The following is a 57671-nucleotide window of genomic DNA, read 5'->3' on the forward strand; positions in this document are numbered from 1 at the left end:
CATGCATTTACCCCCCGAATCAGCGGTTATGCCGATCAATAAAACTCAAGGCCTGATACAGCGCCTGCATACGCGGTAATTCGCAGCCCGCGGCTTTGGCGGCTGCCAGAGGGCGAGCATAGATGGCCTCCAGCTCCAGCGGGCGCTTATGTACGTGGTCGTGGTACATGCTCGGCAAGTAATCGTCCATGGTTTCGGTCATGGCAAACATCTGCTCAGCGTAACTCTTGGGGATTTCCTGGCCACAGGCATGGGCACCCTGCACCACTTCAGCCATCAGCGCCTGGATCAGTTGGCGACTGGATTCGTCGGCCATCAGGGCCGTGGTGCCAGTCCCCAACACTACCGAAAGGCCGTTGTAAGGCACGTTCCACACCAGCTTGTGCCAGCGCGCCTGATGCACATTGGCCATGGCCTGGGACTCGATACCAGCCTTATGAAACAACGCGGCGCCTGCCTCGACAATTGCTTTCTGACGAACCTCATCGTTAGCAGCAGAACCGCTGTGATAGCCCAGATTGACCCGGCCCAAGGCTTGATGCTCAACCACACCCGGACCAGAACGGTGCACGCCGATATAGCACAGGCCGCCGAGCAGATGCAGCGACAGCGGCAGGTGTTCTCGCAGGCTGTCTTCTACATCCAGGCCGTTTTGAAGCAGCACCACTTTGGCATCCGGCGCCGCGATTTGGGCAATGGTCGGCGCCAACTCAACATTGCCCGTGGACTTGGTGCCCACCAGCAACCAGTCACACGGCGGCATATCGGCGGCGCGCGCGTAGGCCTGAACCGGGTACAGGTGCAACTTGCCGTGCACCGTGCTGTTGATGTGCAAGCCGTGCTCGCTGACCGCGGCATATTCGCTGCGCAGCAGAAAGTGCACATCGAACCCGGCGCGCGCCAGCATCACACCGTAGAATCCCCCGATGGCACCGGTTCCGATAATGCCAACGCGTGGCGACTGTACTGTCATGGCAAATCCTCTGGAGTACGGATCAACGCTTGATTGATCGCGTCGGCAAGGTCGGCAGATGTAAGACGTGTCTGTAATTGTCCGAGGAATTGACCCTCGCACACGACGAACAACGCGGGCAAATGAAAGATCTGATAGCGTTCAACCGCGCCACCGTTGTGCCCGGCATCCACCCAGCACACACGGTCCACCGGCAAGTGCCACCCGGGCAGTTGCTGGCGCGCCCAACGGCAGCTGGAGCATCCTACGCTGGTGAACACCACGAGCGAAATCCCTGGCAATCCCAGCAATTGCTGGTCAATATCCAGGTCGGTCAATTCCAGTTCCTTCACTATACTGCTGCCACCGCCGTCTACAGAACGGTGCTCGGAGTCCGTGTACATGGGTCGTTTTTTACCTCACCCTGATGATGTCGCTGTCGAGTTAATCCAACGCCCCTCTCCCGCCATACCCCGCCAACGCCTGCTCTCTAACGGCCTGGGTGGCATTGCCTGCAATTGGCCGCGCGCCTGGCGCCAGGGCACGGCCGTTGACTTGCACATTCCATCCCTGGGTGCCACCGCCCGCTACCCAGGCTACGTGGCGTGGTGTCGCAAGGTGGAAAACGGCTACCGCGTCGGCATTTCGTTTACCGATGAACATGCGTTGTTCGGTGCGCGCATGGGCGAACAAGCATGCCGGATAGAGCGCTACTGCCGCCAGCACGAAGATGCTGAGCCTAGCCCTGCGAAAGTCGAAGCCCTGGCCCGCGAGTGGGTGGCGCGACACGCCAGTGACTTCTCCCATGAGGCGTTTGTGCGGCCAGCAGGGGATTAAAGGGGGCTTTGCCCATTGTCGCGGGCCCGTGTTACGCGCTAAGGTTCCTCCCCCCTGCATCCAAATCATGCTGTGCTCCGCCGCACGGGGATAGCTGGCGGCCGGCACCCGTGACCCTGACGAGTAACACGATGGCTGATTTACCGATCAATGACCTAAACGTCGAATCCAACGAGACGCTGATCACGCCCGATCAGCTCAAGCGCGAAATCCCCCTGAGCGACGCTGCCCTGCAGACCGTCACCAAGGGTCGCGAAGTCATCCGTGAGATTCTCGACGGCACCGACCACCGCCTCTTTGTGGTAATCGGCCCATGCTCGATCCATGACCTCAAGGCCGCACACGAATATGCTGAGCGCCTCAAGGTACTGGCGGCAGAAGTGTCCGACACCTTGTACTTGGTGATGCGCGTCTATTTCGAAAAGCCGCGTACCACCGTCGGCTGGAAAGGCTTGATCAACGACCCGTACCTGGACGACTCGTTCAAGATCCAGGACGGTTTGCACATTGGTCGTCAGTTGCTGCTGGACCTGGCCGAAATGGGCCTGCCCACTGCCACCGAAGCGCTTGACCCGATCTCCCCGCAATACCTGCAGGACCTGATCAGCTGGTCGGCCATCGGCGCGCGTACCACCGAATCCCAGACCCACCGTGAAATGGCGTCCGGTCTGTCATCGGCCGTGGGCTTCAAGAACGGCACCGACGGCGGCCTGACTGTGGCGATCAACGCGCTGCAATCAGTTTCCAGCCCCCACCGTTTCCTGGGTATCAATCAGGAAGGCGGCGTCTCCATCGTCACCACCAAGGGCAATGCCTACGGTCACGTGGTACTGCGCGGCGGCAACGGCAAGCCCAACTATGATTCAGTCAGCGTTGCGTTGTGCGAGCAAGCGTTGAACAAGGCCAAGATCAAGCCAAACATTATGGTCGATTGCAGCCACGCCAACTCCAACAAGGATCCGGCCCTACAGCCGTTGGTGATGGAAAACGTTGCCAACCAGATCCTCGAAGGCAATCAGTCGATCATCGGCCTGATGGTCGAGAGCCATTTGAACTGGGGATGCCAGGCGATTCCAAAAGACCTGGCCGACTTGCAGTACGGCGTGTCGATCACCGATGCCTGCATCGACTGGGCCGCCACCGAAAACACCCTGCGCAGCATGCACGCCAAGCTCAAGGACGTATTGCCAACACGCAAACGCACCTGAACCGCAACTGCACACACAAAAACGCCGGGCTAAGCCCGGCGTTTTTTTATTGTCTGCTGATCACTCAGAGCTTCGCGGCATGACGCTGGTGGCGCTCCATGTAGCGTTCGACATAGGAGCAGGAAGGGATCACCGTGTAGCCAGCCTCTTCGGCAAACTTTAAGGCCTCTTCGGTCAACGCCGCCGCAATGCCGCGGCCCCGCAGTGCGTTGGGCACGAAGGTCCGATAGATATCCAGGGTCTGCTTCCCGAGGTCCATATAGGTCAGATAGGCACGATGACCGTCCACATTGGTCTCGAACTGATGACCAGCCTGGTCATGGTGGATGGACAACGCCTCGCTCATCACTACTCCTCGCGGGTCTTGAATTCTGACCCCTACCTTACCGATGTTTTTCCGGCGAAGGAACATCTACGCCACCCCGTGCCGGTTTCGACAACGAGAAAACCTTGAGCGCTAACAACCAGCACGTAGGGAATAGTAGGCACCAATCCTGAAATTGCTCAAGGCGCACTCGTCATCCCCTGCTGCTGGTGGATATAGAAGGGGCCTCGACCAAACACTGGTCGAAAGCCTGAACATTGCCGGCAGTTGAACCTTGAGACGAACAGGCGCTCTTAAAGTCACCTCTACATGAGTAAAAGATGCCCGGCCAAGCAACGCCAAACGCAACGTAAGTGTCGGCCCGAATATATAAATTTTCATCTATATACAAAGCTTAACGCATGCAGGCCGGCCCTTTCAGCCTGGATCCAATCTTCACCCGTATGAAAAAAATTGGACGGTTTTTATACAAACCTCCAAAAGATTAGCCAAAATAGATTAGGTGCGAGAATTTTTTTTGCTTCTTGCGCTACGTCAGTTTACTTACTACAAGTAATGGGTAGTATGTACGCCGGCTATTAGCTCACTCTGAGAAAGTAGCCATTTAATAGAAAGTCCTTGAAGGGGAACACGATGAACAACGTTCTGAAATTCTCTGCTCTGGCTCTGGCCGCAGTTCTGGCTACCGGTTGCAGCAGCGTCTCCAAAGAAACCGAAGCTCGTCTGACTGCAACTGAAGACGCAGCAGCTCGCTCCCAGGCCCGTGCAGACGAAGCCTACCGTAAAGCTGATGAAGCTCTGGCTGCTGCTCAAAAAGCACAACAGACTGCTGACGAAGCTAACGAGCGCGCTCTGCGTATGCTTGAAAAAGCTAGCCGCAAGTAATAATCCCTCGGGATTGTTATCAAGCCGATCCATTTATGGATCGGCTTTTTTATTGTCTGCGATTCGCACCTGAACGCAGGCAATAAAAAGCCCGCCGCAGCGCAAGGCTGTGGGCGGGCTTTTGATCGAGCAGAGTTACTGCTGAAGATCGATCAGCGAGCTGGACGCTATAGGCGCCCCACCTGGCACGCCGATTTCAGTCGGCAAACCATCTTCCGCGGCCACCACATCACGCACCTGATCCCAATTGACCCGCAGGTTATTGGCCAAGTCTTCACGCTTGAGCAAAGCGTTGATCACCGCCGTGTGCTTGTCGACCACCGATGGCGTTCCATCATCATTCAAAGGCGTATGCGCTTCCAGATAGACCTTGCCGCCGCTGCTGCCGAACTTGTAGGCATCGTTGATGATGCGCACCGACGTACCTACCGGCACCATGCCCGCCATCTCCAGCACATTATTGTTGAACATGCGGAAACAGCCATGACTGGTACGTGTGCCAATACCGAACTTCATGTTGGAGCCGTGGATCAGGTAACCCGGTGTGCCCAGGGTGAACTTGAACGGGCCCAGCGGATTATCTGGTCCGGCAGGCACCACGTTAGGCAAAGGATCACCGTTGGCGGCGTGTTCGGCCTTGATCGAAGCCGGCGGCGTCCATGTCGGGTTCGGCGTCTTGGCGATAATACTGGTGTGGGCAATGGGCGAGCCCCAGCCCTCACGACCAATCCCCAACGGGAAGGTGTAGACCACGTTCTGGCCCTTGGGGAAATAATAGAGCCGGTATTCCGCCAGGTTGATCACGATGCCCTCACGAGGCCCCGGCGGCAGGATAAAACGCGTCGGCAGCACGATCTCGGTGCCCGCTCCCGGCAACCAGGCATCAACACCTGGGTTGGCCGCGACCATTTCCGAATAGCCCAGGTCGTAAGTGGTGCCCAGGTCGGCAAAGGTGTCTTCGTACTTGGCCTTGATCACCTGGACCTGGCCGACGATGTCTTCACCCGGAGGTGGCAAGGGCAACTGCAAAGCAGATGCAGAACCCGCCGCACAGAGTGCAGCGAGAGACAGGCAGCAGGTGACGACGGAAAGGCGCGACAACATCCGGAAAATCCTTCGCAGAACGACGTGTAGGTAAAAATCGATTGTATACGTGATGTGAGCTTCTAGCTGCAAGCGTGTCGCGGCCGCTAGAGTTCGAAACGCAGCTCAGGCCAGATCGGCGGTGTGCCGCGCTTTTGGGACTCCAAGATGGCCCGGCACAAGGGGCAAAGGCGCTGGTCCTGGAAAATCGAGCGATCAACCCGCGACCAACGTGGCTGCGCTGGCAGTAACGTGCCGCACAGCGTGCGATCGATGGAGCCGCCCAGTTCCAATTGACGCGCCACTAAATGCACCCGCACTTCCTGGCAGGCGAAGAGATCCAACTGCTCGTCCGGCTCGATCAGTTGGTAGTTAAACAGTGACCAGGCAGGACGCGACATCGGGGGCTCCAGATCGGGGGGGCGCCACCTTAGCCGAAAGCCTGCCAGTAGAAAAGCGTCATAGCAGCGGTTTTAGCGTAGGCCAGACATTTTCCAGCAACTTGCCCTGAGCAGCGACAGCCGGGTGCAGCCCGTCAGCCTGCATCAATTGCGAATTGCCGCCGATTCCTTCAAGGAAAAACGGTACCAACGGCACCTTTTTCTGCTGGGCGACATCGGCAAATACTTTGGCGAAGGCGTCGACATAACGCTTCCCATAGTTAGGTGGAATCTGCATGCCCAGCAACAGCACCTTCGCGCCGCTGTCCTGGGACTTCTGAATCATCGACGCAAGATTTTGTTGCAATTGCGTAGGGGGCATACCGCGCAGGCCGTCATTGCCACCCAGTTCGATAATCACTACCTCAGGCTTATGCTCTGCAAGGGCCGCCGGCAGCCGCGCGAGACCTCCAGCACTGGTATCACCACTGATGGAGGCGTTGACCACTTTATCGTCGAAACCTTCCTTCTTGAGCCGTTGCTCCAACAAGGCAACCCACCCTTTGCGTGTATCCAGGCCGAAACCGGCACTGATACTATCGCCAACGATCAGGACTGTACCCGCCGCTGCGTTCTGGGCCATGCACATCAAGGCCAGGCCAGCACTCAAAAACCACATTCGCATCGGATTCTCCATGGGCGCAAGCATTCTCACCGCGCGGAACCTTAGCAAAGTGGTTCCCAGCGCGGAAGGTGAACTGACTATCCTGCACGAACTGAGCCTCGAACTGAACAAGGGCGATAGCCTGGCTATCGTCGGCAGCTCCGGCTCCGGTAAATCCACCCTCCTCGGCCTGCTGGCCGGACTCGACCTGCCCAGCAGCGGCGAAGTCACCCTCGCCGGACAAGCCCTCAGCCGCCTCGACGAAGACCAGCGCGCACGAATCCGCGCCGAACACGTAGGCTTTGTGTTCCAGTCGTTCCAACTGCTCGACAGCCTCAACGCGCTGGAGAACGTCATGCTGCCGCTGGAGCTGGATGGCCGCAAAGACGCCCGTGAGCGCGCCAAACACCTGCTGGAACGCGTGGGCCTCGGCCAGCGCCTCACACACTCGCCACGCCAACTTTCCGGTGGCGAGCAGCAGCGTGTAGCCATTGCCCGCGCCTTTGCCGCCGAACCGGACGTGCTGTTTGCCGATGAACCCACCGGCAACCTCGACAGCCACACCGGCGAGCGCATCAGCGACCTGCTGTTCGAGCTCAATAAAGAGAGCGGCACGACCCTGGTGCTGGTCACCCACGACGAGCGCCTGGCCCACCGTTGCCGACGCCTGATCCGCCTTGAAGCCGGCCTGATGGTCGCGCCCCTGGAGCCTTGATGGCACGTTTGCCGCTGTTGCGCCTGTTCAGCCTTGCCATGCGTCAATTGCTGCGCGATGCCCGCGCTGGCGAATTGCGCGTGTTGTTCTTTGCCCTGCTGGTGGCCGTGGCCGCCAGCACTGCTATCGGTTACTTCGGTGCACGTCTCAACGGCGCCATGATGTTGCGCGCCACCGAGTTCCTAGGCGCCGACCTGGTACTTGAAGGAAGCTCACCAGCCCGGTCCGAGCAAATCCGCTCCGGGACCGAACTGGGTCTGGATCACGCGCGAGTCGTGGAGTTCTCCAGTGTTATCGCCACAGATAACGGTATCCAGCTTTCCAGTATCAAGGCGGTCAACGAGCAATATCCGCTGCGAGGCGAACTGAAGAGCGCTGCTGCGCCCTTTGGCGATGAAACCCCTGGCGGCGGCCCCAAACCCGGCGAAGCCTGGGTGGAGGCGCGGCTGCTGACGGCACTGGACCTCAAAATCGGCGACAGCGTCGATGTCGGCATGAAAACCCTGCGTCTGGCCCGCGTACTCACCTACGAACCAGATCGCGCCGGCAACTTCTACAGCCTCACGCCAAGGGTGATGATCAACCTGGCAGACCTGGACGCCACCGGCGTGGTCCAACCCGGCAGCCGCGTCAGCTACCGCGAATTATGGCGCGGGCCGCCGGAAAGCACGGTGCTGCAAACCTATCGCGACCTGCTCAAGCCGGGGCTCGCCGCCAACCAGCGACTGCAGGACTCACGCGACGGCAATCAACAGATTGGCGGCGCCTTGGGCAAAGCCGAGCGCTACCTGAACATGGCCAGCCTGGTAGCCGTGCTGCTGGCCGGCGTGGCCGTGGCTTTGTCGGCCAACCGCTTTGCCACCCGACGCTTCGACGCCAGTGCATTGCTGCGCTGCCTGGGACTGTCACGACGCGAAGCCATGTTGCTGTTCAGCCTGCAACTGACCGTACTGGGTTTGCTCGCAAGCCTGGCCGGCGCCCTGCTCGGTTGGCTGGCACAGTTCGGCTTGTTCTATTTCCTGCACGACCTGCTGCCCGCGGATGTTCCCCCCGGGGGACTGTTGCCGGCCGTTGCCGGGATCGGCACCGGGCTGGTGGCTCTCGCCGGTTTCGCCCTGCCGCCGTTGGCAGCACTCGGTCGGGTACCGCCGTTGCGGGTGTTGCGCCGCGACCTGCTGCCAATTCCGTCCAGCACCTGGATGGTTTACGGCGCTGCGCTGTTCGCACTGGGCCTGATCATGTGGCGCCTGAGCCTGGATCTGGTGCTGACCTTCGCCCTGCTGGGCGGTGGCGTGGTGGCTGCGCTGGTCCTCGGCGGCTTGCTTTTGCTGCTGTTGCAAAGCCTGCGGCGCCTGCTGGCTCGCGCCTCCCTGCCCTGGCGCCTGGGCTTGGGCCAACTGCTGCGCCACCCATTGGCGGCGGCGGGCCAGTCACTGGCGTTTGGCTTGATCTTATTGTCCATGGGTTTGATCGCCCTGCTGCGCGGCGAATTGCTGGACACTTGGCAAAACCAGTTGCCCAAGGACGCGCCTAACTACTTTGCGCTGAACATCCTGCCGGCCGACAAGGACGCCTTTAGCGCCCGTCTGCTGGAAGTGCAGGCGCAATCAGCGCCGCTGTACCCCGTGGTGCCGGGCCGGTTGATTAGCATTAATGGCGACCCGGTACAGGACATAGTCAGCAAGGACTCCAGCGGCGACCGCGCAGTACAACGCGACCTGAGCCTGACCTGGGCCGCCGACCTGCCACCGGGCAATACGCTGACTGCAGGCTCATGGTGGTCGCAACGACCCACCGAGGATATTCCTGGCGTCTCGGTAGAAGCCAAAGTTGCTGAAAGCCTCAAGCTCAAGTTGAACGATCACCTGGTGTTCACCATTGCCGGGGAAAATCGTGAAGCGCGGGTCACCAGCCTGCGAACCATCAACTGGGATAACTTCCAGCCGAACTTCTTCATGATTTTTCAGCCCGGCACGTTGAAGGACCTGCCGGCCACCTACCTGACCAGCTTCTACCTGGCGCCAGGGCATGACCAACAAATCGTCGATCTGTCGCGAGCATTTCCGGCGGTTACGATCCTCCAGGTTGAGGCCCTGCTGGAGCAATTGCGCAGCATCCTCGCCCAAGTGACCCTGGCGGTGGAATACGTGCTGTTGTTTGTACTGGCTGCCGGGATGGCCGTGTTGTTCTCCGGTTTACAGGCCACGCTGGACGAGCGCATCCGCCAAGGCGCACTGCTACGAGCGCTGGGCGCGGAACGCAAGCTGCTGGTCAAGGCACGGCGTATCGAGTTTGGCTTGCTGGGCGCCGTCAGCGGTTTGTTGGCGGCATTGGGTACCGAACTGGTGACCTGGGTGCTGTACCGTTATGCCTTTGACCTGGTCTGGCACCCGCACCCATGGCTGTTGCTGCTGCCGATCATCGGCGCCGTACTGATCGGTGCCGCAGGAGTATTCGGCACACGCCGCGCGTTGAATGCCAGCCCACTGACGATATTGCGCGAAGGCTGAAACGCCGATGGCCCGCACTCTTCAAAGACTGCGGGCCATCATTGCCTATTTCACATATTCGATCCCGGTGATCCACCAGCACACTTCGCCACCGGGAGTCTGCACGATGGCCTCATCGTCGACCTCCTTGCGCAACAAGGCACGAGCCATCGGTGAGTCGATAGAAATGTAATCCATCCGGTCATAAATCTCGTCATAGCCGACTATGCGAAAACGCTTGGTCTCTCCCTGCTCGTTTTCAATATTGACCCAAGCACCAAAAAAAACCCTACCTTCCTGCTCGGGCATGTACTCCACCACGCGCATGTCTTCCAGACGCTTGCGCAGGTAACGCACCCGTCGGTCGATTTCTCGCAGCAGCTTCTTGTTGTACTGGTAGTCGGCATTCTCACTGCGATCCCCCAGTGAGGCGGCCCACGTCACCTTGCGCGTGGTATCTGGACGTTTTTCGCGCCACAGATAATCCAGCTCTTTCTTCAGCGCCTCATGACCTTCTTTGGTAATCAGCTTGGTACTCAAACGCATGCATCCCCAGGCAATGTCCATAGATGCCGATAGGCCAGGCAATAACTCCCTGACGTCGGTTCGCTGGGGTTGATGATAAATGAACCCGGGAAAGTAGCCAGGGCAGTCTAACCATCCAGGGTCTGATCCAGCTCAAGCAGCACACCGCGCAAACTCTGGCGTAAACCCGACACTTGCGAAGTCATCACTTTCAGGGCTTCGGTCCGCTGACTGACGGCCAACGATTGGTCATGCAACTGAGTGGTGCGCTGTTCCAATTCGCGGGTCCTTTCATCCAATTGACTCTGCTCTTGCTGCAATCGGGCCTGCCATTGATCAAGGGCTGTTTCGCGTTCCATTGCAGCGAGTTTTTGTTGGGTGAGTTCCTGAGCGACACGAGCAAGGTTGGTCAGCGTACTGTCCACTTCGAACAGGTTGCAGCGGTCTGCTGGCGCCAGTTGCTTTGGCTGCACCGGAGCGTCTGGCTCATTCATTACGGCTGGTGCAGTCCGCAACACGGTCACCGGCTCATTGATTGGCATCTGCCTTGGCTCTTCTGGCGTCTGTTCATTTACGGGCAACTGGGCAGGCTCGGTTGGGTCCGCGTCCCTGGGAGGCGCACTCATTTTCGACGAGAAGCGAATGGAAGGCACAATCAATGAAGCACTTTCGATGGGTGGCATCACCGGAGCAGACATTCCCAGGGTGATCACCTTCATCACCAGGGCCTTCTTGATGGTCACCGAATGATGCTCTTCAGGCCTCGCAGGGGGCAGTTTGCACCCTTTCAAATCGAGAAAATGATAAGAAACTTGAGTGTCGGTAACACTGCCGGTCTTAATACCCGACGCCGATGTAAGAATCTGCTTAAAAACTTGCATTGCCACCTGTAAGTCTTCCTTGGACTCTACCCCATCTAGAAAATACCGATCGAGTTTTTTGCGCAGGGTTGCGATATAGACCCTTGAACTCGCCGGCTCCACCTCTTCATCCAAGCTATAAACAAGAAAGTTTGAGGAAATCTGACCAACAGCAAATCCACAGAGCAACGCCCCGTTGACCGGCGTATCTTGGCCATCGCGTTCAAGAACAAGAGTACGTAGAAGCATCATGATAATCAGGTCTCATTAGACATTCGGAAAATCTCTACAACTCCCAGACAAACACTAGGCAGTTAGAGATTACAAACACAAAACAATTGTTCCAGCGACCTGCCTAGCGTGCACGTAGGACTTTTCCTATTAATGCTTATCGGAGTTCCCAAAAACCACTATTGCTCGTATTCTTTTTCAACATCTTCGCCCTGCGCGCACCATACTAAATGATCAAAATAACCAACCTGACAAAACATCTAAACAAGAAAACAATAATCAACGATTTTTCATTTAGCGCCTGCAAACATGAATGCCTGGGACTATTCGGAGAAAATCCTACAGTTAAAACAGCACTTCTCGATTTAATCTCAGGCTCGACACTCCCCTTCAGCGGACATATCAACATCCAAGGTATCGATACAACCACCCAATCGCATAAAGTAAAAAAGATAGTCGGCTACCAAATTAACAAGTGTGTCAGTCACCCGACGATGCTGGTTAAAGAGTTCCTTGACTACATCGCAGCCATCCGCGGACTTCGCGGCACCGAAAAGCGCGCAAAGGTTGAACATGCTGCTGCACGATTGGAATTGTCATCGGTGCTCAACGCGCCCCTTGATGCGCTGTCGATCGGCCTTAAGCGCAAAGTCGCCATCGCCCAAGCCATCTTGCACACCCCTACGCTGCTGTTACTCGATGAGCCAACTGAAGGGCTCACACCTGATCAAAAACACAAATTCAGGGCGCTTATCCAGTCGTTGACACAAGACATGACAGTGATCGTCGCCTCCCGCCACTGCGATGAATTGTCCGAGTTCTGTACTCGCGCGCTGGTTATCGCAGGCAATCGCCTGGTGGCCGACACCCCAATGCCCGATTTGCAACGCAACTCCCGTCATTTTCAGGCGGTCACCCTCGCCGCAGACGCTCCGTTGGACTTGTTGGCTCTGGCCGTACTGCCAGGTGTGGCAGGGATCGAAGAGCATCGGCATGCACCCGGTACGGTGACCGTCCTGGCCATGCCAGGACACACCATCTACCCCCACATCAATGCACTCATTGCCCATCGCCGATGGAAAATCAACTCACTGAACCTAGAGCCCGGTCGACTGAGCGATGTGGTTCATCATCTGAGCCGTGAGGCCCGTCTTTGAAACTGCTGCCAGTCATTTTCAAGCGTCAACTTCTCCACTACGCCTGCACACCCGGCACTTATCTGAGCGTTGCCATTTTTTCAGTGCTTTACGTGGCACTCGGGTTGCACATGAGTCCGTGGCCTGAACACGACATTAATACCTTGCAGGTTTTTTTCCAGTTGCACCCTTGGCTATATCTACTATTGATTCCTTCACTCGCTACGCAACTTTGGTCGGACGAATCCAATGCAGGCTTTCTCGACCTGATGAAAACAGTGCCCGTCACGACGCATGAATGGGTTGTTGGAAAATTTCTAGCAGCCTGGGCCGTGGTGGGCATGGCCCTGATGTTGGCGTTCCCCCTCGTCATCATTGCCAACTACATGGGTAATGCAGACAACAATATTATTGCCTCGCAATTTATGTCTAGCTGGCTGCTGGCAGGCAGTTATTTATCTGTTGGATTGTTTATTTTCACACTGCTGCCTCAGCGCACTGTCCTTTTCATACTGACAGTAGGCTTGCTGCTCACCTCCAGCGCTCTTTCTTATTTGCTTGATGCACTAGAGCATCAGGCGCCCATCTGGGCAATAGACAGCCTGACCTCCCTAAGCCCTTTTTCAAGGTTCAGCGCTATTGACAACGGAAAGTTTACGCTTCGCGACATCCTTTACTTCATTAGTATAATAGTCGCCTTCCTCACAGCCACGACAGTAACCCTCAATTACCGACACCGCTGAGAAGGAAAGCCCTCCATGCAACCTACTCTGCGCAAAGGCATTACACTCACTGTCATATTGTTATTATTTCTAGCGTTCAACTTAGTTTGGATAGCGAAAATTCCTGATATTCGATGGGATCTTTCGCGACATAAGGTCCACACCCTCTCCCCACCCGCTAGACAATTACTTTCGTCGCTTGAGTCGCCAATGGACTTGTATTACTTCAATACCAATAACGACCCGAAACGAAGCTTCGCCCTAAAGCGCCACGGCAAGCACATAGAAGACCGGTTGCGGGAATACGAAAAAGCAGCGAAGGGTATGATCAATCTGCACCTTATTGATCCCGGATCTTTTTCAGAAGACGCCTACAAAGCCAGGCTTTTCGGTCTCGACGACCAGGCGGGATTTCTGGGGCTAATCGGCACCCGAGCCGGCCACGGAGCGCAACGTATTGAATCATTCAGCCTGGACCGGGAGCCATTGCTCGAATATGAAATCAGCCACCTGATCTATAAGTTGCAGTACCCAGACCGCCCCGTTATCGGACTATTGTCTGGTTTAGCGATGGGAGACTATGCAGGCCAGTTGGTGACGGAAATGCAGCGTCATTTCAACCTGGTCAATCTGGAGGCGACCACCGAGCGCATACCGGAACACGTCAAAACGCTTATGGTCGTGCGTCCTGAAGCGCTACCCGAACAATCGTTGTATGGGATTGAACAATTTGTGTTGAGGGGCGGTAAATTGATGATGTTTATCGACCCCATGCCTGAGCAAAGTTCGAACATCACGTCCGCCAATACCCGTCTGACAGAGGTGCTTTCCGCTTGGGGCGTAGAGATGCCAGCAGACAAGTTTCTAATCGACCACCGCTACGCGGAATCGGCGGCACCTGAGCTGGGTAAGCTCCCAGTGCAGTATCCGGGCAGATTGAAGCTGCCTCGGCAGGCAATGAACACGCACGACATCAGCACTTGGAAACTGAATACTGTGACGGTATCGAGCAGTGGTGCGCTTTTTCATCGCAAAAAAAGCGGCACCACCCTCACCCCGCTTCTGCAAAGTTCCGGGCAATCCAGGTTGCTGGAAACCAACCGATTTACCTCAGCACATGAGATCGACTCAACGGCCGATAACGCATCCACTCGGGCGCAACACCATGTGATTGCTGCTCGTATAGAGGGGCCAGCCTACTCAGCATTCCCCGATGGCATTAAGGAGCAGCCCGCAGGTTTGCAAAAAGCGGCACAGATCCATGTGGTGGTGGTGGCCGACACTGATTTGCTCACGGATCACATCAATAGCTCAGCGCCTGACAGCAACGCAGTCTTTATCTTAAATACGCTGGATAACCTGTCCGCAAGCGATTCACTGGCCAATATCCGCCCGCGCGCACCGATGGACAGATCGAAGAACATAATGGAGCGGATACGCGACAACGCCGAACAAGCCTACGAGCAGAAGGCGACTGAATTGGAACGGCGTCTGTTACGAACGGAACAGGAATGGCAAATGCTTAACCCACCGGCAGCCCCCCTCGGCTCCCAAGCAGTGGACACCACCCCCCAATTGGTGGCGCTCAACAAGGAGCGCCTGCGCTTACCCATGGAATTACACGCTTTGAGGGCTCAGACGCACGCTGAGGTGCATCGCCTGGAGCTCGCGATAAAGCTGTTCGTGACCTTGGCAATCCCGGGCGTGCTCTGTCTAGTCGCTTGGGTGGTTTTTGTAAGGAATAAACAGCGCCGATTACAGGCGAGTGTCGGACTCTCCTGAGCCCTCAACGCCTGGCAATCAGCCCCTGCCGGGCAATACGTGTGAGTTGACGAATCACTTCAGCCGCGTCGCTGGCACTGGGCGCCTGGATAACTGCCAGGTCGAAGCTATTACTCGCAAAACGGGCCAGGGAACCGCCATCTTCGACAAACTGGATCAGGAAAGCCGAAGGCCGCCCGGTGCGACGTGGCCAGCCGTCCAGGTAACGCAACAGCGTGGGCTGGTGCTTACCGCCCAAGAGGATTTTCGGATTGCGTTGAGTAAGGTCCGCAGTGATCGGAGCCAGGCGTATCAGGGGGCGTAGTGCATTCATAGTGTCGTGTCTCTGCCTCAAAAGTCTGCGGGCAGGTGAGAGGCAACACCGAACCAGCGCTTTAGCGGTATTTCGAAGCTGTTTCCTCAGGGGAGAACAGGCTTCTGTCGGGCTGCATCGAGTCCCAGTGGCGCCCCGCAATTAGCTGTTTAAATCGGCGCATGGGCAGCATCCTAGAGAAGCCGGATGGCCGATGTCAAGAATCCCGAGCAACGAAAAGGCCCGCACATGGCGGGCCTCTTCAGGTGTTGTAGCGGGGTCAGTTGGCTATTGCACGGTCGGCAGACAGTTTGCCGGCACCTTCCAGCAGCACTGCCACGGACCCGCCCAACAAGGCTAATGCGAACTCGTAACCGTTGTTGGCCATGAACAGACCGTTATGGATATGTACCGAGAAGATTGCCACCACCGACAGAATGGTCAGGCCCAACGCAGCAGGGCGTACCAGCAGACCGATGATCAGGGCCAGGCCGGCGAAAAACTCGGTTCCGCCCGACAGCAGCGCCATCAGGGTACCCGGCGCCAGGCCGATGCTTTCCATCCATTGGGCGGTGCCCGCCAAGCCGTAGCCGCCAAACCAACCGAAGAGTTTTTGCGAACCGTGGGCGGCGAAGATGATGCCAACAACAATGCGCAGGATGGTCAGACCGTAGCCGGCACGAGTGGACAGTAGGCTTTTGATCATTGGGCTCATGGAGTAAATCCTTTTCGAAGTAGGGGTTGGTTGGCCGCTATATTAATCAGTTTAAGCAATGATAAAAGCCGAAAAAATGCCTGATTAATATCGATAAAATCGATTACTTCCGTGAGGCAATTTTCGGTGCTGGCGGCTCCAGGGACTCACGCTCCCGATCGAACGCCAAGAAGTACTTGTTGACGCTATTAACATAGCTGACGCCGCCCATTCCCACCTGTTCCATGGCAATGCGCTCCACCTGGAAGAACCATTGGTTGGGGTTCAATCCCCGGCGCCGGGCCTCGGTGCGCATACCCTGCACGCGCTCCGGGCCCATGTTGTAGGCCGCGAGTACAAAAGCCATGCGTTCACGCTCGTTGAGCTTGGGGCTGGCGAAGAACTTGCGACGGATCAACGCCAGATAACGCGCGCCCGCCTGCACATTACTGTCGAGACTTTCGATATTGTTGACGCCCACCCGCTGGGCCGCTGAGGGTGTGATCTGCATCAAGCCGGTAGGACCACCGCTGTTGCGCGCGCCAGGATCGAAGGCGGATTCCTTGAAAGCCAGCGCTGCAAGGTTAAGCCAGTCCATGCCCTGCTCGCGGGCATGTTTTTGCAGCACTGGCCGCAGCTTTTCCAGGCGCTGGCGGTCGGCGCGGGCCAGTGGGTTGCGCACCTGGTAGAGGCGTCGATAAATACGTTGAAACGCCACGTCCTGGTCGGAAGGCGTGCGATAGGTCTTGAGAAATCGATCAATACTTGCACGCAGCATCGAAGCGTCCTGGCGAACAAACCAGTATTCATCGCCGGGTTCGCTGATGACGACTTGTTTGTCGAAGCGCAACTTGGGCAGGATCTTCGACCAGCGTTCGGCAATCGGTTTCTCGACAATGGTGAGATGGAAAATCCCCGCCTGCACCATTTCCAGAACGTCCTCCACTGCCAGGGTCGGGTCCACCCATTCCACCTTCACCGGTGGCTGCTTGTGCAGAGCCAGCTTCTGATTGACCTGGCTGATGGCATCCGCTGCCGCACTGCCAGTGGTCAGCGCCAGCGTTCGTCCTGACAGTTGCTCCAACTTGGTAAAACGCCGCTCTCCCTTCACCCCCACCAGCCACAACGGTACAGCGCTGGCAATCGGGCTACTGGTGCTGATTTTGTGAGCAGCTTTCACATCAAGCAACTCCCCAGGAGCAACCAGATCGCCTTCACCACGGGCCAGCGCGCCGAGCAATTGATCCTTGGCCTTGGGGATTATCTTGAGGTTTATTTCCTGGCCATCACGGGCGTGACCGTTGAGGTACTGCTCGAAGGCGCGTAGGCGGTGGTATTCAACACCGATGGCCTGGCCCTGCACCTCTCCGGAACTGTTGCGACTTTGGTTGACCAATACCCGAAGGGTGCGACTTGAACGAATCTCCGCCAAGTCACGGACCTTGCCAGGCTTGGTCACTTCCAGCGGCCCGTCCAGACGCGCAACCGCCGCCAAAGGCAACAGTAACGCCAGGCACAACATAAGCAACGCCGAGGGTCGGATCATCCGCTCTCCGGAAAGAATACTGGCCAACGCGCTCGCGAAAAACGACGCGGTGGAGGTCAGAAACAGAGCGCTTTATGCGCAGGCTTTGCGTGCAACGGTGGCACAGTGCAGGGCGTTCAGCCAAACACGATGTCACTTGCGACGTTCAAAGACAGCTATAACTCATTGTAGTTCTTCGTTTTTCTTATAAATCTACAGCTCTGATATGCTTTCCGGCCGCAGGCGGAGATAGCACCATGCAACTCATTGATATCGGCGTCAACCTGACCAACCCCAGTTTCGACGACAAGCACCAGGCCGTTCTCGACCGCGCCTACGCCGCCGGCGTGCAGCAATTGGTACTCACCGGCACCAGCGTCGACGGCAGCGAACAGGCTCTGGAACTGTGCGTCAACCTCGACGAAAGCGGCCAACGCCTGTTCAGCACCGCAGGCATCCACCCCCACTCCGCCAGCGACTGGAACGGCGACAGCGCCCAGCGTTTGCGCGGTTTACTCAGCGAAAGCCGCGTACGTGCCGTGGGCGAATGCGGCCTGGATTTCAACCGGGATTTCTCACCGCGCCCGCAACAGGAAAAAGTCCTGGAAGAACACCTGGCCCTGGCCGTCGAGCTAAAGCTCCCGGTATTTCTCCATGAGCGTGACGCTAACCAACGCCTGCTGGAGATCCTCAAGGACTACCGCGACCACCTCCCCGCCGCCGTAGTGCATTGCTTCACCGGCGAACAGGCGGCGCTGTTCAGCTACCTCGACCTCGATTTGCACATTGGCATCACCGGCTGGATATGCGACGAGCGCCGTGGGACGCACCTGCACCCACTCGTCAAAGAAATTCCCCGGGGCCGCCTGATGCTGGAAAGCGATGCGCCTTACCTGCTGCCGCGCACCCTGCGTCCCAAGCCGAAAAACGGTCGTAACGAACCGGCTTATCTGACGGAAGTACTGCGCGAAGTCGCCCTGCACCGCAACGAAAGCGCGCAAGACTTGGCCGACCACAGCACTGCCTGTTCACGCGCTTTTTTTGGGTTGCCGACCTTGGATTGATGCGGCGCATTGACCCATGTCAAAACCGGTTTTCTGAGTAGCGGCACAATAATGGCACCTTGCCAATGCTGTTTCCGCTATCAGAGAAAACCTTCCATGGGTGCCTGGCTTAGCAATATCTCGCTGAAGTACAAATTCTGGGCCGTCAACGCGGTCGCCTTCATCACCACACTGCTGCTGGTGCTGTACGCCGTGCAACTCGAACAACAAGCGCGCAGCACAGCCTCCCAGGTTTCGGCGCAGGCCCAGGGCCGATTGCTGGGGGCCTGGCCAACCAACCAGCCGCTCCCCAAGGACGCGCATTGGCTGACGTTTTCCCGAGGCCAAGTCCCACAGTTGGGCGATTTGGATCTGTCAGCCCTGAGCACCACCACCGGCTGGGTCGAACTCAATCACATGCCGCTGTTTGGCGAAAATCCATTGATAGGCGCTGAAGTCATTACACGGCCGGATGGGCAATACATTGGCGTACTTGCCTACGCGCCAAGCTTGAGCCAGGTCTTCAGTGACCGCTTCGCTAATTACGCTGTGGCTGTCGCAATCCTGATGCTTGTAATGCTTGGCGCTTCGCAACTGCTGATCCGCTTCCTGCTCAGTCAGCTCAACACGCTCAAGGATGTCATGCTGCACGTGGAGAAAACCGGCGACCTGTCGGCCCGCGTCCCCCTGGCCTGCAAGGATGAAGTCGGCCAGATGGCCAGCGCGTTCAATGCCATGCAGGCTGGCTACCAGCGAGTGGTCAGCACCGTGGCGCGCACCGCTCGGCAACTGGACGAAGGCGCTGCACGTCTGGCCAGCAGCATGAATGAGGTGCAGCACGGCATGCTCGGCCAGCAAAGCGAAACCGACCAGGCCGCCACGGCCATCAACGAGATGACCGCCACCGTCTACCACATCGCCCAACATGCTGGCGCCACGCGAGATTTGTCCCAATCCGCCGACACCCTCGCCGGTAGCGGCCAGGAAGTGGTGACTCGGGTAAGACACTCGATTGCCGGACTCTCCAGCGGCGTGCAACAAACTGCCGTAATGATCCAGAAGCTTGCTGAAGACAGCCAGAAAATCAACGGTGTGGTCAGCGTGATTCACAGCATCGCCGAACAGACCAACCTGCTCGCCCTCAACGCCGCTATCGAAGCCGCCCGCGCTGGAGAAATGGGCCGTGGCTTCGCAGTGGTCGCCGACGAAGTGCGCAATCTGGCCAAGCGCGTGCAAAGCTCCACCGACGAGATCACCCGTATGGTTTCAGCGCTGCAAGCCGGTACCCGCGACGCGGTGGACTTTATGCAGGAAAGCTCGTTCAAGGCCGACGACTGCGTGCAACAAGCCCAGGAAGCCGGTGCCGCACTCGCCGAAATCACCGGTGCCGTGGCGCAGATGCGTGAAAGCAACACTCAAATCGCCGTTGCCGCCGAACAGCAAAGCCATGTGGCCGAAGAGATGAACCGCGCAGTGGTCAGTATCCGCGATGTGACCGAGAACACCGTGCAACAAACCGTGGATTCGGCAACGACCAGCAATGAACTGGCGACGTTGGCAGGGGAGTTGAGCAAGGCGATTGGGCAATTGAAACTGTAGGACTGGCTATGAGCCCCATAGCGAGCCGCAATTCGCCCACGCGCCTGCCCCCACCTAAACTCTCTCCATGTTGTTTCAACGGACAGAGGAATCACCATCATGGGCAAACGTCATCCCAATTTCCCCGCCTGGCAATGGCGTAGCTACCCGCAGACGCACCAGCATCCAACGAACCTGGCCTTGAACCTGATCGCCGTGCCGCTGTTTATCGTTGGCTTTCTGTTGATCGTTTCTGGGGCCTTTAGTCTGAGCCTGGCCAGTTTCGCCGTTGGCGTAGTCGGCATTCTGGCCGGCCTGGCATTGCAGCGTCATGGTCAAAGCCTGGAAGCCCAGGTGAGTCAGCCGTTCAGTGACCGCAAACATGCGGTGAGCGCCTGGTAATTGAGCAGTTCGTGACCTCTGCGCGCGTTGTGTCAAGCAGTGGCGGGTGGCGCGCCTGGCGCCAGCGCCATCTGCACTGATGCTTAAGCGAATACCACAACAGTCTGGCGGCTGATAGCAATCAACTCGCCGGTAGGGCTCCACAGCGCAGCGGCAGCATGGCCGTAGCCGTCGCGGGCGTGTTCGATGTTGACGCAGTACTGGCACCAATCGAGGGTGGTCAGATCCTGCAACGGTTGGATGAATTCGATGGTCCAGGTCAGGGTGCTGCCCGGTGCCGGTTTCTTCAGGTGCGGCAGCAATGCCGGTGGCCAGGCGTCGACCAGGGCGAGGATATGCGCCTCGGTCAACGGCTCTACTTTCACATCCCCACGCAAGCGAACCCAGCCCCCCATTTCGCGGGACTTGTTACCGGTGAATGGCAGGCCGCCGACGCTCCAGCGCATTGCCAAGTGACGCATAAATTCAGGCGTCACGCCCTTGATATAGGGCAACTCCTGGCACTCGTCCCAGTGTTTGAACACCGGCGCCGCGTCGCTTGCCACATCTATCTCTGACTCACGGGATGCGCCAAAACTGGCTTGCACCAGGGTCGCCACTTCACCGTTCTGAACGACGCGGCCTAGCAACTGACTGACTGCCTTGCCTTCGCGCAACACTTCGACTTGATAACTGGCGGGCACATCGGGCGCCACCGGCCCCACGAAGGTTATGGCCAACGACCGCAATGGTCGATCCGCAGGCACTTGGGCACGCAGTGCTTCGTATTGCAAAGCGGCGACCAGCCCGCCAAACGTCGCGCGACCTTGGGCCCATTCAGCGGGGATGGTGACATCCAGCGGGTGGCTACGGGCAGCGTCGAGCAAATCACTAAAGCGCATGGCGACCTCAGGTCAAAGGAAACAGATGAGGGATCTTAACCATCGTGCAGGTGAGGTACAGCGCGTATTCCGGCCAAAAACCGGACCGATTCAGAAACAATCCGCGCTGAGCTTGTCCAGCACCCGATCCGCCTGTCCCTCGGCTTTTGCCATGGTTTTGTGCCATACCGCCACACACGGTTGCAGATCCGCTTGATGTTCAGCCTGGGCCAACCACTGCCAGCAGTCATGCCAATCGCCCAGGGCACCTTGGGCTTTCTTCAGGCGCGACATGGCATTGGCGGGCAGTTTGTCCAGTTCCGGATACGCCTCGGCCGCATAACGCACGCGCTTGATCAACAAACGCAGACGGTGGCGATCATGGCCGGGATCCTTGAGGGCTTCACCGAGGGTTTTCCATTGCTTGGCCAGCCGCTTCTCGATGCGCGAGCGCAGGCCTTTGAGCAATTTCTGATGTTGGGAGGCGCGAATAAAGCGTGGGAAAGCATCCAGAATCTGCAGCAAGTGCGCCAACTCCGGACTTTGCGCTACCTGGCGATACGCATCGGGCTGTAGGCGCAGACGCCGATCTGCCGCTTCGTGATGACCATGCTGATGCAGATAAGCAGCCAGCACTTCACGATCACGCAGGGGGGTGGTCAATCGGCCAACGGTGCTGGCAGCCAATTCGAGCTGTTCGACGCCTGGCAACCCACGCAAGGGTCGCAACAGGCTGCGCAGGCGCCGCACGGTGGTGCGCAAGTCATGCAGCGCTTCATCGTCGGTGACGGCGGCGAGGCGAGCCTGGCAGCTCAGCAACCCTACTTCCAGGCCAATGACCTGAGCGACTAACTGATCAACCAACGCTGACATCCTGCCCCCGCCTTTTGATGAAAAATCCTACTTGCTGCCCATGGCTCAACGCCCGGCGCGCGACTCACGAATATAGAACCGTGCCTTCTCAGCCTTGTTGGAGCAGCCTTCAAACGCTTCAAACTGTTGCTGTGTCTTCGCACCGGTCAAGAGGGACAACGCCTTGGAATAGCTGACGGTACCGGCGAACCCTTCGGCCTTGGCCAGGTCCAGTTCTTTCCAGGCAGCGTCCAATTGCGCGCCGCAACTATCGCGGTAAGCGGTTTTCCCGGCACAACCGGCCAGGGCCAACAGAATCACAGGCACACACATCCAGGCTTTCATCAATGACACCTCAAAATAAAGAAAAACAGTCGTACGGTTGTAGACGTTGCCTACAACAAAAAGTGCCTTGTCCTTAGCCTGAAATCGATAGTACCTATTGCCAGAGCATACCCGAGCCTACTCGCTATTCTGGAAAAATATTACGCAGTTCAGCGAAGATTGAAGCGGCCCCCTCAATGGGTGCATTGTGAGGACCTGCCGATCAAAGGATATGGACCATGAAGAAACGTGTTGCCTTGGTGCTGGGCTCCGGTGGAGCCCGGGGCTACGCCCATATCGGAGTGATCGAAGAAATTGAACGGCGCGGCTATGACATTGCCTGTATCGCTGGCTGTTCCATGGGCGCGGTGGTGGGTGGGATCTACGCCGCGGGCAAGCTGGACGAGTATCGAAACTGGATTGAAAGCCTTGATTACCTCGACGTGCTGCGTCTGGTGGACGTGAGTTTTCGCCTGGGAGCGATTCGTGGCGAGAAGGTCTTCGGACAGATCCGCAAGATCGTCGGCGAGATCAATATCGAGGAGCTGCGCATTCCCTACACGGCCGTGGCCACCGACCTCACCAACCAACAGGAAATCTGGTTTCAGGAAGGCTGTCTGCACCAGGCCATGCGCGCTTCGGCCGCAATTCCCAGCCTGTTCACCCCAGTGATGCAAGGTAACCGCATGCTGGTGGACGGCGGCCTGCTTAACCCACTGCCTATCGTGCCGGTGGTGTCGAGCCATTGCGACTTGATCATCGCAGTCAACCTCAACGCCACCAACCAGAAACACTACCAATTGCCGGTGATCCAACGTCCGCCGGCGTTCAAGAGCCGCTTCAACAGCTTGGCGAAATCACTCGGCTCGCACCTGCCGTTTCGTCGTAAGCAAGCCGAGCAGTTAATGAAGCTGGAGCAGGAAGCGTTGCAGGCCCAGGCGGCCGACATCAACCCTTGGCTGGATTCGGCTGAGCCCGAGTCCCAACAACCCGCCGCTGCGCCGGAAAAACCCGGGGCGCCGAAGTCGGCGACCGGTTCGTTCATCATTGATAACGTGGGGCCGGCGTCGTTGCTGGACCTGATCAACCAGAGTTTTGAAGTGATGCAGACGTCATTGGCTCAGTACAAAATTGCGGGCTATCCGCCGGATGTATTGATCAACGTGCCGAAGCGGGTGTGCCGGTTTTTCGAGTTCTACAAGGCGCCGGAGTTGATCGCTTTGGGGCGCGAAATTGCCAGCGATACGTTGGACCGCTATGAAAGTGAACAGCCCTGAGTGCTTCGACAGGCGCCAGACTCTAACCGCCTAACAACCGATACCCGACCCCCGCCTCGGTCACGATAAAGCGTGGCTGAGTCGGATCGTCCGCCAGTTTCTGGCGCAGATGGCCCACCACAATCCTCAGGTAGTGACTGTCCTCGGTATGGGTCGGCCCCCAGATATCCTTGAGCAGTTGCTGCTGGGTGATCACCCGTCCCGAGTGCCGCGCCAACTGCGCCAACACGGCATATTCCTTTCGAGTCAGCGCCACTTCGACACCGTCCAGCAGCACACGGCGATAGGCCAGATCGACCGTCAGCGGGCCGAAACTCAACGCCGCTTCCTGCGCCTCACCTGCGGGCGCCTGGCGCAGGAGCGCGCGAACCCTGGCGAGAAACTCCTGGATTCCAAAAGGCTTGGTCACATAGTCATTGGCGCCGCCGTCGAGGGCTTGGACCTTTTGCCCTTCGCTGGCGCGCACCGACAGCACCAATACCGGCACCGTCGACCACTCGCGAAACTCACGCAGCACTTGCTGGCCGTCCATGTCAGGCAAGCCTAGGTCGAGCACCAGCAAGTCCGGCTTGCTCAAGGCCGCCTGGGCCAAGCCTTCGTTTCCGGTGCCCGCCTCAATCACTTTGTAACCCTGAGAGGCCAGGCTGATGCGCAAGAACTTGCGGATCTGCGGTTCGTCATCAATGACCAAAATCGTCGCGGTCTGGCTCATGGTGTCCCATCAAAATCCGTGGAGAAAAGAGGGTAGCTCACGACTCAGGCTCCAGGCCAGGCTGTGCAGGCAATGGAAGGAACAAGGTGATGCAGGTACCGCGCCCTTCAATGCCATCGGCCACGCTGATATGCCCACCGTGCGCCCCGACCATCCCCTGGCAGATCGCCAAACCCAGGCCGGTGCCCTGCCCGCCCCGATCACCGCGCGCAGCGGTGTAGAACATATCGAAAATCTTCGCGCGCTCATCCTCGGGGATGCCCGGCCCCTCATCGGCTACCGCGAAAAACAGTTGCTTATCCGACACGCCGGCACTCAATTGCAAACGTCCCTGAGGGGGTGAAAAGCGTGCGGCGTTCTCCAGCACATTGACCAGCGCCTGTTCGATCAGCGCCGCATGCACATACAGCAACGGCAACTCAGGCGGCACCTCGGTGCTCACCTGCAATGGCGCCAGTACCGCACGCAAACGGCCAAGGGCGCTGCCGACGATATCGCCCGGCGACACCCAATCACGCGCCAGCTTGAGAGCGCCATGGCCCAAGCGAGTCATGTCCAACAGGTTCTGGATATAGCGATCGAGGCGCTCGGCTTCATCACGCGTGCCTTCCAGTAATTCGCGACGGTCCTCCAGGGGAATGGCTTCACCCAACGCCAGCAGGCTGTCGATACTGCCGCGCATGGACGTCAGCGGCGTACGCAAATCGTGAGACACCGACGCAAGCAAGGCACTGCGCAGTTGCTCGGTTTCGCCGTGCAGGCGTGCGGATTCTAGCTCCTGCGCCAACTGCGCACGGGCCAGGGCCTGGGCCAGAGGTTGACTCAGAGCAGTAAGCAAGCGGCGGCGCTGACCGCTCAACGCCTGGCCCGGTTTGGCACTGACACCGAGCAAGCCCAGCGGACCTTCCTCGCCCGACAACGGCCACCACCACCAGCGCCCAAACGGCAACGTGCCGGTGCCCATGCCCGCGGGTTGGTCATGTTGCCAGGCCCAATCGGCGGCGGCGCGTTCGGCTTCGCTGAAGGTCAGCGGGCCGCCGGTTTCGATCTTCCAACCACCCTGTCCATCGCGATTGACCAGGCACAGGTCCAGGTCGTTCCAACCTTCAAGGTGATGGGCCGCCGCGCTGACCACGGCCTGGCGGTCAGTGGCGGCGGTGAGTTTGCGTGACAGGTCAAGCAGCTCGCTGGTTTCCTCCTGGGTATCGCGCAACGCCTGCAACTGTCGACGCTGGCGCGCCGCGAGGTTGCCGGTGAGCGCTGCCATCAGCAGGAAGAACAGCAGGGTCAGCACATCTTCTTCACGCTGGATGGAGAAGGAAAAATTCGGCGGAATAAACAGGAAGTCGTAGGTCAGAAATGATAAAGCCGCGCAGACCAGGGACGGCCCCAGGCTACTGCGTACCGCGACCAGCAATACGGCAGCAAGAAACACCAGCGAGATATTCGGCAACGGCAACACACTGGACACCGCCCAGGCCACGCCGGCAGCAATCACCGTCGCCACCACTGCCAAAAAGTAGTCGAACCACACCAGCCCGCGCACCTGCGGCAAGCGCGGCGCCGCGGGAATATCGTCACTGTCGAGCACGTTGATTTCCAAGCCGCGCGCATTGCGCAGCAGACGCGCCGCCAGGCCTCCACCGAATAAACGACGGCGCCAGCGCATCCGTGACTGTCCCACCAGCACCAGGCTGGCGCGGCGTTCGGCGGCGTGCTGGATCAAGGTTTTGGCCACCTCCCCCGCCCGCAGCAACACGACTTCCCCGCCGAGACGTTCGGCCAATTGCTGGGCGTTTTGCAGGCGCAGACGCGACTGCTCATCCCGTGCCCGGCCGTTATCGATATGCACCAGGCTCCACGGCAAATGTCGACGCTGCGCCACACGACTGGCATGCCGCACCAGGCGTTCGGCCTGCGCGTCGCCATCCACACCCACCAACAAGCGGCCGCGCACCGCCGGCGCGGCCTGGCCGAGCTGGCGATAGCCCTGGGCCAAGTCGTCGTCGACATGGGCTGCGGCCGTCTGCATCGCCAGCTCGCGCAGGGCCATCAGGTTGGTCTGGGTGAAAAACGCATCGATGGCCGCACGGGCCTGTTCCGGAACATAGACTTTGCCGTCGCGCAGGCGCTCCAGCAGCTCGCGGGATGGCAGGTCGATCAGCAGCAGTTCGTCGGCTTCTTGCAGTACCCAGTCCGGCAGCGTTTCACGCACCTGCACGCCGGTGATCCCGCGCACTTGGTCGTTGAGGCTTTCCAAGTGCTGAACGTTGACCGTGGTAAACACATTGATGCCCGCAGCGAGCAGTTCCTGAATATCTTGCCAGCGCTTTTCATGGCGGCTGCCGGGCGCGTTGCTGTGGGCCAGTTCGTCCACCAGCACCAGCTTGGGCTTGGCGGCGAGCAGGCCGTCGAGGTCCATTTCTTCGAGCATCACACCGCGATATTCGCTGCGCAGCAACGGTTGCTGTGGCAGGCCGGCGAGCAAGGCTTCGGTCTCGGCGCGGCCGTGGGTTTCCACCACACCGGCGACCAACTTGACGCCTTGGCGCAGTTGGGTGTGGGCCGCCTGCAGCATGGCGTAGGTCTTGCCTACGCCGGGTGCGGCACCGAGGAAGACTTTGAGCCGGCCACGACCATTACGGGGTAGATCGGCTAGCAGGGCATCGGCGCGGCCGGAGTCGCTCATGCGGGCAGTGTCCTTCAGGTGATGATGTAATCGGGCAAGTGAAGATCAACTGTGGGATCAGAGTTTTTCCAGCGCCATGTTCAGCGCCAGTACATTCACTACCGGTGGCCCCACCAATGGGCTTTCGATGTGCTCATCCAACAGCCGTTGCAAGGTCGACACCGGCACATTCCGCGCCGCCGCTACCCGCACCAGTTGATAGGCAATCGCCTGGGGTGGCAAGTGTGGATCAAGACCGCTGCCAGAGGTAGTCAGCGAGGCCAAAGGTACCGGGCCCTGACCTGGCACCAGCTGTTTATTTGCGTCATCGAATACGCGGGTGGCTAACGCTGGGTTACTCGGGCCAAGGTTACTGGCGCTGCTGGACACCGTCGCAAAGGCGCCCGCCGATGGACGCGGGTGAAACCAGCTGTCGCCGGTAAAATCCTGGGCGATCAGGCTGGACCCGCGCACCTTACCATCGGCGTCGCGTACCAGGCTGCCGTTGGCCTGATCGGGGAATGCCACCTGGGCGACGCCGGTCACCACCAATGGGTAGGCGACGCCGGTGATCAGGGTCATGAGCACTAAAAGGCTCAGGGCTGGACGGATGATGTTGGACATTTCAGGTTCCTCAATTCGTTGGATACAGCGACCTTGGTCGCAGTGGGGCTGCTTCGCAGCCCTGCGCGGGGCAAGCCCGCTCACTACAAGGTCTGGCTTATACGAGGTGCAGGGCGGTCAACAGCATGTCGATGGCCTTGATACCCACGAACGGCACCAACAACCCACCCAAGCCATAGATCAACAGGTTGCGCCGCAGCAACGCCGCTGCACTCGCTGCCTGCACGCGCACACCGCGCAATGCCAACGGGATCAACACCACGATGATCAACGCGTTAAACACAATGGCCGACAGGATCGCGCTCTGCGGACTCTGCAAGTGCATGACGTTGAGCACGCCGAGTTGCGGATAGATCGAGGCAAACAGCGCCGGCAGAATCGCAAAGTATTTGGCCACATCGTTGGCGATTGAAAAGGTGGTCAGCGCGCCACGGGTCACCAGCAATTCCTTGCCGATCTGCACCACGTCCAGCAGCTTGGTAGGGTCGCTGTCGAGGTCGACCATGTTGGCGGCCTCACGGGCGGCTTGAGTGCCGTCGTTCATCGCCATGCCCACGTCGGCCTGCGCCAGTGCCGGGGCGTCGTTGGCGCCGTCGCCGCACATTGCCACCAGGCGCCCGTCGTTCTGCTCATGACGGATACGTGCGAGTTTTTTCTCTGGCGTGGCTTCGGCCAGCACGTCATCCACGCCCGCCTCAGCGGCAATCGCAGCAGCCGTCAGCGGGTTGTCGCCAGTGACCATCACGGTGCGGATGCCCAGTTTGCGCAGCTCGGCGAAACGTTCGCGGATGCCGGGCTTGACCACGTCCTTCAAATGAATCGCACCAAGCAGCTTGCCATCGGCGCACACCAGCAAAGGCGTGCCGCCGCTCTGGGCGATCTTGTCGATTTCCCGCGACAGCGCAGGTGCAAGGTCCTGACGCTGCTGGCCGATAAATGCCAGCAGCGAATCCACCGCGCCTTTGCGGTACACGCGGCCCTGGTAGTCAACGCCGGACAAGCGGGTTTCAGCGCTGAACGGCACGGCGGTCAACTCGTCCTGGGAAGGCTCGGCCTGAGGGTGCAAGGCGCGCAGGTATTCAACGATGGATTTGCCTTCCGCCGTGTCGTCCGCCAGGGACGCGAACAGCGCGCCTTCGGCCACCTCGCGACCGCTGACGCCGGGCGCCGCGACCACCGCCGCACACCGGCGATTACCAAAGGTGATGGTGCCGGTCTTGTCCAACAGCAACACATGTACGTCCCCGGCGGCTTCCACCGCGCGGCCAGACTTGGCGATCACATTGAGGCGTACCAGGCGGTCCATGCCGGCAATGCCGATGGCCGACAACAAGCCGCCAATGGTCGTGGGAATCAGCGTCACAAGCAGTGCGACCAGAAACACCAAAGGCAAGCTGCCATTGGCGAAGTGGGCGAACGGCTGCAACGTTACGACCACCAGCAGGAAGATCAGCGTCAGGCCGATCAGCAGGATATCCAGCGCGACTTCATTGGGGGTCTTCTGGCGCTTGGCGCCTTCTACCAAGGCAATCATGCGGTCCAGGGTGGACTCACCGGGGTTGGCGGTGATGCGGATCATCAGCCAGTCCGAGACCAGCCGGGTGTTGCCGGTAACGGCCGAGCGGTCGCCGCCAGACTCACGGATCACCGGGGCGGATTCGCCAGTGATCGCCGCTTCGTTAACCGCCGCGATGCCTTCGATCACCTCGCCGTCACCGGGGATCATTTCCCCTGCGGCAACCCGCACCACATCACCCTTACGCAGGCTGGTGGCCGGCACGACCTTGAAGCTGCCATCGGCTTCCTTGCGCCGTGCACTCAGACCTTCACTGCCTGCCTTGAGGCTGTCGGCGCGAGCCTTGCCTCGCCCTTCGGCCAAGGCTTCGGCGAAGTTGGCGAACAGAACGGTGAACCACAACCACACGGCGATCTGCACGGCAACGAAGGTCGGCACGGAAGTGTCGGGCACGAAGCACAGCACCGTGGTGAGGATCGCAGTCAGTTCGACCACCAGCATCACCGGCGAGCGTTTCAGTTCGCGCGGGTCCAGCTTGACGAACGCCTGGACCAGCGCCGGGCGCCACAGAGCAGAGATAGCGGTTTTGGCAGGCTCCTGGGGTTTGACCGGGGCCGCGTTTTTTGCAGGCATATTCATGTTCATATCCCTTCTCAGAAGCCCATGCTCAAGTGTTCAGCGATAGGACCCAGCGCCAGCGTCGGCAGGAAAGTCAGGCCGCCCACCAGCAAGATGGTTACGGTCAACAGAGTCACGAACAGCGGGCCGTGGGTGGGGAAGCTGTTCTGGCCAATCGGTGCGCTCTTTTTCATCGCCAGGCTGCCGGCCAGGGCCAGTACCGGCAGGATGTAGCCAAAGCGACCGATCAGCATGCCCAGGCCGAGCATCAGGTTATGGAACGGCGTGTTGGCACTGAAGCCGCCAAACGCAGAGCCGTTGTTGGCACTGGCGGAGGTGTAGGCATAAAGCAACTGGCTGAAGCCATGGGGACCAGGGTTGCTGATAGCGCCGGCCGGGCCTGGCAGGCTGGCGGCAATGGCGCCGAGCACGAGCACGCCGACTGGCATCACCAGCAAGGTCACGACGAGCAACTGTACTTCCTTGGCCTGGAGTTTCTTGCCCAGGTATTCCGGCGTACGGCCGATCATCAAGCCAGCCAGGAACACCGCGATCAACACGTTAAGCAACATCCCGTACATACCGGCGCCGACGCCGCCAAAGATCACTTCGCCGACCATCATGTTGACCAGCGCCACCATCCCGCTGAGGGGGCTGAGGCTGTCCTGCATGCCGTTGACCGAACCGTTGGACGCCGCGGTGGTGGTCACTGACCACAGCACCGTGCCAGTGGTGCCGAAGCGCGCTTCCTTGCCTTCCAGCGGCGCTGTTTGCTCTACGGCCGGGTTGTTCAGGGTCGGATTGGGCTGATACTCGGACCACAGTGAAGTCGCGCCGCCGATCAGGAACAGCGCCAGCATGCAGCCAAGAATGGCGCGGCTTTGGCGCAGGTCTTTGACGTAATGACCGAAGGTGAATACCAACGCCACCGGAATCAGGATGATGGACGCCACCTCAAACAGGTTGGCCCAGGCAGTCGGGTCTTCAAAGGGATGCGCCGAGTTGACGCCGAAAAAACCACCGCCGTTGGTGCCCAATTGCTTGATTGCAATCTGGCTGGCCGCCGGGCCCAGGGGGATCACCTGATCCACGCCTTGCATCGTCACGGCATCAACGTAATGGGCGAACGTCTGCGGCACGCCCTGCCACACCAGGAACAACGCCAGCACCAGGCACAACGGCAACAGGCCGTAGAGGGTAGCGCGGGTCATATCGACCCAGAAATTCCCCAATGTCTGGGCAGATTTGCGACCGATCCCACGGCACAAAGCGACCAGGACTGCCAGCCCAGTGGCCGCACTGACGAAGTTCTGCACCGTCAGGCCAGCCATCTGGCTGAGGTAGCTCAGTGACGCCTCACCGCTGTAGGACTGCCAGTTGGTGTTGGTCATGAAACTGACCGCAGTGTTGAAGGCCAGCGTCCACTCCTGCCCCGGCAATTTCTGCGGATTGAGCGGGAGATAGTCCTGGAACATCAGGATCGCGAACAACAGCAGGAAACCCGCGAGGTTGAATGCGAGCAACGCCAGCATGTACTTCTGCCAGCTCTGCTCCTGCTGCGCGTCGACACCCGACAGGCGATAACAGGCTTTTTCGACAGGCCCGAGCACCGGGCTCAGCCACGTGCGCTGGCCTTCCATCACCTTGTAGTAGAACCGCCCCAGGAACGGTGCCGGCACCAATACCACGGCAAAGAAGGCGATGATCAGCCAATAGTCATAACTGTGCATGGCCAGCTCCTAGTTCCGATCCGCGCGTAACAGCGCAACCAGCAGATAAATAAACAGCGCCACGGCCAATAGCAGTGACACTCCGTCCAGAACACTCATGGAAGTCTCTCCGTTCAGCGGCGAGTGCCGCGTGTGGGGCAATTGTCCGCAGGAGTGGCGTAAAGGAACGAGTGCGAGGGTGCGGGCGGGGCGTAAAGAAGGCGTAAAGAGTGGCTTTATGCGGGGTTTACACTGCGGGTTTCCAGCGTCTGGGCGGGCGCTATCCGGAGCAAGCCCCCTCCCACACTTGACCGAGTTGTCATGCCGAGCGCCAGTCAACCTGTGGGAGGGGCTTGCTCCCGATAGCGTCGGCACCGTCACCGCCGCACCTATCTGGTGCAACACCGGCAAATTTCAAACGCCAAACCATCCCCCAGACGACAGTTGCACGCCTTTACGACAATGATTCTCAAGCTGGCATGGCCGCTGCAACACCTTGAATCATTCCAAACCGTTCAGGGAGCAACACATGAACACACAACTCAAACCCACCCTAGGCACCCTGCATTTATGGGGCATTGCCGTCGGGCTGGTGATCTCCGGTGAATACTTCGGCTGGAGCTATGGCTGGGGCGTGGCCGGAACCTTGGGCTTCCTGGTGACCTCGTTGATGGTCGCCGCAATGTACACCTGCTTTATCTTCAGTTTCACCGAGCTGACCACCGCGATTCCCCATGCTGGCGGACCGTTTGCCTACAGCCGTCGTGCATTTGGGGAGAAAGGCGGTTTAATCGCCGGTCTTGCCACGCTGATCGAATTTGTCTTCGCGCCGCCTGCCATTGCCTTGGCCATCGGCGCTTATCTGAATGTGCAGTTCCCTGCGCTGGACCCGAAGCACGCTGCCGTCGGTGCCTATATCGTGTTCATGGGCCTGAACATCCTTGGCGTGAAACTCGCCGCGACCTTTGAGCTGGTGGTGTGCGTGCTCGCCGTCGCAGAGCTGCTGGTGTTTATGGGCGTGGTCGCCCCGGCATTCAGCTTCAGTAATTTCGCCCTGAATGGATGGGCCGGTTCCGATACCTTTGGCGCCCCAGCGATTGCCGGGATGTTTGCCGCAATTCCGTTTGCGATCTGGTTCTTCCTTGCCATCGAAGGCGCAGCCATGGCGGCTGAAGAAGCGAAGGATCCGAAGCGCACCATTCCGAAGGCCTACATCAGCGGCATCCTGACCTTGGTGATCCTGGCCATGGGCGTGATGTTCTTTGCCGGCGGCGTGGGTGACTGGCGCACCCTGTCGAACATCAACGACCCGCTGCCGCAGGCCATGAAAACCGTGGTGGGCGAAAGCTCCGGCTGGTTGCACATGCTGGTGTGGATCGGCCTGTTTGGCCTGGTAGCGAGCTTCCACGGCATTATCCTGGGCTACTCGCGCCAGTTCTTCGCCCTGGCTCGCGCCGGTTACTTACCGTCTTTCCTCGCCAAACTGTCGCGTTTTCAGACACCGCACCGGGCCATCATCGCCGGCGGTGTGGTCGGCATCGCCGCCATCTACAGCGACGGTCTGATCAACCTGGGCGGCATGACTCTGACTGCAGCGATGATCACCATGGCGGTTTTCGGCGCCATCGTCATGTACATCATGAGCATGCTCAGCCTATTCAAACTGCGTAAAACCGAACCGCTGCTGGAACGCACCTTCCGCGCGCCGGGTTACCCGATCGTGCCAGGCATTGCGTTGGTGCTGGCGGTGGTGTGCCTGGTGGCCATGGCGTGGTTCAACACACTCATCGGGTTGATCTTCCTGGGCTTTATGGCGGTGGGTTTCATCTACTTCCAACTGACCGCACAAGACCGTGCCGATGCGCCAGCGGACGCAATGTTGACTGGGCTCTAAGGTTTACGAGGCAGAACGGGCTTACACTGAACTACTCAGAAAGCCCGTAACTCAAAGCAGTTATTACCGTGGGAAAATTCTCCCACAGCAATCTGCCTCAAGGAGAGCCTTATGCCGTGGTATGCGTGGTTGATTATGGTGGTCGCGATTGGGTCGATCGTCGGTGGGCTGATGATGCTGCGAGACAGCGCCAACAAGGTGGAACTCACCGACGAGCAACGCAAACGCGTGGCCGAACGCAACGCCCAGGCGGACGCCAAGGATTCGCAGGATCGCTAGTTAGGCTTACTCCCAATCCGCCTTGGCAATATGCAACCCGTGCTGCCCCTTGTAGGCAGCACGCTCCGGCTGGCTCCAGCCGCTCAGCAATTGATCCTCCAACTTGTAGATCTCGACGCCCAGCGGACGACATACCGTCAGCGGATCCTGTGCGTCCGGCCCCCACATCGGCAGCGACAGATCTCCACCCGGGCAGGTCGACAGTGCACACAGCAAATCAATCTCGGCAAAGAACTCCAGGTAATCACCCTTCTGCGCCGGACACGCCTTCATGAAGTACATGTCGTCGTGATTCAGGCCGGTGCACTGGAAAATATTCAACACGTCATGCACGTCGAATTCCGTAAGACCGTGGGGCAGCACCGCGCGAGTGAGGTTCGAATGGCAGTGGTGATGGAAATCCTCACCGGTCAGCATCCGGTTCACGTAGGGATCGCAGCGCGTGCCGAGTAAGTCGTGGAGGCGCCCGCCGTGCTCGTCGATACCATAACTGGCCAGGCTGTCATCGGTGATGGTCACCAACGGTCGCAGAAACGGCAGGTTCGACCACAGTCGGTCATGGGTGCTGACATGGGCGCCCTGTAATTGGCGGGTGCGCGCAGCCCAAAGACGTTCCCGCGGGTCGTGGGCGTTCCAGACATTAAAGTCACCCACCTGCGGGCCCACTGGCGTAGTAACGCGAAACACATGCCCCGCCGGCACCTTCCAGGCCCTGCCTGTTCGAATAGGCACCTCAAACTGTTCGATCAAGGTGCGTTGATCCGCCCGGTCACGAATGCGCTCGTAAAACGCCGTGTCGACCTGCAGCGCCGAGCCTTTGCTGACCTGATAAGCGGCCGGATAATCTTTGTACATGGTGCAAATCCTCGATCAGGGGTGGGTAAACAACGCCAACGACAGGCGTTCGGAATCTTCCAGGTACAGGCTCATCGCCTCCCCTGCCGCGGGTTTATTCGCCTGGACCAATAACGCGTAAATCTCGCGGTCACGCTCAAGCCAAGGTGACTGAAAACGCTGCTCATCGGGCGCCGCACAAAACACGAGGCGTAGCTGGGCGATGACCCGGGCGAAAAACTCATCGAACAAGGGGCTGCGCATCAACCCGACGATGTGCTGATGGAACAACAAACTGTGGGTGGCCACGGCACGCCAATCTTCGCGCTCACGGGCCAGGGTGGTGGCGTCGATGGCGTTTTGCATGCGTTCAGATTGATCGTCCGTCAACGCTTTGCTTTGTGCGATGGCCTGCAATTCCAGTGTGCGGCGGACAACAAACAGATCACGAACTTCCTCCCGCTCCAATCGCCGGACCATCACACCCTTGTTGCGCACATAACGGGTCAAGCCCTCCTGCCCCAAACGGTGGAGGGCTTCGCGAATCGTATTGCGCGACGCACTGTAGGCCGTGACCAGATCCGCCTCGACCAGGGCCATACCCGGCAACAACCGACCGCTGATGATGTCGGCACGCAGCTCCAAAGCAATCTGGTCTGCTAAAGACATATTGGGTGTCATCATCGCCTCATGATTGTTGAACAATCTTCTGTCTGGAGGTAATCACGTTTCATGCCAACCTCCAGAACGGGCGATCTGGGTATAAAAAGTTAAGGTTGGTTAAAATGCCAGCCTGTGGCTGGGGCCGCCTTATACGTTATTTACAACACCACAAAACCCAAACTCACCCATGCATCATCAAGGAAGCGCCCGGCCTTCACAGATCAGCTGCGGACCTGGACGCCCATCGCGACAACCTGTTCAGTCAGCAAAGACCGCTGGATGCATTTGTCGACAACTACCTGTCGGAACGGCACATGTCCTCCCCCGGACCACGGCTTCCCGCTGCCAACAATGTTTTCCGAGATAGATCTGAGCGACCAGCCCAGTGCGATAACGAACCCTATCGACGTAAGACTTGAGCAAATTGAAACGGCGCTGGGAGATGGGTGTTGCGGCGCAGAGAGGCTGGGGAAGATGTCGACACTGGTAGGCGCATAAGTCCTTGCCAGGAGTGTCGAAGACCCGCAATTGCTGAGGTGGAACATAGACGTGGTGCGGGGGAACGTGAAGCGCGGAACTCACAGAAGAAGGAGGCCGATCAATGACCGGCCCCTTGGGGTTTAGTTGATCACCAGCCTGTCGCGGTTCTTCTCCAACAGCGCCTTGCCGATACCCTTCACTTCCAGCAACTCATCCACCGCCGTGAATGGGCCATTGCTTTCGCGGTAGGCGATGATTGCCTTGGCTTTGGCAGCGCCAATACCGAACAGATCCCGACGCAGGGTCTCGGCGTCTGCGGCGTTAAGGTTGACCTTGGCGGATTGCTCGGCCTTGTCCATCTGCGCGCTGATAGGGGTTGGGGCTTCAGGCTTGATGGAAGGGGCTGCGGTGCTGGCGACGGAGAGGGTTGTAAGAACGGCGAAAATCAGCGAAGAGATGTAGGTGTTCTGCATTGGTGACGCTCCATGACATCGTTGAAAGAAAAGCAGCTTTTCCGAAGCTGCTTTTCAAACGTAGGTGATGTTGGAAATTCGTCAAAAACGGTTGAGTAACAGAGTATTAAATCAAGGCTCCAGACGGCGTTGCTGGTAAATCCAATCGACGATCTCTCCGTCTGGGGAGTAGCCGCTGACGGTGTCGCGCAGGAGTTGACGGACGCGGGCGTAGTCGTCTTGATCCACGGCAGCCAATAAGTCCGAGAGCTTGCCTTTAAGCACTTCCCAAGACAGATGATCTTCGTTGGCGCTCATGATCATGGGGTGTTGAGTGGCGACCACGTTGTCGCCGATGAGTAACTCTTCGTAAAGCTTTTCGCCGGGGCGCAGGCCGGTGAACTCGATCGAGATGTCACCTTGAGGGTTCTCGTCAGAACGCACACTGAGCCCGGATAGATGCACCATCTTTTTTGCGAGCTCGACAATTTTCACCGGCTCGCCCATGTCCAACACGAATACATCCCCACCCTGCCCCATGGACCCAGCTTGAATGACCAGTTGGGCCGCCTCCGGGATCGTCATGAAATACCGCGTGATTTTCGGATGGGTAACCGTCAGGGGACCACCGGATTTGATCTGTTTGTGAAACAACGGAATGACTGAGCCCGAGGAGCCCAGCACGTTGCCGAAGCGAACCATAGTGAAGCGGGTTTTGTTGACGCGGGAGATATTCGCCTTATCGCCGAACAATACCGGGGCGAGTTCTCGACTCAGGGCTTGCAGCGTCAATTCCGCCAGCCGTTTGGTGCTCCCCATGATGTTAGTTGGACGTACGGCCTTGTCAGTCGAAATCAATACAAAGTTGGCCACACCAGACTGAAGTGCAGCTTGCGCCGTATTGAGCGTGCCAATGACATTGTTCAACACGCCTTCAGCGATATTGTGCTCTACCATCGGCACATGCTTGTAAGCAGCTGCATGATAGACAGTGTCTACATGCCAGGTTTTCATAACATCGAGCAACTTGCCTTGGTTACGTACTGAACCGAGTATCGGCAAAAGTTTTACCGGCAAAGATTCGCGAGTAATACGTTGTTCCAACTCAGACAAAATGGTGTACAGGTTAAATTCGCTATGGTCGAACAATAATAACGTCGTAGGTTTGAGGGATATAATCTGCCGGCAGAGTTCTGAACCAATTGACCCACCTGCCCCCGTAACCAGTACAACTTGACTTTTAATACAGTGTTCAAGCAGTTCGCCTTGGGCTGGGATTGCATCACGTCCTAGCAAGTCTGCAATATCGACCTCCTGGATATCGTCGACCTTGACGCGTCCGCTGGCCAGATCCATGAAGCCGGGAACACTGCGAACGTGCAGAGGGAAACCTTCAAGAAAGGACAGGATTTCACGCCGCCGACCACGATTGGACGAGGGGATGGCCAAGAGAATTTCCTGAACACCTGTCGCGTCGATCATTTGTTGAATATGCCGGGGTTTATAAACATGCAAACCCGAGATAACACGATCAGAAATCCCGGGATCGTCGTCGATAAACGCCACAGGACGCATAACACGCCCCATGCGCAATGCGGCGACCAATTGGTTACCGGCAGACCCAGCACCGTAGATAGCGACTTTGATCAAGCCGTCATCACGATTTGTAAACGGCACATGCTGGGTGGCGGTGAACCAATCCCCAAGGAAATATTGACGCATCCCCAGGCGCAGGCCGCCAATCATGATCAGGCTTAGCCACCAATAATTGAAAACAATCGAACGCGGGACGACGTTCTGATGGTTGCTATACCAGTAAACCACCAGCGCCAGGATCAACGATGACAGGCTGACTGCTTTGATGATCGCGATCAGCGCATCATTACCGAAATAACGCATAACCGCCCGGTACATACCGAATCGCACAAACAAGGGAATGGCAACGATAGGTGCAGCAATGAACAGCCATAAATGCTGTCTAACCGGATTGATCATCTCGTCGATGCCCAGGCGCACGACAAAAGCCATCCACAACGCGGCCCACACCACCACGATGTCAGTCAGCACCTGTAGAACGCGCTTATAACGCCTTGGTAGGCCAAGTAGCAGCGTGCGCAGCCGATCCATCCTTACTCTCCAAAGTTACATCTGCCTGAAAAAAGGCAGGGGTGGCCTCACTATCAGACTACCTTAATTCGCATCTGCGCCTTAATGACAATCAGGGCGTATTGGCTGGCTCTAAAGAGCCCGCATTAAACTTTATTGCCAACCAGACCAACGGTGCATAGCCAACAACCAAGCCTAGAACCCCATCTAAATCAAGCAGCACTACAGCCAGGGCCACCGGAAGGAGCCAGAAAATATTAATACACGCGACGGCCAGCGTGACCGGCCGGTGCCTGCCGATCTGCCGGGAAGCAAACTGGTAGGCGTGACTGCGATGCGCTTCGTAAACCTTGTCCCCACGCAACAGCCGACGTATCAACGTAAAGGTAGCATCGACAATAAACACACCCAGCATTATCAGCCATGCCCAGAACAACTGAGGCGATATAAGACACGCCTGTAAAGAAAAGGCCCCCAATATGATGCCGATAAAACCACTCCCTGCATCGCCCATGAAGATTCGCGCAGGAGGGAAGTTCCAATACAAAAAACCTACTACCGCCATGCTGAACACCAGCGGCGTCCAGACCAGTTGTGCATGCCCAGCCACGCCATAAACGACACACATTCCCAGGCAAGCACACAACGCCTCGATGCTTGCAATACCATCGATACCGTCCATGAAGTTGTAGAGATTTAGTAACCACACCAAATAAAGCACAGCCAGGAAGTTGCCTAGCCAACCCAGGTCAATCAAATGCCCGAAGATCTTTAGCGGCGCCAGGCCTTGAAGGAAAAACAATACCCATACCGCTGCAAGGAAATGGCCAAGCAATCGCCAGCGCGCTGCGATATGCCCGTGGTCATCCATGAACCCCAGAACGGCAACGCCCAGGCCAGCCCCCAACATGCCCCACGCCCATGACCAGGGAATAAGGTCCGCAAAAGCGAGCACAGGCACAGCAGCGAGAAAGCTGATCACAATCGCGACGCCACCGCCTCTGGGCGTGGGTACTGAATGTGAGCTACGGGCGTTCGGAGTATCGATCAAGCTTGCTGACAATGCATAACGGCGCAGCTGCCACGTCAACAGAAGGGAAATGCCCGCCAGGACAGGGAGCAACCAGAGAAAATTCATCGTTTATTCGTATCCAGATAATGTCGAGCTGCGCCATTCAGAGCTTGATCAACGCTGACACGAGGTGCCCACCCCAACAGCGAGCGGGTCTTGCGAATATCGACCTGCAGCGTTCCGCACAGGCGCTGAGAGAGCCCCGACATGCGGAATAGCTTAGCGACGAACGTCAAAAAGCGCGAAGGAATGGGAATCAAGCGGGCGGGTGCGTGTAATGCATGTGCCAACCTGCGCAATAGTTCAGTCGTAGAAAGGTCTTCACCGTCACTGACGAGAAAGACTTGATTGCTGGCAGCAGGGTGATCCAGGCAAGTAACAATCAGATCCGATACGTTTTCAAGCGCGACAAGGCTGCGTTTGTTATGTATGGCGCCCAAAGGCAACGGGATTCCCTTGGACAGAAAACGCATCATGTTCAAAAAGTTTGCTTTTACTCCGGGGCCATAGATAAGCACTGGCCGGATGATGACGATATCCATCTCGACGGCCTCAGAGAGTTGTAGAAGCCCCTTTTCGGCTTCCCATTTAGACAGGCCATACGCGTCAGCCGGGTTCGGCTCATCATCGGCGCAGAACGGTGTGCCAGCCGGCGACACTTCACCGTTGACCTTGATCGAACTGATAAAGACAAAACGGCGAACGCCGGCGGCGGCGGCCTCCCTTGCCAGGTGCAAGGTAGCTTTAACATTGATGTCACGAAAAGCTTGTAGCGGATCAGCAGAATCGTCGGTCGTTATGTGCACACGAGCAGCGCAGTGGACAACAACATCCACACCCGCCAATGCCTGCCCCCACGCGGTCGTCGAATCAATATCGCCCATGACATGGGCCGAAACGTCGCTATCTAACCTTGTCGCGGCGGTACGCACGGAGGCAGACAGGCGATACTTCTTATCTGATTGCAAACGGCGGATCAGATCTTTACCCAAAAAACCGGTAGCTCCGGTAATAAAGATATGGTCCATCAGTTCTTTGTCCCCGAGCGCTTTAGGTATTCCAGCAATTTGAATGGAATTTTACTCAGCACCATAAGCAAGTTGGTGTATATCCCATTACGCTTGCACGCCAGAACAATTTCCCGATTTAGTTTCAGACTACTTTTTATACCGGAGGTACTGACGCCGCCCGAGCGCATGCGAACCAGGACCTTATCAATATGCGAAAATCTGAGTTTTTTAATCAGGAGCAGGCGAACAAACATCTCGTAATCTGCGGAGATGGCGTACAACATGGAATAAGCACCAACGTCGGCGTAAGCCTCTTTGCGTACAAATGTACCTGGATGGGGAGGCATCCACCCAAACCGCAGCTTCCACGAGCGAAAATGTGAAGCGCTATAGACACGCGTGACCCGCTGCAAGTCCTCAGGATTTACAAAAACAACATCACCAAAGACGAGCGCACTTTCTGGATTCAGACGAAACGCGGCTGCAACGCTCTCTAACGATGTAGGACTTTCATAGAAATCGTCGGAGTTGAGAATGCCGATAACATCACCCGTGGCCAACGCGATACCTTTGTTCATAGCGTCGTATATGCCACGATCCGGCTCACTCACGATGGTTGCGATAGACGCAGCATATTCCCCAACAATACCCATCGTATTGTCCTTTGAACCACCATCTATAACTATATATTCGACATTCAAATACGTCTGAGCCAATACGGACTCAATAGTATCCCTGATCGTTTTTTCGCTGTTGTAGGAGACCGTGATAATCGAAATTTTCAACACATCAACCCTTTACACGGCCGTAAACGTCTTCAAACCGGACAATATCATCCTCTCCCAAGTAAGATCCCGACTGAACCTCAATCAGTTCTAGCGGAATGATTCCAGGGTTCTCCAGTGCATGAATCTGTCCAATAGGGATAAATGTAGATTGGTTCTCGGTAACCAAATACGTCTTATCACCATTAGTCACGCGAGCAGTACCGCTGACAACCACCCAGTGCTCCGCGCGGTGATGGTGCATCTGCACTGAGAGCTTCTCGCCTGGTTTTACGGTAATTCTTTTAACCTGATAGCGCTCGCCACTATCAATAGAGTCGTAAAAACCCCAAGGGCGATAGACCTCGCGATGGTCGGTATGCTCGTGGCGTTTGCCCGCCTTGAGTTGATCAACGATCTTCTTAACTTCCTGAACTTGATCTTTGTGTGCAACGAGGACTGCGTCCTTGGTCTCCACGATAATCAGATCATTTACACCAACAGTGGTGACCAAACGATGTGTGGCATGAACGTAGCTGCCGGAGGTTTTCTCAGACAACACGTCACCTTTGAACAGATTACCGTCTGCATTTTTCTCGCCTGCCTCCCAAAGAGCTGACCAGGACCCGATATCACTCCAGCCGGCGTCTAAAGGAACCATGACGGCGTCTGAAGTCTTCTCCATCACTGCGTAGTCAATGGAGACATCAGGGCTGGTCGCGAAAATGGCACTGTCGACCCGAGTAAAATGCATATCTTGTTGCCCACCCGCCAAGGCTTCCCGACATACCGACACAATTTCCGGTTGAAATTTTTCCAACTCCTGAATATAGCGACTGGCTCTAAACATGAACATGCCGCTATTCCAGAAGTAATCGCCCTGAGCGAGGTAGGACTGAGCTGTAACCAAGTCAGGTTTTTCAACGAAACGACTGACCTTAAACCCTCCCGATCCAACAGGCGCACCCAGCTGAAGATATCCATACCCCGTCTCAGGGCACGTAGGCGTAATGGCGAAGGTGACCAACTTGCCAGACTCCGCCAGTGCAAGCGCCGTAGCGATGCTGCGCTGGAACGCCTCGACATCTTGAATCAAGTGATCAGCCGCCAAGACGAGCATGATTGGATCATCCTGCTCAGCGAGTGCCTGCAGGGCTGCCAGTGTAATAGCGGGGGCAGTGTTGCGGCCTACCGGTTCAAGGATGATGTTCGCGTCGTCCAGACCCAACTGCCGAAGTTGTTCGGCAGCCAGAAAGCGATGATGTTCGTTGCAAATCAATCGCGGCGCCCCATGCTCAAGCCCATCAAGGCGCTTGATAGTGGCCTGGAGCATCGTCATATCGGCATCCACCAAGGGGAGAAACTGCTTGGGGTTCAATTGACGGGAGAGTGGCCATAGCCGGGTACCTGAGCCACCCGCCATGATTACTGGAAGAAACATTCAAACATCCTTAAGGCCGAGATCGACGCCGCAACATAAGCGCGCTCACTAATAGCCACTAAAAGTGGACCAGGTCAACGCCTGAAACCTAAACTTTACGGTGCCGGCGCCATTTGAAAAAATGCGCAAGCCGACGAGCCACCCCAAGCAACAAAGGCTAGCGCGAGCGAGCGTGCAGGGCGTTCTCGGAGAACCAGGCGTATGCGTCGCGAAGCCCCTCTTCGAGGCTGATGCTCGCACGCCACCCCAATCGCTCAAGACGCGAAACATCCATCAGTTTCCTTGGCGGCCCGTCTGGCTTTGTGCTGTCAAAGCTTAGGCGCCCCTTGAACCCAGTAACCTTCGCGATGGTTTGAGCCAGTTCGCGAATGGTGCAGTCTTCGCCCGTACCTACGTTGATATGAGAAAGCATCGGTTGGGTATAGGCGCCATACTGGTTCTGATCCAACTCCATGACGTGGACCGACGCACTGGCCATATCATCCACATGCAGGAATTCACGCATCGGCGAACCACTACCCCATATAACAACCTCTTCAACGCCTTCTTCGACGGCATCGTGAAAGCGACGCAAGAGTGCGGGTATTACATGGGAGTTCTGCGGGTGAAAGTTGTCATTAGGACCGTACAAGTTAGTAGGCATAGCACTGCGATAATCGCGTCCATATTGGCGATTATAACTCTCACATAGTTTGATTCCGGCAATCTTCGCAATGGCATAAGGCTCATTGGTAGGTTCAAGCGTTCCCGTCAAGAGCGCCTCTTCAGGCATCGGTTGCTTGACGTTAATGGGATAAATACACGACGAACCGAGGAATAGCATTTTTTGCACGTCGTGCTGATGCGCAGCATGGATGACGTTTGCCTGCATCATCAGGTTTTCGTAGATAAACTCAGCCGGGTAGGTGTTGTTCGCATGAATGCCACCCACCTTGGCAGCGGCCATATAGACTTGCTCTATCTTGGTCTCAGCAAAAAAATTCATTACCGCAAGCTGGTCCAACAGATTCAATTGAGCCCTGTCGCGGGTCACAATATTGGTGTAACCCAACGCTCGCAGGCGTCGAACAATGGCCGAACCTACCATCCCCTTGTGGCCAGCAACAAAAACACATTCGCTCAATTGACGTGACATATTAATTCTCCAACGACACCGGCAAATCGTAACCATGATTCTTCAGCAGCGCGTGACGCTGGGCGACTTTCAAGTCTTCGCGAACCATTTCAGCACACATCTCCTGGGCGGTAATTTCTGGCACCCAACCCAGCTTTGTTTTCGCTTTGGTAGGGTCGCCAAGCAGCGTTTCAACTTCAGCAGGGCGGAAATAGCGCGGGTCGACACTAACCAGTACATCACCGACTTTCAGCGCAGGTGCCTTGTCGCCAACAATAGATTCCACGATGCCCCGCTCATCTACGCCAGTGCCCTCAAAACGCAAGGTCAGTCCCAGTTCAGCGGCAGACCAGCGAATGAACTCACGCACCGAGTACTGAACGCCGGTTGCGATAACAAAATCTTCGGGAACATCTTGTTGCAGCATCATCCATTGCATACGAACATAGTCTTTCGCGTGACCCCAATCGCGAAGCGCATCCATGTTGCCCATGTAGAGACACTGCTCAAGTCCCTGAGCAATATTTGCCAAGCCACGAGTGATTTTACGGGTCACGAAAGTCTCACCACGTCGTGGCGACTCGTGATTGAAAAGAATCCCGTTACATGCGTGCATGCCATAGGCTTCGCGGTAATTAACCACGATCCAGTAGGCATAAAGTTTGGCAACGGCGTACGGCGACCGTGGATAAAAAGGGGTGGTTTCCTTTTGTGGGGTCTCTTGTACCAAACCATAGAGTTCAGAGGTTGAGGCTTGGTAGAAACGGGTTTTTTTCTCAAGCCCAAGCAAACGAATGGCCTCAAGAATTCGCAGCGTACCCATCGCATCGACATCAGCAGTGTATTCCGGCGACTCAAAGCTCACAGCCACATGTGACTGTGCCCCCAGATTGTAAACCTCGTCGGGCTGAACTTCCTGAATAATACGAGTCAGGTTCGACGAGTCAGTAAGGTCCCCGTAATGCAAGATAAAACGCTGATTATCAACATGCGGATCCTGATAGATATGATCAACACGCTGCGTATTGAAGGACGATGCGCGTCGTTTGATGCCGTGAACTTCATAGCCTTTTTCCAGCAAAAGTTCAGCCAAGTACGAGCCATCTTGGCCAGTGATCCCAGTAATTAACGCTTTTTTCAGGGTCATATCTACGTCCTAAAATTCTTAGATTTACTATTAAATCGCATTTAACATGCTGGTAATGACATCAGGCATCGTCGACTGGGCTTTCCACCCCAAGACCTGCTCGGCCTTAGCGGGGCAAGCTCGACTGACCAATAGATCAGTAGGCCTGAAAAATTCAGTGGATTGATCGACATAAGCCTTCCAATCGAGGCCCAACTGTGTAAACGCCTCAGCAACAAAGGTTTCAAGCGTATGGGTTTGACCCGTGGCTATCACAAAATCGCTCGGCTCATCACACTGCAGCATCCTCCACATCGCATCGACATACTCTGAGGCGGCCCCCCAATCTCGAGCGATATCCAGGCGTCCAAGAGTTAATCGCTCATCAGAGCCAGCAGCAATTCGTTTCGCTGTCGTGACAATTTTTTGTGTTACAAATCTAGAGGGGCGCAATGGAGATTCGTGATTAAACAAGATCCCTGTACAGGCGAAGAGATTATAAGCTTCACGATAGTTATCGACCAACCAAAACGCCGAAGACTTAGCCACTGCATAAGGGCTACGAGGGTGGAACGCCATCCCCTCAGCGGCGGGCTCACCGTTGGTATCCCCAAAACACTCACTTGATCCTGCTTGATAAAAGCGAATCGGACGCTCTGTCATCCGGCAGGCCTCAAGCATATTGAGCGTACCCAAGGTAATACTCTGGATCGTTTCGGCGGGCTGCTCAAAAGACAAACCAACCGACGACTGCCCCGCCAGATAATAGACTTCATCAGGCTGACTGCGCTTAAGAGCCATGAAAACGCTTCGAAAGTCTTCAGGCACCATCGACAGCGGTTTCACCCGAGGAAAGATATCCAGTCGCTTGAGGTTGACGAATGAAGATCCCTGCGCATCCCGAGAAGTACCCCAGACGGTATAGCCCTTGCTAAGCAACAGCCTCGCGAGATAAGCACCATCCTGGCCACTCACACCGCAAATCAGGGCGGTTTTTTCTGAGTATTCCAAAGTATTACCTTTGTAATGAATTATAGATCGATAGTGTTTCCTGGCCACACCGCTGCCATGAGAAATGGTTTAAGCGCTCAAGACCGAGCCCCACCAACCTCGCAACTTCGCTGTCAGAGTAAACCACTCTCTCTATCGCCACAGCCATTTCGTCATCATTACCGGGGTCAAAAAAAGCCCCCGCATTGCCGATGATCTCAGGCATGGAACTGGTGCTGCTGCTGACAACAGGACAAGAGTGCGCCATTGCCTCTAAAGGTGGAAGACCGAAGCCCTCATAAACAGAAGGATAAACAAAGGCCTTTGCACCCTCATAGAGCTCCCCCAGCAACGCATCATCACCGCCGATCTGCCGCACCTGACCCGCACTAAAACCAAGACTTCGCATCAACGCCTGTTCGTCTTGAGAAAACTCTCCGCCGCCAAAAGCGACAATATCAAAATCGGACTTTAATCGCTTGGAGCGTGCTACGGCACGGAGCAATCCGGCGAAATTTTTGTAAGCGTAGCGTGCGCCGACATACAGCAAATAGGGCCTGGGCAAATCGCAATATTTTTTATCCGAAACTTTTTTAAATTGCTCAAAGCCTAAATGAACGACTGACAACTTACTCTCGGGGACTGCAAACAACCGCATAAGGTCCTGACGTGTGCTTTCCGAAATGCAAATAACGTGATCAGCACGCTCGACAGCCTGCTGCTTGAGCGCGGTCGTTTTATCTTGAGATGAAAAGCTTTCGGGATACAATTCATGGATCATATCGTAAACCGTTAGTACGACCGGGCACTTCTCCGAGATAAAACTTGGGCGGCGACTGTAATAGGTCTCATGCACTATCTGAGGCTGCCAACGACTCATTTCCGACCGCCCTTTAAGGCGGTTGTAAGCGAGTATCAGCCGAGCCGTATGAGGCGGGTATTTTTCCATCCAGCGGCCACGAACAATTCCCTCGGGTAACTCCTTCAGATAGGCATTGCGATGAAGAGGTGAGAAAATACCCACATCATTACCCGCGCCAACCATCTGCTCGGCGATACGAGCAAAATAACGAGAGATCCCCCCATAATTTTGCAATGAGAATATTTGGTGATCGAACGCAACTCGCATATATCTGTTCCCGAAAGAAAACAAAGCCCAATCTGTTTAAAATCGAGCTTGCATTGCATTAAATTTCGAACGACTACTTATCAAAGTAAGCCTATCATTTATGTAAAATCTATATCACACCGCATTTCGCCACGTTATCTTTCGAATATCAACACTAAAAACAAACAAACGAAGTGCCACTGCAATATAAGTTATCCCTAGCGACAACAACATCACAACGGGATTATCGATAGCTAGCAGATCAAAAACGCTTTTAAAAAAATAGAGTAGCGAAACCGAAATAACAAACGGAATAAAAATGGCGTCTATGTACCAGGTCTTCGCAGGTTTAATATTTAACTTCTTAAAGACAATCGGAGGACAGAAGGTAAAAAAACCGATATTCAATAATAGCCAAGGCCAAGCACTGCCCGCCAACCCATAAGAGGCAGCCAAATAATACGTTAATGGAACCACAAGAACGGCAGCTATAAAGTTTTGCCAGACGCTGAAACGCGTCCATCCGTGAGCTAATTGCAATGCATAAGGCATATTCATGAATGAATGAATCATGGTGCCGAGAACCAGTATCATCAAGGGCCCACTCGCCGCAGCGGCGATATGTTGATCCTGCGTCCATAACGAAAGCACCTGATGACTGTAAAATGCAATCCATACAGAAAACGGTATTACCAACATCGACAGTATTTGACTCGCCCTAATATAATAGCCAAATGCCTCTACGGCATTACCAGAAGCAACAGATGCCACTATCTTCGGGTAATAAGCATTGAAAACTGGAGATATAAGCCTGAAAGCGATCGTACCCAGCGTCCAAGCGAGCATGTAATAACCAAAATCTGTTAATGACAACGTCTTTGACAAAACTATCTTATCCGCTTGCATCAGTAGAAACGCAAGTGCATTCGTCGCCCCTACTCCCACTGCAAAACCTCGAAGGCGGCGAAGCGTATCAAGAGAGAAAGAAATAGAATCCGTCCAGCCTGCCAACTCGCGAATGAGTTGAATACGCAAAATAAAAACAGTCAAAAGATTTATTACGCACTGCCAAATAAAAAACCATTCAACCGTTGGAGAAACCAGCCACAAGACCAACACCGTTCCACCCGAACGGAAAGTCGCAAAGATGGAAGTTGCAATATTTAATTCAACCTGCTTTTGAAGACCTGTAAGAGCACCATAGTAAAATGCTATAGGAAACTGAAGAACAAGCGCCCCACCCATTACTCTTAACGATTGAGTCACAGAATCCAGCTTATCAGGACTTATATCCAACCAATAATTGGAAATCAGCGGCGCTAACAATATCACCACCGCACCAGCAGTGAGTGCAATACCCCAAAAAACCCACTCAACACTTCTCAACAATAGAATAACTTTTTTCTTTTCCAGCGACGAAGCCGATTCATAAACAGAGGCCTCTTTAGTTGCCACAGCACCAAATCCGCCATCAAGCATCGACATAGCAGAAGATAGAATTACGAAAAAGCCTATTAACCCGTAACCCTCAATACCAATAAACTTAAGATACAAGGGTACGAAACAGATACCCATAAGAGCAGCCCAACCCTGCCCCAAAAAATTTGCCGCTACATTTTTAAGAACGCTATTCATGCGGCATAACCCTTTAACACATAAATCTTACTTCAAAAAAACTCATCCTAGAAACCATTCGATTATATTTACTGATAAATAATGGCTCTAGAAATACAATTATATAGTCAACGCTGGCTCTGAAAGCCTCTACCCATGAACGCTTACAAGAAGCTACTAGGTCCGACAGCGGGATTCAAGACCGCCACGAACAAATCTTCAGCAACACCAATAACTTTAGCATGATCTTGACACACTGAAAAGTCTTGAGAAATTACAGAATTTGAAATTCAAGGGCTCTCCGGCGCAAGCACAGTAAAGTTTCGTTATTCGACGATCAAACCAGCCCATACTCAGGCGCTGGATAAAGACGCTATAAACATTCAGAAAACCAAAAACATGAACGAATCTTAGAACGTAACCCAACGCAATATCGGCCAGCTAAGTTATTAATTGGCCGAGGAATTCTTTAGCCATGACAGCGTCTTTTTAATACCTTCTTGCTTATCCACAACAGGATAAGAATTTGACTTCTCGGCTGGAGAACAATCGACGACATTATCAGTTGTCATATTCTTCAGACGAAAACTAGTAAATGGAAATCTCAATCCTACTGAGTTACAAACATCACCAATCAACGCCAAGAAATAGAAAAAAAACATCGGTGCTTTAACTGGACGTCTAACGCCTGCAAGCGATGCGATACTCAAACCCCATTCATCTACATTCAAAGGCTTTGCATCACCTATGTAATAATATTCGACCGCATTATTTGGCTGCTGAGAAATTGAAATCATCTGATTCACACAGTTTTCGACATATCCATACGTCTTTGTACTCGATTTTTTGCCAATTCTAATATATCGACCAGCAAGTACTATATCAAAGAAGTTACGGTACGGTTCTCCGAACCAAGGCCCCCAAATAGATGTAGGCCTTACAATAGAACATCTAGGCATGCGATCAATCCATCTTTTAACAATGCACTCCCCCTGGACCTTACTCTCCCCATAAACTGTAGTTGGGGAAACATCCTCTATTGACGATGGTATGTGACCTGCTTTACAAACCAACATACTGGAAGCGAAGACTGCATGCTTAACGTAGTCCACCGAAGACAGTACCGAGCACAAGTTCTCGACACCTACAATGTTTTCGGGATAATCGTCCAAACTTTTGCCCCGGAGATCTGTACGTGCTGCGAGGTGAAAGACATAATCCGGCTTAAACGAATCAAAAGCCTCTCTGACACTATCCACATCACAAATATCGCAGCAGAGATGAACATCAAGATTATTTAAATTTCTAGGCTGAGCCACATCCAAGCTTAGAACCTTATATCCTAATATCTTTAACCGACACACCAGGTTAGTCCCTATAAAACCGGACCCACCTGTAACCAGAACTTTGACATTAGTCACGCGTTAGCTCCTCATAAACTTCAAGATAGTTCGATGCCATTGTAAAAGAACTATATTTTTCACAAGCAACACTCAGAACAACCGAGCCTTTTGACTCTTCGGCCAAGCTTTGCACAACCGCAGCATTAAGCCCGACAATATCATCTAGTTTAAAAAAAGAAACCGCATCTTCATCAAAAAGCTCGCGAAAGATTGGAATATCAGAGCACACTATTTTCTTTGAGTGGAGAGCCGCTTCAATCAGAGCAAGCCCAAAGCCTTCAGAACGAGAAGGCATCGCAAATATATCAAAAAAAACATTGCACTGATGTGCATAGGGAATTGATGAAATAAAAACACAGCGACTATCGACGCCTAGAGAAACACTAAGATCCTGTAAGATATTTTTCTCTGGACCGTCACCAATAACCACAAGCCCCAGCCTGGTATTAAGAGCCAACAATCTCACTAACTGATCGACACCTTTTGTTGCGGTGAGCACACAGTACGTACCTAACAAAAAATCAACCTTGCTTTTCAGATTATTTATCTCAGCGGCACACCAATCTTCGATCAATTCATAATTAACAACGATATCCCTGCCATTGTAAACCCTGGAGAGTTTTTTATTATATGAAAACTTGGAGTAATACTGCATAGAATGGTCACTTAACACGACAAGGCGGTCATGCCTCGTCCAGCACACATTCCAAACGAAACTAAACACAACAGAAACAAGTTTATTGTAATGAAAATAAAGTTCCTTCTCTACGTAATTATGCAGCGTACTCACATAGCGAACACTCGAAAAGAATGATTTATTTTTAAATACAAATGCATCAGCCCTCAAGAGATGGGAATGAACTATGTCATAACCCGAAAAATCAAATTTTTTATAAAAACTCACTCGCTCGAATCTTACGCCTTCCAAAAAACCTATATCGACACGCTCATCAAAATAAAGAACGGTGACATCGTGCCCACGACGAAGCATCTGCTCGCACAATTGCAAGGCTACTAGAATAGGCGCCTTATTGACGATTGCAGGAACCACATAGCAGATTTTCATTTCTTCACAATCCCACCATAAATGGACAGCAGTTTCATTACTCCACGATCACCCAAAACACAGCTCATCAAAAAAATAACCAACCGTTTTATGAAAATTCCGTCAACTAGATACAACGGAGTTAATGCCAACTCTTTTCGAAGCCTAAAATTTTCACGAATGATCGACATCATCAAGCTTGGCTTATTACTGAGCCCTCCCACTCGGTGGGACACGATAGAGAAAGGATAGAACCCTGCATCGCTACCGACGAGAGCGCGTAAAATAAAATGATAGTCACCTATTACCTTATAATTCTCATTAAACCCGCCGATTTTCTCAAACAAGGATACATGATGAAAACAACCAGGATGACGAATGGTCATCCTCTTGGATAAATCATTTTTTGCCTCACTCCAAGGAACTCCAACCTCATCAATCAAGCCGCCAGATTGATCGACGAGTATATTTCTACCGTAAACCAACCTCAAACCCTGCCGATCCGCGGCGTTAAGATATTCAAGCACGGAGGATAACGCGGACGGAGAGCTGAAATAGTCATCACTGCCCATAAACACTATCCATTCAGCATTCACCTGCTTCAATGCTTTATTCCAGGCGCTATATACTCCAGAGTCTTTTTCACTGGAGAATCGGACGAAGTCATATTCACTTAAAATCGCCAGCGTATCGTCAGTGCTACCGCCATCCTGAACATACAAATCTACATCTTCAAAATCTTGCGCTTGAATGCTATCTAAACATTCGCGCAGCGTACGCCCACTATTATAAGTAGCAATAACAATCCCGATTTTAGCCTTAGCCATTACTACTCGCCCCAGTTAATGTGTGCCGATTGCGCCGGAAGCCTTAACTCGCAACGCAACAGCTTGACAGTATACCCGATCATAAAAACCAGTTATTATCATAAAAAAGACAAAATGGTATTTATAAAAATACATAACATTACCAAACGAGCCAACTACGACAAATGCTATTAAAAAAGCCCTCGCCACCGAATCTTTGTTTCTCAGATAGCTGTAAAGAATCAACGCCAGAAAAAAAATAACGCCTAGGACCCCAGTCTCTAGCGCGGCACTTAATAAAAAATTATGCGCAGGATAATTTATCCCAGAGGAAGCGAATATTACTTGGCGCTCTGTACCAATCCCATATCCATGTGGATTACTAATAAATGCTTGCAATGCCGTGCTATACAGGGCTTCTCGTGTCGAATCAAATTTAGCAAGATTTAAGCCATAGCCCGCTATTAAGCCACTAACTGCCAAACACACAAAAAACAAATACGACATCTTTAATTTCGAAAAACAAAAAAAGACGAGAGCTATTAAAATGGCAAGCAGGTCTCCCTTGGACAAAAGCATTATCGAAGGCAACAGCATAAAAGCAGAGAGTAAAACATATACTTTATTTCTAGTCACCTGGAATTTTAACAAGTTAAGATAGATCGACAACAGCAAAATCGTACCGACGGTATTTATATGCACACTTAAAAAAGTGGTTTTTCCATTAAAAAAGTCTTTGTAGTACTGCTGATTATCCAACAGCAGATCAAAAGAATAGTCGAGTATAAAAATGAGATAGAAGACTATACATAAAGCGAAGACTGGCCCCCAACTGGCAATACCGTCAAGCATCTTCACTCTTTCGCCGTCAGACATCATTGACACAACAACAATGATTAATACGATCTGAAGCAGGCGAAAATAAACCTGATAATTAATAACAAGACCGCTATCCAATATAGCCAGCGCACCATAAGCTAAGTATAGAAATATAAGACCACAATATACCAGCGGTCTAACCGCTATGCCTCGAGTACAAAATAAAATAACAAAAATGAATACAAGCAAAATCTCATCAAACTTATAGTTCACACTACCAACGCTTAAAATCTTCAACGGGAAGACAATTAAGACACCGAGTATATAACATAAGTATTTCACACAGACCTGCCGTGGATCGGTAAATACGTAATTGTATGAATTTCGCTCATCGTTGAGTGAGTCAATAGCACTCCAGTGTAGTACTCAGCTATTACTTTCATAATCCATTCGCAGACAGCAGTGGCCCACCTACTCATAAAATCTGAATTAACTAGCCTTGTTCCTATCATATAGTTCTCAACTTACTGACTCTGGCAGGCTTTTCATGATATTGAGCACACCAGGTCATAGCACTGGGTCTTGAAGATTCGATGCTGAGCGCTCGTCATTGCCATGCCCTGCCACTCAGCCCCACTCACTGACGCAACAGCGAGAGAACAGGCGCCCGTGAGTGACCTCAAGGAGCAGGGCTTCAATTTTGACAACCAGCCAGTTCAGCCAGCAGCAGTGATTCATTCGTTACCAGAGAAATGCCAACCCGATAAAATTGAAAACTGTGCAGATCAATAACTGGACTCAGCTCCGATTACTCTGAGAAGGCCAATTATTATAGTGCAAAACCTTTTATTCAACACAGAGCAACTACATTCGCAAAAGTTCTGAACTTACTGTAAGAATTATCTGAGCAGCTATAGCGAAAATTACGGCAGTGCACCGTACGCAAATGGGAACAGGGAGAGGCTAGAGCGCGTAAATTTGAGGATGACGGGCCCATTCAAACCAATTAACAACCCGCTACTTCCAGATGGCTTAAGCTCAGGATCAGCTAAGATGCCAGCCACATACCGAAGGACACTCCGCGTCCCCCCCTCATAAGTGCTTGGCCGTACCAAGGTCACGCGGCGCAGCGCTTCGCTTAAACAGGCCTAAGAATGGACCGATTAACATGCCGATAATCAACGCAAATACAACAAACACGGCTACTGGGGCCTCACCGGTAGACCAACCAAAGAATGAGAGCACAACAGCCTGCTGATTTTCCAAAACAAACCCAACGACTGCAAAGGTAATGACCATTAAGACCACACCTAAAAGAATCCGTAATATTCTAGCCATAGCGTTCGCCTCCATAACAATAGATAGCCGAGTCAGACGCCGTCTTCCTCGTCTTCATTCACCCTATCCCTCAACTCCTTGCCCGGCTTGAAGTGAGGCACGAATTTCCCATCAAGGCTGACTGACTGGCCCGTCTTTGGATTACGACCTACACGAGGCGCACGATAGTGCAGCGAAAAGCTCCCGAACCCACGAATCTCAATACGATCCCCAGTGGCCAGGCACTGAGACATTTGCTCAAGCATGGTCTTGATAGCCAACTCAACATCTTTGGATGAGAGCAGCCCTTGGTGGGTGACAATTCGTTCGATCAACTCCGACTTCGTCATATTTTTCCCTTCTTTTTCAAGCAGCTAGGAAAAGCGCTTCGAAGGTTTTAGCATGACTTGATGAATTTGAACAGCCCATGTTTCAACTTATCTCCTGGCTGAATAAACATAAGTATCGAACAAGTAACGCGCCTAATTGCAGATCACAAGCATCGTGCGGGTGACAGCTCCAGCCGGGTTCAAGCCGAAAAAATAGTCGCCCTCTTCGTCCTTGGCGTCGCTTGACCGGGTGATGACCTTGTAGCCCTGCATCTTGCATTCGCGAGCGGCGCGCTGTTCGCACTTATCCCAATGATTACCAAGGCCAGAGCAATCGACCTCGATGCCGCTGACACCGCGCCTGGCGTGAGTTTTAGCGCTAGTGACAGAGCAGCCGACTAGCATTACCAATGCGAGCATCACGACAAGCTTGTTCATTGATATCCTTATTCCGGGCGAGCTTTTTTCAAGGCTATAGTGACTCTGACACTGAGCCGCGCGCCTTGGTTCTCGTTTGTTAAATCAACAAATTCCAGGCACAAAAAAGGGCGACCGAAGTCGCCCTTTTTATAGCGTTACAGAACTTAGTTCTGTTTAGCCATTGCTTCGCGCAGCAGGGAGGCCATAGTGGTCTCGCCGGTTGCAGCTTCCGGAGCCGATTTCAGGCTCTGGATTGCTTCTTTCTCTTCCACTTCATCTTTCGACTTGATGGAGAGTTGGATCACGCGGCTCTTGCGATCAACGCTGATGATCTTGGCTTCTACTTCCTGGCCTTCTTTCAGAACGTTGCGCGCGTCTTCAACGCGGTCACGGCTGATTTCGGAGGCTTTCAGAGTCGCTTCGATATCGTCGGCCAGAACGATGATTGCGCCTTTGGCGTCAACTTCTTTCACAGTGCCTTTAACGATTGCGCCTTTGTCGTTCTCTTGAACGTACTCGGAGAACGGATCGCTTTCCAGTTGCTTGATACCCAGGGAGATACGCTCACGCTCTGGGTCAACCGACAGGATAACGGTGTCCAGCTCGTCGCCCTTCTTGAAACGACGAACAGCTTCTTCGCCAACTTCGTTCCAGGAGATGTCGGACAGGTGAACCAGGCCGTCGATGCCGCCGTCCAGACCAATGAAGATACCGAAATCGGTGATCGACTTGATGGTGCCGGAGATTTTATCGCCCTTGTTGAACTGACCAGAGAAATCTTCCCATGGGTTAGATTTGCACTGCTTGATGCCCAGGGAGATACGACGACGCTCTTCGTCGATGTCCAGAACCATAACTTCCACTTCGTCGCCGACTTGTACGACTTTCGAAGGATGGATGTTCTTGTTGGTCCAGTCCATTTCGGAAACGTGTACCAGGCCTTCCACGCCTTCTTCCAGCTCAGCGAAGCAGCCGTAGTCGGTCAGGTTGGTAACACGCGCGGTAACGCGAGTGCTTTCTGGGTAGCGAGCTTTGATAGCAACCCATGGATCTTCGCCCAGCTGCTTCAAGCCCAGGGAAACGCGGTTACGCTCACGATCGTACTTCAGAACCTTTACATCGATCTCGTCGCCAACGTTGACGATTTCGGAAGGATGCTTGATACGCTTCCAAGCCATATCGGTAATGTGCAGCAGGCCATCGACGCCACCCAGATCGACGAATGCGCCGTAATCGGTGAGGTTTTTGACGATACCTTTGACTTGTTGGCCTTCCTGCAGGGATTCCAGCAGAGCTTCACGCTCGGCGGAGTTCTCTGCTTCCAGAACGCTGCGACGGGAAACGACAACGTTGTTGCGTTTCTGGTCGAGTTTGATGACCTTGAATTCGAGTTCTTTGCCTTCCAGGTGCGTGGTGTCGCGCACAGGACGAACGTCGACCAAAGAACCTGGCAGGAACGCACGGATGCCGTTAACGTCGACAGTGAAGCCGCCTTTAACCTTACCGTTGATAACGCCCTTGACCACTTCTTCAGCTGCGAAGGCTGCTTCGAGAACAATCCAGCATTCAGCGCGCTTGGCTTTTTCACGGGACAGCTTGGTTTCACCGAAACCGTCTTCAACCGAGTCCAGAGCAACGTGAACTTCGTCACCGACATTGATTGTCAGATCGCCAGCATCGTTGTAGAACTGTTCCAGCGGGATCAGAGCTTCAGACTTCAGACCAGCGTGAACGGTTACCCAGCGAGCTTGGTAATCGATATCAACGATAACACCGGTGATGATGGAGCCTGCCTGAAGGTTCAGGGTTTTTAGGCTTTCTTCAAAGAGTTCCGCAAAGCTTTCGCTCATTTTAATTCCTGTTGATAAGGGCGAAGAATACGCCCATCTCCACACCCCAGACGGCGTGGGTCAGTTTCAGTTAAAAGAAGCCACCGCAGGACTATGACTGGTCCCCTGCGGCCTTCTTGATCACCCGGCGATATCGCGAATGGCGATTTCACTCAAGATGCGTTCCAGCACCTGCTCGATGGACAACTCCGTGGAATCCAACTGTATGGCATCAGCCGCCGGCTTTAGCGGGGCTACTGCACGCTGGGTATCACGCTCATCGCGTGCACGGATCTCATCTAGCAGACTCGACAGACTAACACCATCGACTTTGCCCTTCAACTGCAAGTAGCGGCGGCGAGCTCGTTCCTCGGCGCTGGCCGTCAGGAAAATCTTCAGCGGTGCCTCGGGAAACACTACGGTACCCATGTCGCGACCATCGGCCACAAGGCCCGGCGGCTCCTGAAAAGCCCGCTGACGCTGCAGCAACGCGTCACGCACAGCTGGGAGCGCGGCAACCTGGGATGCCCAAGAACCGACTTGCTCGTTGCGCAAATCATCCGTCACATCATCCCCTTCGAGGATGATGCGCTGGGGATGACCTTCCGTCGCCCCGACGAACTGCACATCTAGGTGCGCCGCCAGCAGCTTCAGGGACTCTTCATTGGTCAGGTCTACGCCATGGTTGCGTGCGGCAAACGCCAGCAACCGGTACAGCGCGCCGGAATCCAGCAGACACCAACCCAGGCGCTTGGCCAGGATGCCGGCGATGGTGCCTTTGCCCGAGCCGCTTGGCCCGTCGATGGTAATCACCGGTGCTTTGATATTCACAATTGAGCCTCTTGGGCAACACGGATGCCGACTTGGGCACACAGTGTAAGAAAATTCGGAAAGGACGTAGCAACATTGGCGCAGTCGCGGATACGGATCGGCGCAGTCGCCCGCAGGGACGCTACGCTGAACGCCATGGCAATCCGGTGATCGCCATGGGCATGGACTTCACCACCGCCCATCAGGCCACCGTCAATGATAATCCCATCAGGGGTAGCTTCACACTTCACGCCTAGCGCGAGCAGACCGTCGGCCATCACCTGGATACGGTCGGACTCCTTCACGCGCAACTCCTGAGCCCCACGCAAAACGGTCCGACCTTCAGCGCAGGCCGCCGCAATAAACAACACCGGAAACTCATCGATGGCCAACGGCACGAGCGCTTCCGGGATCTCGATACCCTTCAGAACCGCAGCATGCACACGCAGGTCTGCGAC

The 57671-nt window shown here is 55.1% G+C and carries 57 protein-coding genes and 1 pseudogene (2 of these 58 running past the window's edge); 14 read left to right on the forward strand and 44 right to left on the reverse strand.

Going from position 1 to position 57671, the window contains the following annotated elements; translation table 11 throughout:
* The 3 genes in view from ACVWXD_RS16555 to ACVWXD_RS16565 are tightly spaced (at most 16 nt apart) and all read right to left on the reverse strand, a layout consistent with a single transcriptional unit that may run on beyond the window.
* On the reverse strand, positions 1-3 hold the 5' portion of the coding sequence (locus ACVWXD_RS16555; RefSeq protein WP_032889004.1) for a 5'-nucleotidase. It extends 915 nt beyond the left edge of the window; 3 of the gene's 918 nt are visible here — the first part of the coding sequence; the start codon lies at positions 1-3; its stop codon lies beyond the left edge, outside the window.
* Between the two features lie 16 nt (positions 4-19).
* A complete protein-coding gene (locus ACVWXD_RS16560) occupies positions 20-973 on the reverse strand; it encodes a putative 2-dehydropantoate 2-reductase (protein WP_032889002.1) in 954 nt (317 codons plus the stop codon).
* Positions 970-1356, reverse strand: coding sequence for a thioredoxin family protein (locus ACVWXD_RS16565; protein ID WP_181643564.1), 387 nt, complete (start codon positions 1354-1356; stop codon positions 970-972). The genes ACVWXD_RS16560 and ACVWXD_RS16565 overlap by 4 nt, the downstream gene beginning before the upstream one ends.
* Here ACVWXD_RS16565 and ACVWXD_RS16570 point away from each other — a divergent pair.
* Positions 1355-1789, forward strand: a complete 435-nt coding sequence (locus tag ACVWXD_RS16570; protein WP_032888998.1) for a pilus assembly protein PilZ — start codon at positions 1355-1357, stop codon at positions 1787-1789. The genes ACVWXD_RS16565 and ACVWXD_RS16570 overlap by 2 nt on opposite strands.
* A 131-nt stretch (positions 1790-1920) precedes the next feature.
* Complete coding sequence (locus ACVWXD_RS16575) at positions 1921-2997, forward strand: 3-deoxy-7-phosphoheptulonate synthase (protein WP_032888996.1); 1077 nt, start codon at positions 1921-1923, stop codon at positions 2995-2997.
* Between the two features lie 64 nt (positions 2998-3061).
* On the opposite strand, the gene ACVWXD_RS16580 is transcribed toward ACVWXD_RS16575, so the two are convergent.
* Entirely contained in the window at positions 3062-3343 is a 282-nt protein-coding gene (locus ACVWXD_RS16580) for a GNAT family N-acetyltransferase (RefSeq protein ID WP_003189869.1), read from the reverse strand.
* A gap of 612 nt (positions 3344-3955) precedes the next feature.
* On the opposite strand from ACVWXD_RS16580, the gene oprI reads away from it, so the two are divergent.
* The gene (oprI, locus tag ACVWXD_RS16585; RefSeq protein WP_003172710.1) at positions 3956-4207 is read left to right on the forward strand and encodes an outer membrane lipoprotei OprI; all 252 of its coding nucleotides are present in this window, start codon (positions 3956-3958) and stop codon (positions 4205-4207) included.
* Positions 4208-4342: 135 nt separating this feature from the next.
* On the opposite strand, the gene ACVWXD_RS16590 is transcribed toward oprI, so the two are convergent.
* The 3 genes from ACVWXD_RS16590 to ACVWXD_RS16600 all read right to left on the reverse strand — a co-directional run bounded on the left by ACVWXD_RS16590 (position 4343) and on the right by ACVWXD_RS16600 (position 6355).
* Positions 4343-5311, reverse strand: a complete 969-nt coding sequence (locus ACVWXD_RS16590) for a L,D-transpeptidase family protein (RefSeq protein ID WP_032888994.1) — start codon at positions 5309-5311, stop codon at positions 4343-4345.
* 86 nt (positions 5312-5397) lie between these two features.
* The gene (locus ACVWXD_RS16595; protein ID WP_010211879.1) at positions 5398-5691 is read right to left on the reverse strand and encodes a hypothetical protein; all 294 of its coding nucleotides are present in this window, start codon (positions 5689-5691) and stop codon (positions 5398-5400) included.
* 58 nt (positions 5692-5749) lie between these two features.
* Entirely contained in the window at positions 5750-6355 is a 606-nt protein-coding gene (locus tag ACVWXD_RS16600) for an arylesterase (RefSeq protein ID WP_032888992.1), read from the reverse strand.
* A 10-nt stretch (positions 6356-6365) separates the two neighbouring features.
* Here ACVWXD_RS16600 and ACVWXD_RS16605 point away from each other — a divergent pair, with 10 nt between their 5' ends.
* Positions 6366-7049, forward strand: coding sequence for an ABC transporter ATP-binding protein (locus ACVWXD_RS16605; protein ID WP_032888990.1), 684 nt, complete (start codon positions 6366-6368; stop codon positions 7047-7049).
* Entirely contained in the window at positions 7049-9559 is a 2511-nt protein-coding gene (locus tag ACVWXD_RS16610) for an ABC transporter permease (protein WP_181643562.1), read from the forward strand. Before ACVWXD_RS16605 ends, ACVWXD_RS16610 begins: the two co-directional genes overlap by 1 nt.
* Positions 9560-9604: 45 nt before the next feature.
* Here ACVWXD_RS16610 and greB read toward each other — a convergent pair whose 3' ends face one another.
* Together greB and ACVWXD_RS16620 are read right to left on the reverse strand one after the other, a co-directional pair.
* Entirely contained in the window at positions 9605-10078 is a 474-nt protein-coding gene (greB, locus tag ACVWXD_RS16615) for a transcription elongation factor GreB (RefSeq protein ID WP_032889294.1), read from the reverse strand.
* A 113-nt stretch (positions 10079-10191) separates the two neighbouring features.
* Positions 10192-11175, reverse strand: coding sequence for a hypothetical protein (locus tag ACVWXD_RS16620; RefSeq protein ID WP_457371188.1), 984 nt, complete (start codon positions 11173-11175; stop codon positions 10192-10194).
* A gap of 209 nt (positions 11176-11384) precedes the next feature.
* Between ACVWXD_RS16620 and ACVWXD_RS16625 the strand changes: the two genes are divergently transcribed.
* The 3 genes from ACVWXD_RS16625 to ACVWXD_RS16635 are packed head-to-tail and all read left to right on the forward strand — an operon-like array spanning position 11385 to position 14794.
* Complete coding sequence (locus tag ACVWXD_RS16625; RefSeq protein ID WP_457371189.1) at positions 11385-12311, forward strand: ATP-binding cassette domain-containing protein; 927 nt, start codon at positions 11385-11387, stop codon at positions 12309-12311.
* Positions 12308-13033 (forward strand): ABC-2 transporter permease, encoded by a 726-nt coding sequence (locus tag ACVWXD_RS16630; protein WP_260366593.1) that lies wholly within the window; start codon positions 12308-12310, stop codon positions 13031-13033. Before ACVWXD_RS16625 ends, ACVWXD_RS16630 begins: the two co-directional genes overlap by 4 nt.
* Positions 13034-13048: 15 nt before the next feature.
* Positions 13049-14794 (forward strand): Gldg family protein, encoded by a 1746-nt coding sequence (locus ACVWXD_RS16635; protein WP_260366594.1) that lies wholly within the window; start codon positions 13049-13051, stop codon positions 14792-14794.
* Between the two features lie 4 nt (positions 14795-14798).
* On the opposite strand, the gene ACVWXD_RS16640 is transcribed toward ACVWXD_RS16635, so the two are convergent.
* The 3 genes from ACVWXD_RS16640 to ACVWXD_RS16650 form a co-directional block, all read right to left on the reverse strand.
* Positions 14799-15107 carry a hypothetical protein gene (locus ACVWXD_RS16640; protein WP_032888977.1) on the reverse strand — a complete coding sequence of 103 codons (309 nt, stop codon included), beginning with the start codon at positions 15105-15107 and terminating at the stop codon, positions 14799-14801.
* Positions 15108-15366: 259 nt separating this feature from the next.
* Positions 15367-15801, reverse strand: coding sequence for a DoxX family protein (locus ACVWXD_RS16645; RefSeq protein WP_032888975.1), 435 nt, complete (start codon positions 15799-15801; stop codon positions 15367-15369).
* 103 nt (positions 15802-15904) lie between these two features.
* On the reverse strand, positions 15905-17326 hold the full coding sequence (locus ACVWXD_RS16650; protein WP_032888973.1) for an MltF family protein: 1422 nt from the start codon (positions 17324-17326) through the stop codon (positions 15905-15907).
* Between the two features lie 236 nt (positions 17327-17562).
* Here ACVWXD_RS16650 and ACVWXD_RS16655 point away from each other — a divergent pair, with 236 nt between their 5' ends.
* From ACVWXD_RS16655 to ACVWXD_RS16665, 3 genes and pseudogenes are all read left to right on the forward strand, one after another.
* Positions 17563-18369, forward strand: coding sequence for a TatD family hydrolase (locus tag ACVWXD_RS16655; RefSeq protein WP_122752689.1), 807 nt, complete (start codon positions 17563-17565; stop codon positions 18367-18369).
* 96 nt (positions 18370-18465) lie between these two features.
* Complete coding sequence (locus tag ACVWXD_RS16660) at positions 18466-19947, forward strand: methyl-accepting chemotaxis protein (RefSeq protein WP_122680135.1); 1482 nt, start codon at positions 18466-18468, stop codon at positions 19945-19947.
* 99 nt (positions 19948-20046) lie between these two features.
* Positions 20047-20408, forward strand: a pseudogene (locus ACVWXD_RS16665) (terminase).
* A 3-nt stretch (positions 20409-20411) separates the two neighbouring features.
* Here ACVWXD_RS16665 and ACVWXD_RS16670 read toward each other — a convergent pair.
* The 3 genes from ACVWXD_RS16670 to ACVWXD_RS16680 all read right to left on the reverse strand — a co-directional run bounded on the left by ACVWXD_RS16670 (position 20412) and on the right by ACVWXD_RS16680 (position 22385).
* Entirely contained in the window at positions 20412-21209 is a 798-nt protein-coding gene (locus ACVWXD_RS16670; RefSeq protein ID WP_457371190.1) for an acyl-CoA thioesterase, read from the reverse strand.
* 90 nt (positions 21210-21299) lie between these two features.
* Entirely contained in the window at positions 21300-22061 is a 762-nt protein-coding gene (locus ACVWXD_RS16675; protein ID WP_095184210.1) for a CHAD domain-containing protein, read from the reverse strand.
* Positions 22062-22106: 45 nt separating this feature from the next.
* Positions 22107-22385 (reverse strand): hypothetical protein, encoded by a 279-nt coding sequence (locus tag ACVWXD_RS16680; RefSeq protein WP_032888964.1) that lies wholly within the window; start codon positions 22383-22385, stop codon positions 22107-22109.
* 218 nt (positions 22386-22603) lie between these two features.
* Here ACVWXD_RS16680 and ACVWXD_RS16685 point away from each other — a divergent pair, with 218 nt between their 5' ends.
* Positions 22604-23641, forward strand: coding sequence for a patatin-like phospholipase family protein (locus ACVWXD_RS16685; RefSeq protein WP_181643558.1), 1038 nt, complete (start codon positions 22604-22606; stop codon positions 23639-23641).
* Between the two features lie 22 nt (positions 23642-23663).
* Here the strand turns inward: ACVWXD_RS16685 and ACVWXD_RS16690 are convergent, their stop codons facing one another.
* The 6 genes from ACVWXD_RS16690 to kdpF form a co-directional block, all read right to left on the reverse strand.
* On the reverse strand, positions 23664-24353 hold the full coding sequence (locus ACVWXD_RS16690; protein WP_032888961.1) for a response regulator: 690 nt from the start codon (positions 24351-24353) through the stop codon (positions 23664-23666).
* 37 nt (positions 24354-24390) lie between these two features.
* On the reverse strand, positions 24391-27042 hold the full coding sequence (locus ACVWXD_RS16695; protein ID WP_181639708.1) for a sensor histidine kinase: 2652 nt from the start codon (positions 27040-27042) through the stop codon (positions 24391-24393).
* A 57-nt stretch (positions 27043-27099) separates the two neighbouring features.
* Complete coding sequence (kdpC, locus tag ACVWXD_RS16700) at positions 27100-27645, reverse strand: potassium-transporting ATPase subunit KdpC (protein WP_095184208.1); 546 nt, start codon at positions 27643-27645, stop codon at positions 27100-27102.
* A 97-nt stretch (positions 27646-27742) separates the two neighbouring features.
* The gene (gene kdpB, locus ACVWXD_RS16705) at positions 27743-29800 is read right to left on the reverse strand and encodes a potassium-transporting ATPase subunit KdpB (protein ID WP_177326448.1); all 2058 of its coding nucleotides are present in this window, start codon (positions 29798-29800) and stop codon (positions 27743-27745) included.
* Positions 29801-29814: 14 nt separating this feature from the next.
* On the reverse strand, positions 29815-31509 hold the full coding sequence (kdpA, locus tag ACVWXD_RS16710; RefSeq protein ID WP_032888953.1) for a potassium-transporting ATPase subunit KdpA: 1695 nt from the start codon (positions 31507-31509) through the stop codon (positions 29815-29817).
* 9 nt (positions 31510-31518) lie between these two features.
* Positions 31519-31608: a K(+)-transporting ATPase subunit F gene (kdpF, locus tag ACVWXD_RS16715; protein WP_003218754.1), complete on the reverse strand. Its 90-nt coding sequence runs from the start codon at positions 31606-31608 to the stop codon at positions 31519-31521.
* 409 nt (positions 31609-32017) lie between these two features.
* Between kdpF and eat the strand changes: the two genes are divergently transcribed.
* Together eat and ACVWXD_RS16725 are read left to right on the forward strand one after the other, a co-directional pair.
* Positions 32018-33382: an ethanolamine permease gene (gene eat, locus ACVWXD_RS16720; protein WP_095184207.1), complete on the forward strand. Its 1365-nt coding sequence runs from the start codon at positions 32018-32020 to the stop codon at positions 33380-33382.
* 111 nt (positions 33383-33493) lie between these two features.
* Complete coding sequence (locus ACVWXD_RS16725; protein WP_081797766.1) at positions 33494-33661, forward strand: DUF2897 family protein; 168 nt, start codon at positions 33494-33496, stop codon at positions 33659-33661.
* 6 nt (positions 33662-33667) lie between these two features.
* On the opposite strand, the gene ACVWXD_RS16730 is transcribed toward ACVWXD_RS16725, so the two are convergent.
* From ACVWXD_RS16730 to ACVWXD_RS16840, 23 genes are all read right to left on the reverse strand, one after another.
* Positions 33668-34516, reverse strand: a complete 849-nt coding sequence (locus ACVWXD_RS16730; RefSeq protein WP_095184206.1) for an urea carboxylase-associated family protein — start codon at positions 34514-34516, stop codon at positions 33668-33670.
* 15 nt (positions 34517-34531) lie between these two features.
* On the reverse strand, positions 34532-35176 hold the full coding sequence (locus ACVWXD_RS16735; RefSeq protein WP_099601447.1) for a GntR family transcriptional regulator: 645 nt from the start codon (positions 35174-35176) through the stop codon (positions 34532-34534).
* A gap of 602 nt (positions 35177-35778) precedes the next feature.
* Complete coding sequence (locus tag ACVWXD_RS16740; RefSeq protein ID WP_457371191.1) at positions 35779-36111, reverse strand: ComEA family DNA-binding protein; 333 nt, start codon at positions 36109-36111, stop codon at positions 35779-35781.
* 111 nt (positions 36112-36222) lie between these two features.
* A complete protein-coding gene (locus ACVWXD_RS16745; protein WP_032888943.1) occupies positions 36223-38217 on the reverse strand; it encodes a polysaccharide biosynthesis protein in 1995 nt (664 codons plus the stop codon).
* 91 nt (positions 38218-38308) lie between these two features.
* Positions 38309-39334, reverse strand: a complete 1026-nt coding sequence (locus ACVWXD_RS16750) for an MraY family glycosyltransferase (protein ID WP_095184203.1) — start codon at positions 39332-39334, stop codon at positions 38309-38311.
* A complete protein-coding gene (locus ACVWXD_RS16755) occupies positions 39331-40296 on the reverse strand; it encodes a UDP-glucose 4-epimerase family protein (RefSeq protein WP_181643555.1) in 966 nt (321 codons plus the stop codon). The genes ACVWXD_RS16750 and ACVWXD_RS16755 overlap by 4 nt, the downstream gene beginning before the upstream one ends.
* On the reverse strand, positions 40296-41063 hold the full coding sequence (locus ACVWXD_RS16760; protein ID WP_032889292.1) for a glycosyltransferase family 2 protein: 768 nt from the start codon (positions 41061-41063) through the stop codon (positions 40296-40298). The genes ACVWXD_RS16755 and ACVWXD_RS16760 overlap by 1 nt, the downstream gene beginning before the upstream one ends.
* A gap of 4 nt (positions 41064-41067) precedes the next feature.
* Positions 41068-42483, reverse strand: coding sequence for a mannose-1-phosphate guanylyltransferase/mannose-6-phosphate isomerase (locus ACVWXD_RS16765; protein ID WP_095184201.1), 1416 nt, complete (start codon positions 42481-42483; stop codon positions 41068-41070).
* Between the two features lie 157 nt (positions 42484-42640).
* The gene (fcl, locus tag ACVWXD_RS16770) at positions 42641-43618 is read right to left on the reverse strand and encodes a GDP-L-fucose synthase (protein WP_032888936.1); all 978 of its coding nucleotides are present in this window, start codon (positions 43616-43618) and stop codon (positions 42641-42643) included.
* A 1-nt stretch (position 43619) separates the two neighbouring features.
* Complete coding sequence (gmd, locus tag ACVWXD_RS16775) at positions 43620-44744, reverse strand: GDP-mannose 4,6-dehydratase (RefSeq protein ID WP_032888934.1); 1125 nt, start codon at positions 44742-44744, stop codon at positions 43620-43622.
* 30 nt (positions 44745-44774) lie between these two features.
* The gene (locus ACVWXD_RS16780; protein WP_457371192.1) at positions 44775-45734 is read right to left on the reverse strand and encodes a GDP-mannose 4,6-dehydratase; all 960 of its coding nucleotides are present in this window, start codon (positions 45732-45734) and stop codon (positions 44775-44777) included.
* 4 nt (positions 45735-45738) lie between these two features.
* Positions 45739-46842: a glycosyltransferase family 4 protein gene (locus ACVWXD_RS16785; protein WP_457371193.1), complete on the reverse strand. Its 1104-nt coding sequence runs from the start codon at positions 46840-46842 to the stop codon at positions 45739-45741.
* A gap of 114 nt (positions 46843-46956) precedes the next feature.
* The gene (locus tag ACVWXD_RS16790) at positions 46957-48456 is read right to left on the reverse strand and encodes an oligosaccharide flippase family protein (protein ID WP_260366599.1); all 1500 of its coding nucleotides are present in this window, start codon (positions 48454-48456) and stop codon (positions 46957-46959) included.
* Between the two features lie 428 nt (positions 48457-48884).
* On the reverse strand, positions 48885-49856 hold the full coding sequence (locus ACVWXD_RS16795) for an NAD-dependent epimerase/dehydratase family protein (RefSeq protein WP_095184197.1): 972 nt from the start codon (positions 49854-49856) through the stop codon (positions 48885-48887).
* Positions 49849-50904: a glycosyltransferase family 4 protein gene (locus ACVWXD_RS16800; RefSeq protein ID WP_095184196.1), complete on the reverse strand. Its 1056-nt coding sequence runs from the start codon at positions 50902-50904 to the stop codon at positions 49849-49851. The genes ACVWXD_RS16795 and ACVWXD_RS16800 overlap by 8 nt, the downstream gene beginning before the upstream one ends.
* Positions 50901-51710, reverse strand: a complete 810-nt coding sequence (locus tag ACVWXD_RS16805) for a glycosyltransferase family 2 protein (RefSeq protein WP_095184195.1) — start codon at positions 51708-51710, stop codon at positions 50901-50903. Before ACVWXD_RS16805 ends, ACVWXD_RS16800 begins: the two co-directional genes overlap by 4 nt.
* 15 nt (positions 51711-51725) lie before the next feature.
* Positions 51726-52781: a hypothetical protein gene (locus tag ACVWXD_RS16810; protein WP_457371194.1), complete on the reverse strand. Its 1056-nt coding sequence runs from the start codon at positions 52779-52781 to the stop codon at positions 51726-51728.
* Positions 52782-53600: 819 nt separating this feature from the next.
* Positions 53601-53846, reverse strand: a complete 246-nt coding sequence (locus tag ACVWXD_RS16815) for a lipopolysaccharide assembly protein LapA domain-containing protein (RefSeq protein WP_095184193.1) — start codon at positions 53844-53846, stop codon at positions 53601-53603.
* A gap of 32 nt (positions 53847-53878) precedes the next feature.
* Entirely contained in the window at positions 53879-54175 is a 297-nt protein-coding gene (gene ihfB / locus ACVWXD_RS16820) for an integration host factor subunit beta (RefSeq protein ID WP_032888918.1), read from the reverse strand.
* Positions 54176-54307: 132 nt separating this feature from the next.
* Complete coding sequence (locus ACVWXD_RS16825) at positions 54308-54592, reverse strand: hypothetical protein (protein WP_032888916.1); 285 nt, start codon at positions 54590-54592, stop codon at positions 54308-54310.
* 146 nt (positions 54593-54738) lie between these two features.
* Entirely contained in the window at positions 54739-56424 is a 1686-nt protein-coding gene (gene rpsA / locus ACVWXD_RS16830) for a 30S ribosomal protein S1 (RefSeq protein ID WP_027604177.1), read from the reverse strand.
* Positions 56425-56544: 120 nt separating this feature from the next.
* Positions 56545-57234 (reverse strand): (d)CMP kinase, encoded by a 690-nt coding sequence (gene cmk, locus ACVWXD_RS16835; protein ID WP_003172653.1) that lies wholly within the window; start codon positions 57232-57234, stop codon positions 56545-56547.
* Positions 57231-57671 carry the end of a bifunctional prephenate dehydrogenase/3-phosphoshikimate 1-carboxyvinyltransferase gene (locus tag ACVWXD_RS16840; protein WP_442116797.1) on the reverse strand. Its footprint extends 1770 nt past the window's final position, so 441 of the gene's 2211 nt are visible here — the last part of the coding sequence; its start codon lies off the right edge, out of view; it ends in the stop codon at positions 57231-57233. Before ACVWXD_RS16840 ends, cmk begins: the two co-directional genes overlap by 4 nt.

It is taken from the genome of Pseudomonas sp. TE3911, assembly GCF_054062775.1.

What these genes read in the sequence shown, in the direction of transcription:
- ACVWXD_RS16560 (WP_032889002.1), bottom strand. Translation starts at nt 973, where the DNA reads ATGACAGTACAGTCGCCACGCGTTGGCATTATCGGAACCGGTGCCATC.
- ACVWXD_RS16570 (WP_032888998.1), top strand. Translation starts at nt 1,355, where the DNA reads ATGGGTCGTTTTTTACCTCACCCTGATGATGTCGCTGTCGAGTTAATC.
- ACVWXD_RS16565 (WP_181643564.1), bottom strand. Translation starts at nt 1,356, where the DNA reads ATGTACACGGACTCCGAGCACCGTTCTGTAGACGGCGGTGGCAGCAGT.
- ACVWXD_RS16575 (WP_032888996.1), top strand. Translation starts at nt 1,921, where the DNA reads ATGGCTGATTTACCGATCAATGACCTAAACGTCGAATCCAACGAGACG.
- ACVWXD_RS16580 (WP_003189869.1), bottom strand. Translation starts at nt 3,343, where the DNA reads ATGAGCGAGGCGTTGTCCATCCACCATGACCAGGCTGGTCATCAGTTC.
- oprI (WP_003172710.1), top strand. Translation starts at nt 3,956, where the DNA reads ATGAACAACGTTCTGAAATTCTCTGCTCTGGCTCTGGCCGCAGTTCTG.
- ACVWXD_RS16590 (WP_032888994.1), bottom strand. Translation starts at nt 5,311, where the DNA reads ATGTTGTCGCGCCTTTCCGTCGTCACCTGCTGCCTGTCTCTCGCTGCA.
- ACVWXD_RS16595 (WP_010211879.1), bottom strand. Translation starts at nt 5,691, where the DNA reads ATGTCGCGTCCTGCCTGGTCACTGTTTAACTACCAACTGATCGAGCCG.
- ACVWXD_RS16600 (WP_032888992.1), bottom strand. Translation starts at nt 6,355, where the DNA reads ATGCGAATGTGGTTTTTGAGTGCTGGCCTGGCCTTGATGTGCATGGCC.
- ACVWXD_RS16605 (WP_032888990.1), top strand. Translation starts at nt 6,366, where the DNA reads ATGGGCGCAAGCATTCTCACCGCGCGGAACCTTAGCAAAGTGGTTCCC.
- ACVWXD_RS16610 (WP_181643562.1), top strand. Translation starts at nt 7,049, where the DNA reads ATGGCACGTTTGCCGCTGTTGCGCCTGTTCAGCCTTGCCATGCGTCAA.
- ACVWXD_RS16620 (WP_457371188.1), bottom strand. Translation starts at nt 11,175, where the DNA reads ATGATGCTTCTACGTACTCTTGTTCTTGAACGCGATGGCCAAGATACG.
- ACVWXD_RS16625 (WP_457371189.1), top strand. Translation starts at nt 11,385, where the DNA reads ATGATCAAAATAACCAACCTGACAAAACATCTAAACAAGAAAACAATA.
- ACVWXD_RS16635 (WP_260366594.1), top strand. Translation starts at nt 13,049, where the DNA reads ATGCAACCTACTCTGCGCAAAGGCATTACACTCACTGTCATATTGTTA.
- ACVWXD_RS16640 (WP_032888977.1), bottom strand. Translation starts at nt 15,107, where the DNA reads ATGAATGCACTACGCCCCCTGATACGCCTGGCTCCGATCACTGCGGAC.
- ACVWXD_RS16645 (WP_032888975.1), bottom strand. Translation starts at nt 15,801, where the DNA reads ATGAGCCCAATGATCAAAAGCCTACTGTCCACTCGTGCCGGCTACGGT.
- ACVWXD_RS16650 (WP_032888973.1), bottom strand. Translation starts at nt 17,326, where the DNA reads ATGATCCGACCCTCGGCGTTGCTTATGTTGTGCCTGGCGTTACTGTTG.
- ACVWXD_RS16655 (WP_122752689.1), top strand. Translation starts at nt 17,563, where the DNA reads ATGCAACTCATTGATATCGGCGTCAACCTGACCAACCCCAGTTTCGAC.
- ACVWXD_RS16660 (WP_122680135.1), top strand. Translation starts at nt 18,466, where the DNA reads ATGGGTGCCTGGCTTAGCAATATCTCGCTGAAGTACAAATTCTGGGCC.
- ACVWXD_RS16670 (WP_457371190.1), bottom strand. Translation starts at nt 21,209, where the DNA reads ATGCGCTTTAGTGATTTGCTCGACGCTGCCCGTAGCCACCCGCTGGAT.
- ACVWXD_RS16675 (WP_095184210.1), bottom strand. Translation starts at nt 22,061, where the DNA reads ATGTCAGCGTTGGTTGATCAGTTAGTCGCTCAGGTCATTGGCCTGGAA.
- ACVWXD_RS16680 (WP_032888964.1), bottom strand. Translation starts at nt 22,385, where the DNA reads ATGAAAGCCTGGATGTGTGTGCCTGTGATTCTGTTGGCCCTGGCCGGT.
- ACVWXD_RS16685 (WP_181643558.1), top strand. Translation starts at nt 22,604, where the DNA reads ATGAAGAAACGTGTTGCCTTGGTGCTGGGCTCCGGTGGAGCCCGGGGC.
- ACVWXD_RS16690 (WP_032888961.1), bottom strand. Translation starts at nt 24,353, where the DNA reads ATGAGCCAGACCGCGACGATTTTGGTCATTGATGACGAACCGCAGATC.
- ACVWXD_RS16695 (WP_181639708.1), bottom strand. Translation starts at nt 27,042, where the DNA reads ATGAGCGACTCCGGCCGCGCCGATGCCCTGCTAGCCGATCTACCCCGT.
- kdpC (WP_095184208.1), bottom strand. Translation starts at nt 27,645, where the DNA reads ATGTCCAACATCATCCGTCCAGCCCTGAGCCTTTTAGTGCTCATGACC.
- kdpB (WP_177326448.1), bottom strand. Translation starts at nt 29,800, where the DNA reads ATGAATATGCCTGCAAAAAACGCGGCCCCGGTCAAACCCCAGGAGCCT.
- kdpA (WP_032888953.1), bottom strand. Translation starts at nt 31,509, where the DNA reads ATGCACAGTTATGACTATTGGCTGATCATCGCCTTCTTTGCCGTGGTA.
- kdpF (WP_003218754.1), bottom strand. Translation starts at nt 31,608, where the DNA reads ATGAGTGTTCTGGACGGAGTGTCACTGCTATTGGCCGTGGCGCTGTTT.
- eat (WP_095184207.1), top strand. Translation starts at nt 32,018, where the DNA reads ATGAACACACAACTCAAACCCACCCTAGGCACCCTGCATTTATGGGGC.
- ACVWXD_RS16725 (WP_081797766.1), top strand. Translation starts at nt 33,494, where the DNA reads ATGCCGTGGTATGCGTGGTTGATTATGGTGGTCGCGATTGGGTCGATC.
- ACVWXD_RS16730 (WP_095184206.1), bottom strand. Translation starts at nt 34,516, where the DNA reads ATGTACAAAGATTATCCGGCCGCTTATCAGGTCAGCAAAGGCTCGGCG.
- ACVWXD_RS16735 (WP_099601447.1), bottom strand. Translation starts at nt 35,176, where the DNA reads ATGACACCCAATATGTCTTTAGCAGACCAGATTGCTTTGGAGCTGCGT.
- ACVWXD_RS16740 (WP_457371191.1), bottom strand. Translation starts at nt 36,111, where the DNA reads ATGCAGAACACCTACATCTCTTCGCTGATTTTCGCCGTTCTTACAACC.
- ACVWXD_RS16745 (WP_032888943.1), bottom strand. Translation starts at nt 38,217, where the DNA reads ATGGATCGGCTGCGCACGCTGCTACTTGGCCTACCAAGGCGTTATAAG.
- ACVWXD_RS16750 (WP_095184203.1), bottom strand. Translation starts at nt 39,334, where the DNA reads ATGAATTTTCTCTGGTTGCTCCCTGTCCTGGCGGGCATTTCCCTTCTG.
- ACVWXD_RS16755 (WP_181643555.1), bottom strand. Translation starts at nt 40,296, where the DNA reads ATGGACCATATCTTTATTACCGGAGCTACCGGTTTTTTGGGTAAAGAT.
- ACVWXD_RS16765 (WP_095184201.1), bottom strand. Translation starts at nt 42,483, where the DNA reads ATGTTTCTTCCAGTAATCATGGCGGGTGGCTCAGGTACCCGGCTATGG.
- fcl (WP_032888936.1), bottom strand. Translation starts at nt 43,618, where the DNA reads ATGTCACGTCAATTGAGCGAATGTGTTTTTGTTGCTGGCCACAAGGGG.
- gmd (WP_032888934.1), bottom strand. Translation starts at nt 44,744, where the DNA reads ATGACCCTGAAAAAAGCGTTAATTACTGGGATCACTGGCCAAGATGGC.
- ACVWXD_RS16785 (WP_457371193.1), bottom strand. Translation starts at nt 46,842, where the DNA reads ATGCGAGTTGCGTTCGATCACCAAATATTCTCATTGCAAAATTATGGG.
- ACVWXD_RS16790 (WP_260366599.1), bottom strand. Translation starts at nt 48,456, where the DNA reads ATGAATAGCGTTCTTAAAAATGTAGCGGCAAATTTTTTGGGGCAGGGT.
- ACVWXD_RS16800 (WP_095184196.1), bottom strand. Translation starts at nt 50,904, where the DNA reads ATGAAAATCTGCTATGTGGTTCCTGCAATCGTCAATAAGGCGCCTATT.
- ACVWXD_RS16805 (WP_095184195.1), bottom strand. Translation starts at nt 51,710, where the DNA reads ATGGCTAAGGCTAAAATCGGGATTGTTATTGCTACTTATAATAGTGGG.
- ACVWXD_RS16815 (WP_095184193.1), bottom strand. Translation starts at nt 53,846, where the DNA reads ATGGCTAGAATATTACGGATTCTTTTAGGTGTGGTCTTAATGGTCATT.
- ihfB (WP_032888918.1), bottom strand. Translation starts at nt 54,175, where the DNA reads ATGACGAAGTCGGAGTTGATCGAACGAATTGTCACCCACCAAGGGCTG.
- ACVWXD_RS16825 (WP_032888916.1), bottom strand. Translation starts at nt 54,592, where the DNA reads ATGAACAAGCTTGTCGTGATGCTCGCATTGGTAATGCTAGTCGGCTGC.
- rpsA (WP_027604177.1), bottom strand. Translation starts at nt 56,424, where the DNA reads ATGAGCGAAAGCTTTGCGGAACTCTTTGAAGAAAGCCTAAAAACCCTG.